Below are 57,671 nucleotides of genomic sequence, written 5' to 3'. Positions count from 1 at the left end.
ACGGGCAACGTTTCGTTACCGTACGGTGTATTCACAAGGACAGCGTACGGTAACGGAGTGGGTATGCGAATTGCGATCGCCGGTGGCGGACTTGGCGGGCTGACGCTGGCACGGATCCTCCATCAGCACGGCATCGATGCGGTGGTGTACGAGCGCGAGGCGAGCCGATCCGCGCGGCCGCAGGGCGGCGCTCTCGACCTGCACCCGGAGTCCGGGCAACTGGCCCTGGCTGAGGCGGGTCTCGCCGGCCGGTTCCGGTCGGAGGCACGGCCCGAGGGCGAGGAACATCGCATCGTCGACCCGACCGGACGGACCCTGGTACACCATGAGCCGCAACCTGGCTCATTCTCCGGACGTCCCGAGATTGACCGGAGCGCACTGCGTGATCTTCTGCTCGATTCCCTCCCCGGCGACACGGTTGTCTGGCGGCACCGGCTCGTCGCGGCGACCCCGCGACCTGGCGGGGGCTGGGAACTGACGTTCCATGGCGGCCACCGAACCGGATGCGACATCCTCATCGGCGCGGACGGCGCACGCTCGATCGTCCGGTCGCTGCTGGCCGACGTCCAATTGTCCAGTGTGGCCACGCTCGTAGAGCTGAACATCGAAGACGTGAACCGGCGCTATCCGGATCTCGCCGAACTGGTCGGCCCCGGGAACCTGTGGTGCGTCGGCGTGAATCAGATCCTGGCAGCGCAACGCCTCGGCGACGGCAGCCTGCGGGTCGGGATCTCGCTGCGCGCAGACGATCGCCCCATCGACACCTACCGTAGTAAGCGCGCTCTGCTGGACGTGTTCGGTGGCTGGGACCCACGCCTCACCGCACTCATCGAGGCCGGCGACAGCGCGCCGACGCCGCGCCCGATCGAAGCGATGCCTACCGGTACGCGCTGGTCCAGCCGGCCCGGCGTCACCCTCATCGGCGACGCCGCGCACCTCATGCCGCCGGTCGGCGAGGGCGCCAACCAGGCCATGCTCGACGCCGCCGAGCTCGCCGGCCGACTCGCCGCCAACCCCGCCGACCCGGACTCGGCGATCCGGACGTACGAGGAGGTGATGTTCACCAGAATTCACCCGATCGCCGAAATGTCCGCACGAGTCCAGGCGATGATGCTGTCCCCAACAGCAGCGGAAGACATCGTCCGCTTCTTCACGGCCCGGCCCGCAGAACCGGCATCCGCAGACTGAGAACGCCTGTGCAGTCGATCGAGGCCGAAACGGGTGAACCCTGTCCTCTACAGACACCATCATCTGTTCAGATCGCCGCGTCGTGGAGCGGGGCCGTCAGCCCGTTCGTTCCCTTGCGCGGGTGAGGAGTCGGAGCCGGTCCGGCGCGTGTTCCTCGCGCTGGGGCCGTGTGTGTCCGGCCTGCCGCATCAGCTGTTCACAGCCGGACACGCGCGTGGGAGCAGGCGTCTCCGGGTGCTTGTACAGGTGGAACAGCAGCGTGCCGGTCATCTCGAGGGCGTCGTTGCACGGCAATACCGAGCACATTGAGTCGAACGCCTGCCACGGCCGCTGTCCGGCGGGGATCTCCGGCGCCATGCGCTCGCGCCGCAGCCAGGCTTCGACCCCGCGGTCCATCGTGGTCAGGGTGCCTTGAAGAGAGCAGGGAAGCGCGGAGCGAGCCAGGGCTTGCGCCCCCCGACCAGGATGCGGCCCTGAGCGAGGGCGCCCCACTGGCCACGGCGCCCGAGCGCCATCAGGAGAAAGGTGACCGGCTCGATGAGGATGGTGCAGTCCGCGCGTCCCGGCAGTTGCTCGCCGACCGACACCGCGCCCCCGGCCACCCGCACGTCGAACCGGCCGCCACCCCACAGGCGGATCGCGTAGCGGACGCTCAGCCCGGCGGTGCCGGACGCGTCGGTCACCCGTGGCATCGCCGTCAGCATGAAGGGCAGCGTCAGCCGCACCCGCTCCCGGTCGATCATGTGCGCATGTCCCAGCGCGCGGGCCAGGTCGTATCCGTGTCCCAGCATGTGCGTGAGCAGATACGAGCCCAGCACATCCGGTCCCATCGGACCCAGCGGACTGACCACGGTCCCTTCCGTGCCCCGCTCCTCCAGCGCCCTCAGACATGCGGCGGCCTGCTCTACGATCATTCCGGCCAGCGGCTCGGCCTCCCGCTCACCGAACGCGGCGAGCGCCTGCTCGTTGGCCGCGGCAAGACTCTGCGGTGTGCCGTCTCCGTAACTACGCGCATGTCCCGCCGCGATGTCCGCCATCAGCTCGTTGGCCAGCGCCAGATGCGCGGCCGCCTCCCCGACGCTCCACTGCGACCCCGGCACCCGAAGTCCCATGTCGGCGCCCGCGCGCAGCAGTGTGGCTATCTCCCCGGCCGTATCTCGTATCGCCGCACCGAGCCCCTCGGGCACCGCGCTCCGCGTGTCCGGCCCCACCACTGGTTCCATGCCGTCCCGTCCTCATTTGCGTTCCCGCACCCGGTGTTCCGCCCGCAGACTCTCACGGATCACCCGGCGCACCGACAGCCCGGAGCCCTATGCGGCCCTTGCCGAGTTGTGGCGGGACCGGCGTTGCGAACTCTAGGAGAGCCTCTAAGGGGACCGTTCGCTGAGCGCTGTGCTGGTACGGGCTACCGCCTGTTCCTCGAAGGGGACATGGACGACGCGGTGATGGCCCTTGGTTCGGTCACGGGCGCAGTCCCGTCACGGAGTCGCAGGCCTCCATGGCCCGGCTGCCCCGGTCCTGCGGCCGCTACGAGCTGTCCTTCGCCCTGTGCGACCGCGCCGATGCCGTCGAGCGGGTCAGGTGGACCGCAGTCGTACGGGCGACACCTGGCATGTGATGGGCGGCCTGGACCAGGCTGCGGCGGCCTTCGAATGCGCTTTGACCTGGCGGTCCGCTGACTGGTCCCTCTCCCTGGACCTGGCGGACCGCTCAGGATGGCGACAGGTGAGCGGGAACGGCGCACTCATCCTGCTCATCCCATGGCCCCCGCCCCGAGCCGATCGTCCTCTCGCTCCTGACCACTCTGATCGTCACCGCCATCGCAGTCAGCGAGGCAATCCACGGGCACGCAGGCGACAGGGCGCAGCCGCCGCCCCAGCGGCTCGCCCCCGTTACCGTCTGCCCCCATGCACGCTGAGCGACGAAGAGGCGCTCGCCGTACGGCTCGGCCTGGTCGCGGGGCGGTGCGCCGGCCTGATGACGGCCACCGGCACGGCGGGCGAGACGGCGGCCAAGATCCGGCGGGTGCTGCCCGAACGGCGCAGCCGCAGGCTCGACATCCGGTATGCCGTCTGCGACGGCCGGCGCAGCGAGCGCATGCTGCACCAAGTACGAGCTCGTCACCCATTCCCGCAGGTGGTACGTGACGGGCACGGATCCCGCGATCGGCGAGGACCGGACGTTCCGCCTGGACCACATCACCGACGCGCGGACCCTGTCCGGCTCGTTGGAACCGCCCGCCGACCTCGACCCGGCGCAACGCGTTCTGTCGGGGTTCGCGACGGCTCAGTACCGCCACGAGGTGGCCCTGCGCGTCCAGGGAGCGGCCGAGCACATCCGCTCGCGACTCCCCGCCGGCGTCGTGACCGTGGCAGAGCTGCCCTCCTCGCACAGCGTGGAGGGGACCCGGGACCCCGAGCCCTGGTTCCGCGTTGAGCTGCAGGTGGAGCGGCTCGAGTGGCTGCCCGCCGTGCTCGCGCCGCTCGACCGGCCGTTCGTCATCGAGCGGCGGCCGGAAGAACTGCGGGGACTCGCCGAGGTGCTCGCCGCCCGGCTGGCCGCTTCGGTCCGGCGGAGACCGCCTCGCGTGTGAGCGGGCCCCCGCGCCCGAGGCAGGCTGTCTTGGACCGGGTCCGTCCCCGCCGCGCGTCCCGCGGTTCCATGCCCTGGGAGGTGCGGCCTGTGGCCGCTCAGGATCGCCAGTGCTAGAAAGGTCACATGGCGAATCGTTTCGCCGACTTGAGAAGCCTGTTCAGGTCCCTGGTCAGCAGAAGCCCGCGAAGCGTAGCCGGGCAGGTGTTCGTACTCCAGGTGGCGCTGGTCGTGCTGCTCGTAGTCGCTGGCGTCTTCGCCCTGGTCCTCCAGTCGGACCGGGACACCAACGCCGAGGCCAAGCGCCGCTCCGTCGCCGTGGCGGAGACGTTCGCGCACTCTCCCGGCGTCGTGGCCGCACTGGAGAGCCCCGACCCGAGCAAGATCCTCCAGCCGCTCACGGAGGCGGCGCGCAAGGCCGCGGGCGTCGACTTCATCGTGGTCCTGGACACCAAAGGCATCCGCTACACCCACCCCCTGCCGAACCTGATCGGAAAGCAGTTCGTGGGCACCATCGGGCCGTCGCTCGAGGGGAAGGTGTACACGGAGAGTGTGATGGGCCCACTCGGCCGGGAGGTCCAGGCCACCGTCCCCATCGACAACGCCGACGGCAAGGTCGTGGGGCTCGTCTCGGCGGGGCTGAAGGTCAAGAACGTGGCCAGTCAGGTGGCCCGGCAACTGCCGATCATCCTGGGCGCCGGTGCCGGGGCACTCGTGGTGGCCACCGCGGGCACGGCACTGGTGGGCCGACGGCTGCGACGGCAGACCCACAGCCTGGCCCCGGACGAGATGACCCGCATGTACGACCACCACGACACGGTGCTGCACTCCGTGCGCGAAGGGGTGCTGATAGTCGGCGGTGGCGGGCAGCTGCTGCTGGCGAACGACGAGGCCAGACGGCTGCTGGAGCTGCCCCCTGATGTCGAGGGGCAGCTCGTGTCGGAGCTGTCGAGCCTCGACCCCGAAGTGGCGGCGCTGCTTGTCTCCGGGCGCGAGGTCACCGATGAGGTGCACTTCGCCGGAGACCGGCTGCTGGCGGTCAACCAGCGGCACACGGACAGCGGCGGCGGCCCCATGGGGACAGTGGTCACGCTGCGCGACTCCACCGAGTTGCAGGCGGTGACCGGCAGGGCGGAGATCGCGCGGGAGCGGCTCAAGCTGCTGTACGACGCGGGACTGGGCATCGGCACCACCCTGGACGTCCTGCGCACCGCCGACGAGCTGGCGCAGGTCGCCGTCCCCCGTTTCGCCGACTTCGTCACCGTGGACCTGGCCGACGCCGTACTGCACGGTGAGGAGCCGGCCCTCACCGCGACGGACATGCGTCGTACGGCCGTGTACGGAATCCGGGACGACCACCCGCTCTACGAGGCGGGCAGGCTGATCGACTTTCTGCCGTCCACCCCCCAGGCCCGCGGCTACGGGAGTGGCCACGCCGAGCTGGTGGCCGACCTGTCGACCGCCACGGGCTGGCACGCGCAGGACCTGGAGCGCACCAAGAGGATCATGGACTACGGCATTCACACCCTCATCGCCGCCCCGATCAAGGCCCGTGGTGTCGTGCTGGGCATGGCCAACTTCTGGCGCTCCCAGCAGCACGGGGCATTCGACGAGGAAGATCTGTCGCTTGCCGAGGAACTGGTGGCCCGAGCAGCGGTCAGCATCGACAACGCCCGCCGCTACACCCGCGAGCACGCCCTCGCGGTGACCCTCCAGCGCAGCCTGCTGCCGCGAGCCCTGCCCGAACAGAGCGCCCTCGAAGTCGGCTTCCGCTACCTCCCCGCTCAGTCGGGCGTGAGCGGCGACTGGTTCGACGTGATTCCGCTGTCGGGCAGCCGGGTCGCGCTGACCGTCGGCGACGTGGTCGGCCACGGCCTGCACGCCGCCGCCACCATGGGCCGGCTGCGGACCGCGGTGCACAACTTCTCCTCGCTCGATCTGCCGCCTGACGAGTTGCTGAGCCACGTGGACGACCTCGTCGGCCGCATAGACCAGGACGAGTCGGACACTGTGAGCGCCACGGACATCGTGGGTGCCACCTGTCTGTACGCGATCTACGATCCGGTGACGCGCCGCTGTGTCGTGGCGCGTGCCGGGCACCTGGCGCCGGCGCTGGTTCTCCCCGACGGCACCGTCACCTTCCTGGATCTGCCGACCGGGCCGCCCCTCGGTCTGGGCGGGCTGCCGTTCCAGACCGCCGAGCTGGACCTTCCGGACGGCGCCCAGCTCGTCCTGTACACCGATGGCCTCGTCGAGGACCGCAGGCGCGATCTGGATGTGGGCATGGAGCTGCTGCGCCAAGCGCTGTCGGGCCACCCCGACAGGTCGCCCGAGGAGAGCTGCCAGGCCGTGCTCGACGAGATGCTGCCCGGGCGTCCCAAGGACGACGTCGCCCTGCTGATCGCCCGCACGCAGGGGCTGCCGCGCGACCGGATCGCCGACTGGGACGTGCCGCTCGACCCGGCCGCCGTGGCGGGGATGCGCGACGCGGTGGCCCGCAAGCTTGACGAGTGGGGCTTGTCCGAGCTGGCCTTCAGTGTGGAGCTGGTCCTGAGCGAGCTGATCACCAACGCCATCCGTTACGGTTCCGAGCCGATCCACGTACGGCTGATCCGCGACCGTACGCTGATCTGCGAGGTCGCCGACGGCAGCAGCACCTCCCCGCACCTGCGGTATGCCGCGACGATGGACGAGGGTGGCCGCGGCCTGTTCCTGGTGTCGCAGATCGCCGAGCGCTGGGGCACCCGGTACACGCCCCAGGGCAAGGTGATCTGGGCCGAACAGGCTCTTCCCGAGGTCTCCGGCCCGGCGGCGGCTCCCACGGGGGAAGAGGCGCCCGACCGGGACGGGGCTCAGGACGAGGGCGCTCAGGGCGGCGGCGCCTAGAAGACCGATGAAGATCTTGCGTGGGGTCCCGGCTCGAGGCCGGGCGGCCCCACTCTTCATGTGCCGGCCGGGGTGCGTGTCCAGGTGTTGTCGGTTCGGGTGAGTCCGAGGTTGATCAGGGTGCTCACAGGCATGCTCGTCGCGTAGTGCTGGGGCGTTGGCGGCAATCCGGGTGGTGTGAGAACGGGAGTTCGTTACGCCTTCGGGCGTAGCGCAAAAGGGAGACGTGCTGGACGACCTCATTCTGGACATGGAGCACGGCGCGATATGGGACCAACGAGGCGTCTGATGCACGCGGTTGGAGCAGTTATGTCTCGAACCGCGTCCGCCGGCTTCCGGCACGGAACACCCGATGGTCGTCGGTGTTGAAAGAGGCAGAAGGGTCCCGCTGCATCGGGTGCGGCCTCGTGTCGCACATGGCGCTCTTGGGTTGGCCAGGCGTGCGCTGATCAGGGCCCCTCGCGGTGGTGGGGGTCGCCGGCACGGAAAGAGGGCAGTGGCAGACGTGTCGGCGCGTCATGAAGGAGCCTGTCCGGCCTGCGGGGAAGATCGGGTCATGGTCGACGCGATGAAAGCAGTTCTCGAGGGCGGTCCTGACGATCTTCCTGAGCGGATCGTTTCCGTCTCCACGCCCGGGCTCGACATCAAAGTTCCCTTGCGCGGGGGGTACGAGCACTTCAAGGTCACGAAACGTCAGGAGGAGACCTCGCAGGGCCTGTTGCCCGTGTACGAGTGGTGGGAGCGCACGGAGCTGCCTGGGTAGGTTTCCGCTCGCAGCGTGCGGCCCCTGTGTGGAGGGGCCGCAGCCGACAACGTCAGTTCTGGTTGATGGCGGGCGGGGCGGTGCTGACGCCCCAGGTCGTGGGCTTGTCGGAAAGGCCGATCCTGATCGTGCCGGCGCGGAGCAGATCCTTGTGGGAGAGCCAGCTCTGGTGCAACGTGCCCTTGCCTGTGTGCACGGAGGACACGTACTGGAGCTTCGACGCATCGGCGCCCGGCGCCTCGATGTTGATCTTGCTTCCGTGCTCGGGCCGGATCTCGACCTTTTCGAACATGGGCGCAGTAACGATGTAGTTGGCGGAGCCGGGCTGCGCCTCAAACACGCCGGCCATGGCGAAGACGAGCAACGACGACGTGGCGCCGAGGTCGTCGTTGCCGGGCATGCCGTACGCGTCGTCGGTGAAGAGCGTCCGCATCGCACGCAGCACCGCGGACGTCTTCCACGGGGCGCCGGTCCACGAGTACATCCACGGAGTGTGGAAGTCGGGCTCGTTGTTGGGGTTGAAGGCGAAGTTGTTGTGGTAGTCGTACGCGCCGCTCACCCACGACTCCGAGGCGGCCTTCGCCGGGTCGGTGAGGACGGTCGGCATGTCGAAGAACTTGTCCAGCCGCTGCTCCGCAGCCGCCTGGCCGCCCATGAGACGGAAGAGGGTCTGCGGGTCCTGCTGGGCGAGCCACTGGTACTGCCATGCGGTGCCCTCGTGGAACGCACCGGCCTGGGTGGGGTCGGGATCACCGGCGACGGTGCCGTCCTCGTTCTTGGCGACGGGGAACCCTGAGAAACCCTGCGACGTGACGCTCGGGTCCCACAGCTTGGCGAAGTTGTCGCAACGCGAGGCGAGCGTCGCGGCCTTGTCCTGGTAGCCCAGGTCGCCGGCCATCGTGGACAGCGCACAGTCGCCGAGTGCGTACTCGAGCGTGGCCGAGCCCGACTGGCGGCTGTCGCCGTACAGATAGCCGGGCAGGTTCTGGTATCCGACCCAGCCGTTCTTGACATACGACGGATTGCCGTCACGGCCACGGAAGACCGACTGGTCGGTGGGGACCTCGTTGGCGTTCTTCCACAGGGCGTCGAAGAGCTGGTGCGAGGTGTGCTTGTCGAGCAGCCCACGCTGGTAGATGTCGACGATCCACGGGGTGATGGGATCGCCGCTCATCACGTTGGTCTCGCCGCCGCCGAGCCCCCAGCGCGGCAGCCAGCCGCCGTCCTGGTAGATGTGCAGCACGGACTTGGCCATGTCCGCGGCCCTGTCCGGGTTGAGCAGCGCCACCAGCTGGTTCTGCGAGCGGTAGGTGTCCCAGAGCGAGAACATTTGGTAGTACGTGGAATCCGCTCGGTGCACCTTGTCGTCAAAGCCGCGGTAGCGGTTGTCGACGTCGGAACCGATCGACGGGTGCAGCAGCGAGTGGTAGAGCGCGCTGTAGTACGTGCGCTGGTCGGCGGTGCTGCCGCCGGCCACGCGCATGCGGTTCAGCTCGTCGCGCCAGGCATCGTGCGCGTCGGCGCGGGCCTTGTCGAACGACTTGGGCTGCTCGGCCCCGCGGTTGAGGCGTGCGCCGTCGATGGAGGTGTAGGACAGGCCCACCGACGTACCGACCTGGTCGCCCTTGGCCGGGTCGAACGTCAGCCAGGCACCGGCGCGCTTGGTGCCGCGCGATGCTTCGCGCTGGTTCGGCGTGAGGGTGCCGTCGGTCCAGGTGCCGTACTTCGAGAACGTCCGGTCGAACTTGGCGCTGAAGTAGACCCGGTAGCGCTCCTTGCCGGTCTCGCCGCAGAAGTTGCCGCCCTGGACCCAGCCTTCCACGGTGTCGTTGCCGACCACCTTGACGTCGCCGGCGTAGGTGCTGCCGTTGCTCTCGCCGGCCTCGATGAGAACGTTCTCGGAGCCTGATCCGCCGGGGTAGGTGTAGCGGTGCTGGCCGGTCCGCTGCGTGGCGGAGAGCTCGGCCTTGATGCCGTTGTCGAACTTCACGCCGTAGTAGCCGGGCGCGCGGGTCTCGTTGTCATGACTGAACTTCGCACCGTACTGCGCCGGGTCGGACGAGGTGACCGCACCGGTGGTCGGCATGAACCGGATGTTGCCCATCGTCTGGCAGCCGACGCCCGAGAGGTGTGTGTGGCTGAAGCCGAGGATGGTGTCCTGCGCGTAGTCGTACGAGGCGTACTTGTTCAGCTGCGTGTCAGGGCTCAGCTGCACCATGCCGAACGGCGCGGCCGCGCCCGGGAAGGTGGTCCCGTCACCGTTGTTGCCGATCGATGTGTCGACCAGCGTGGTGGGATCATCAGCGAACTTCGGTCCCTGCTCCTTGGCGTTCGCGACGCCGGCGGTGGCGGAGGCCGTGGCCATAGTGGTGACGATCAACAAGGCGGTGAACACGCGTCTCAGCGCTCTCATTGCGATCCTCTCGTACGACAACGTTGTCAAATCAGTACCTGTCGATCTTTGCCCTTCCGGTGTCGTTCCGTCAATCCATCGTTTTCCGCGGCCGGTTGGGTGTGGGGAGGGGCCCTTGCCTGCGCGGCTTCGTCAGGGCGTGCCGGTTCTGGGGGAGTGTTGCAGACCCTCACGGCCCCCTCTGGGACGCCGCCCGACGTGTGGCAGGCGGCGCCGGGCGACGGCCTCGCCGAGACACCTCCTGACCTGGATCTCCGGAGGGGCGGGGCGGGTGGTCGTTCAGATGGCGTCCAGCGCCAGCCCCTTCGTCTTGGGGCCGAGGAGCCCCACGTTGAGGCACAGCAGCACCATGAGTGCGGCGGAGCCGGCGAACACCGCGGTCGCGCCGAGGTCTTCGAGGACACTCAGTGCGATGAACGGCAGGATCACGGAGACCAGCCGCGACAGTGAGTAGGCGATACCGATGGCGCTGCTGCGCAGGTTCGTGGGGAAGATTTCGGCCTGGTAGACGTGGAACGCGTTGGAGAAGACGTTGCTGCAGAGTGTCAGCAGGAAGCCGCTTCCCACGATCAGCCAGGCCGCGTCGGCGAACCCGAACAGGACGCCGAAGAAGGCCTGGCCGAGGGCGGCGACGATGATGAGGGTGCGGCGCTCGAACCGCTCGATGAGCGGAATCGACAGAGCGGAACCCAGCGGGTAACCGCAGAAGCTGAGCGCCGCGTACCCGAGCGAGGCGGTCGTCGAGTGGCCCTTGGCGGCGAGGACGACGGGGGCCAGAGAGCCGAAACCGTAGTAGCCGACGGTCTGCAGGACCTGGAAGATCCACCACATGACGGTGCGGCGGAGGTAGGGCGGCTGGAACATCCGGCGCAGTGGAACCCGCACGGTGGGGACCGCATCGGTCTCGGTCTCGGCTGCGGCCTGTCGTGGCGCGGGGCGCCTACCGGCAGTCCCCGGTTCGTTGACTGTCTCGATGTGCGCGACGACGGCCTCGGCCTCCGCACGCCGCCCCTTGGCCTCCAGCCATCGCGGAGACTCGGGGAGAGTGCGCCGCATCCATTGGATGCAGAAGGCGCCGAACGCGCCCGCCACCAGCAGCCAGCGCCAGCCGGAGACCCCGGCGATCTCGTGCTCGGCCACCAGGCGTGCGCCGAGGAGCGCCGCCAGCGGCACACCGAGGAACCCGACGGTGTAGGCCCAGGCGATGTAGCGTCCGCGCACGGCCGTCGGCAGCAGCTCGGAAAGGTATGTGTCGACGAGCACGAGTTCGGCGCCGAGCCCGAGCCCGGCGAGGAACCGGGCCGCGATGAGCCAGTTCACGTCGGGCGCGGCGGCGCACAGCAGGGAGAACGCGGAATACGTGGCGAGGTTGACCAGGAACATCCGGCGTCGGCCGAAACGGTCGGCGAGGAGTGACATGACGTTGGCGCCGACGAACATCCCCAGGAATCCGGCGGCGATGATCCACGACTTCTGGGTCTGGCTCAGATGCCAGGGCTCGGTGAGCGCGGCGGCGAGTACGCCGCCGAGGAACACCTCGTAGAGGTCGAAGAAGGCACCGATGCCGACGACCGCCGTGAGCCGTCGGTGCCAGGGACCGGGCCGCAGGACCTCGAGGCGGCGGGACACCGGTGAGGGAGAGCCGGCGGTGGAGGGGGTGGTTTGCGTCATGCGCCTGTCAGCTCCTTTCAAATGTCTGCAAGGTACACGCATATGATGCGACGTGACCATGGCCGTGACGTGGTCGGACACCGGACTCGTGGCCGTCGCGACGGGCTGTCCGGCCGGGCGTTCGGCCTGTGCTCGTACTCCGTGGTGTGGCGGTCGTTCGGGGAAGGAGTCCATCTACGAGGTGGGTTCGGGCGGGCGATGTGAAGCGCGGGCGAATGCAGCGCGGGCGAAGGGCCTTGCGGACACGGGAGTTGTCGCCGTGTTGGTGCTGCCGCTCAGCTCGGCGAGCGACCCGGACCAGATGAAGGCCTGGCAGCGGGACCTGGCAGGACGCGAGGGCCGCAGGCGGTGCGACGGGTGACCGCCGGCTGGGTGTGCAGACTGCCACGGGTGAACTCGTCGACTTCGACAGCCCGTTCGCGCAGTGGCAGCCGGCCGACGAGCCGGCCGGCCAGTCGGATCGTCATGTACCGCGTAGTCATTCACCATTGACGGGTATGCACGGCACCAGCGCGAACTGCGTCGAAAGTCAGAGAACAAGCAGGTGTTTCCGATCTCGACCGGATGACCGGCCGTGTGGACGACAACCCGAAGGATCTGCGCGTCGTTCTCGACTCTCCGCTGCCGGAGCGGGAGCATGTCGGCCATGAAAGGTGAGGCTGAAGTGGGGCGACGTAAGATACTGGGTGGTATTGCAATCCTGGGTCTTGGCGCGGCCGCCACGGGTTGCACCATTGGGCAGGGCTCGGCAGAAGCCGGTGCGAGAGAATCCGATCCAGGCAGTCAGTATGTTTTCGGATACGGGTCATTGATTCAAAGGGAATCCCGGCAGGAGACGTGGCCGAAAGCTGGTAAGTCCTTCCCGGTCTCCGTCCAGGGCATCACGCGTGGCTGGTACGACCGGGTCGACACTGCCAGCTGGGGCCCCACGTACTTGGGGGCATTTCCGGACCGGCGTGCGACCTGCAACGGCGTGATCTTCCCCGTGTCGCAAGGTGAATTGAAGGCGTTCGCCGATAGAGAGAAGGGCTACAAGCTGATCCGCATTCCTCCTGGTGACATCGCCATGCTGGACGGAAGATCGGCCCCACCGACCGGAAATTTCTGGTACTTCGGAAGCGCGTCGCGTAGGTACGTCAGTCAGGAATTCCCCATTGTTCAGTCGTATGTCGATGTATGCGTGAGCGGATGCCTGGAGGTTGAGAGTGAGTTTCCTGCGTCCCGTGCAGCGAAGTTCACGCAGAGATTCTTCACCGCCACGACCGACTGGAAGACTCCTTGGATCAATGACCGCATTTATCCATGGAGACCCTTTGTTCATGTTCCGCAAGCCAACAGGATCGACAGTCTGATCCGGGATCAGCTCGGCGAGGACATGTTCCGCTCCATCTCCCTTCCCGGTGCCGGGACCTGAGCGCTGTTGTGTAAACGATCTAGGGATGTCGGTTGGTCGGCCGGCGGGGGAGCGGGCTGCACCAGCGTTTTCAACTCAGGCCGGCGGGCGAAGAATGGCGCGTCCGGGTCCGCCGGACCACCTACTGGGCGCTCAGCCGGGACCGGCTGAGCGGCCTCGCGGCGGCGGTTACGGACCGCGGGTGGCGGATGCCGCGGGAGACGGGCTTCTTCCAGCCGCTGCTCGTGGCGCGCGCTGATACTTCCTCGGCCTGGCCGTCTGCCTGATCATCCACCGCCACGTCCAACGCCTTTGTCGGACCTCTAGGACTCTTCCGAGGAAGCATCCTTCGAAGACGCGCCCTTCGGGTACCGGACGAAGAGGATGCCCTGGACCTCGCCGTCCGGTGCGCTGTAGAAGTGCGGGGCGTCGGCCGGCCAGTGGGCGTGGCCGCCAGGTCCGGCCGTCTGCGGCGCGTCCGGCGGCCCGACGACCGCTGTTCCGGAGAGCACCATCAGGCTCTCCGTGGTGTGCGGGACATGCGCGGCCGACTCCTGGGTCGCGCCGTCGGCGATGGTGACGCGGAAGACGTCGGTGGCCGCGCTCTCGTCCTCGTACCGCTCCAGGAGAACCGCGGTGACGGCGCTGCCGGAGACTCCGCCCGCGCCCGCCGCGACGCCGGGCGGTGGGTCGTCGAGGACGGCGCTGACCGGGCGGCCGAGCGCGGTGGTCAGGGCGTAGAGCGTTTCCAAGGTGGGGTTGCGCCGGCCCGTCTCGAGTTCGGAGAGCGTGCCCTTGCCGACGCCTGAGCGGCGCGCGAGCTCCGACAGAGACAGGCCGGCGTCCTGCCGCAGCCGCTTCAGCCTGCGGCCCACCTCGTCGTTCAGACCCATCTGCCCGGTTCCGTCCGTTTCTGCGCCCACCGGCGCTTTGACGTGCCGCCACCTGCGTCCTTAGTGTTCCACAAACAGAACGTTCCGTTTACGGAACACTCGGAACCCGCGATCCCACACCCTTTTCGGAAGTGATGCCCGCATGTCCCCGCTCGCCCGTATACGCGCCACCGCACCGCCCTCGGCCGTGGCGGCGGGGCTCATCGCGGTCACCGTCGGCGTGACCAGTGCCGCTGCCATCGTGTTCACCGCGGCGCGGGCCGCCGGGGCGGACGCGCGCGAGGTGTCCTCGTGGATGCTGGCGCTCGGCGTCGGGATCGCCGTGACCTGCGTGGGCCTGTCGCTGCGGCACAAGGTCCCGATCGTCACCTCCTGGTCGACACCGGGAGCCGCGCTCCTCGCCACGAGCCTGAGCGGGGTGTCCATGGAGAAGGCCGTGGGCGCGTTCGTGTTCAGCGCCGTGCTGATCATGGTGAGCGGTCTCACGGGGTGGTTCGCGCGGATCATGGACCGGATCCCGGTGCCGTTGGCATCGGCGCTGCTCGGCGGTGTGCTGCTCGAGTTCGGGACGGGGCTCTTCTCTCAGATGGGCGGCAGTTTCGCCATCGCGTTCCCGGTGTTCGTGCTGTATCTCCTCGGGCGTCGACTGCTGCCGCGCTACGCGGTCCTCATCGCGCTCGGCGGCGGAGTTGTCGCCTCCGTCCTCACCGGGGGCTGGCATCTGGAACGGGTCCGACTGTCCCTCGCGCAGCCGGTGTTCACGGCTCCCGAGTTCGACTGGAAGGTGCTGATCAGTGTCGGCGTGCCGCTGTTCGTCGTCACCATGGCTTCGCAGAATCTGCCGGGGGTCGCCGTGCTGCGCGGCTCCGGCTACGAGGTGCCCGTCTCGCCGGTCCTGACGTGGACGGGTGCGGTGCAGGCGGTGCTCGCGCCGTTCGGGGCGTTCGGTATCAACCTGGCGGCGATGACCGCCGCGATCTGCGCCGGCGACGGGGCCCACCCCGACCGGCAGCGGCGCTACCTCGCGGCCGTGTGGGCGGGTGTCTTCTACCTGTGTGTCGGCCTGCTCGGCGCGACCGTCGCCTCGCTGCTCACCGCGATGCCGCACGCACTCGTCCTGGCCGTCGCGGGGGTCGGCATGCTCGCCACGATCGAGGCCTCCCTGGCAAGTGCCCTGTCCGACCCCGGATCCAGGGAGGCGGCCGTCGTCACCTTCCTCGCCACGGCCTCAGGCGTGACGCTTCTCGGCATCGGGTCCGCGTTCTGGGGGCTGCTCGCGGGCGTGCTCACCAGCGTCATCGTGTCGGTGGGACGACGGCGAGGGGCCGCCGCGTCCGCGCCGGCCCCGAAGCCGGTCACGGCAGCTTCGCGCACACCTGAGCGAACCTCCGTGTGAACACCGACCACGCCGAGACCGCCGCGCCCTCGTCGGTCATGGCCTCGGCGTGCAGCCGGTCCCTGTCATAGCCCTGCCGGGCCAGCAGCTCCCGGTCCCACCCGGCGATCCGGTCGGCCTCCGCCTCAGGGTGAAACTGCACACCCCAGGCCCGCGCCCCGACCCGGAACGCCTGGTGGGGACAGGCCGCGCTGGACGCCAACCAGGAGGCGCCCGGCGGCAGTTCGGTGATCGCGTCGACGTGCCGTTCGATCGCGGGCGCCGTCGCGCCCAGCCCGTACAGCAGCGGATCGTCGGCGGCTTCGGGGCGCAGCCGGATCTGTGTGCTGCCGAACTCGGGCTGCCCATGATTCGCCCGTACGCTGCCGCCCGCGACCTGTGCGAGCAACTGGCCACCGAGGCAGATGCCGAGCACGGGCGAGCCGTCGTCCAGTGACTGCGCGACGAGCCGGCGCGTGGCCGGGAGCCAGGGCGCGCGCTCGTCGTCGTCCGGCAGGAAGCCGCCGCCGAGCACGAGGAGCGGCCTGCCGTCGAGCGCCTCGGGCAGGGCCTCACCCTCGTAGGGACGCAGCACTTCGAGACCGAGTCCCGCGTCGCGCAGCCAGGCACCGACCCGGCCGGGACCGCCGCTCCTGGTGTTCTGTATGACCACAGCGGTCTGTGGGCCTGGGCCTGGGCCCGGTGCGTGCGAGGGCGTCATTGCCTCAGCTCCCCTGCTCGGCATCTGCGTTAGCCGCGTGATCCCTACGCGTTGATCAAAGCAGCAGATCAGGGCGCGACGCGCGACGTCAACGGTCCGTCGGCCGCCTTGCTCCGAGGGGCAGAGGGTCCGGAACTGCGGGTCGCCGGGGCGAGTCCGTCCCAGGAGGCGAGACGGCGGCCGGGAAGCATATTTGGAAAGGCCCTTGACTAATCCCGGCCCGAAGCCGAAAGAATCAGTCCGCTCAAGTTGCTTTCTGGTGAGTCGTGTTGGCTTCGAGGGGACCCGTTCATGCATGTCACCCGTAGAACCGTGCTGGCCGCGAGCGCGGCCGGCTCCATGGCCGGGACGTTCGCGGCGCCCGCGCCCGGCGCGGCCGCCGCTGACCGCACCGGTCCGGTCGGCCGCCGCACCGTGGACCTGGCCGACGGCTGGTGCTTCGCGCTCGTCAGTCCCGACGGCATCGCCGACCCGACGGGCGCGTACGCCGGCGCCGAGCGCCCCGGCTTCGACGACGCGGACTGGCGTGCGGTCGCCGTCCCGCACGACTGGAGCATCGAGCAGACTCCCACGACGGAGCACAACACGACCAGCGGCACCGGCTTCCTGCCCGGCGGACTCGGCTGGTACCGGAAGAAGTTCACCGTCCCCGCCGCCTACACGGGCAAGCGAATCTCCGTCGAGTTCGACGGCGTCTACATGGACGCGAACGTCTACGTCAACGGCGAGCTCGTCGGCAACCACCCCTACGGCTATACCGGTTTCGCCTACGACATCACCGACCTGCTGCACTCGGACGGCGCCACCGCCAACGTCCTCGCGGTCGAGGTCCGCAACCGGCTGCCCAGCAGCCGCTGGTACTCGGGAAGCGGCATCTACCGCCGCGCCCGCCTGGTGGTCACCGAGCCGGTACACGTCCAGCGCTGGGGCACCTTCGTGACCACGCCCGACCTCGCCGCCGCCCTCGACAAGGGATACGCGACGGTCGACGTCCGCACGGCCGTCGCCAACGAGTCCGGTGGGACCGCGCCGGCCGTCACGGTCGTCTCCACTGTCCGCGACGCCAAGGGGCGACGCGTCGCCCACAGCGAGTCCGTGCTGCGCGACGTGGGCGCGGACCCGGCAACGGCCCATGCCCGACTCACCCTCCACAAGCCGCAGTTGTGGTCCATCGACACGCCCGGCCACCGCTACACCCTCGTCACCGACCTGCGGGTGGACGGCCGCACAGTCGACACGTACCGCACCCGGTTCGGCGTGCGGCACGCGACCTTCGACCCGGAGAACGGCTTCTCGCTCAACGGCACCCACGCCAAGCTCAAGGGCGTCGACCTCCACCACGACCTCGGCGCCCTCGGCGCCGCCGTCCAGCCGGACGCCGTCCGCCGCCAGCTGACCATCATGAAGTCCATGGGCGTGAACGCGCTGCGCACATCCCACAACCCGCCCGCCCCCGAGGTGATCGAGGCCTGCGAGGACCTAGGCATCGTCATGCTCGTGGAGGCCTTCGACTGCTGGCGCACCGGAAAGAACCCATACGACTACGGCCGGTTCTTCGACGCGCACAGTGACGCCGACACCGCCGAAATGGTGCGCGCCGCCCGCAACTCGCCCGCCGTCCTGATGTGGTCGATCGGCAACGAGATACCCGACTCGACCCGGGCCGAAGGCGTGGACATGGCGCGGCGGCTCGTCTCTGACATCAAGGCCCTCGACACGACGCGGCCGATCGTCATCGGCTCCGACAAGTACCGCTCGCTGCCCGCCGCCGGGTCGCCCGCGGACCTGATCCTGGCCGAGCTTGACGGCCTCGGCCTCAACTACAACACCGCCGCGTCCGTCGACGCGCTGCACGCCCGCTACCCGCACCTGTTCCTCTTCGAGTCCGAGTCGTCGTCGGAGACGTCCACCCGTGGCGCGTACCAGGAGCCCGAGCACCTCAACACCGGGGAGAACCACACCCCGGGGCGGCGCGCCACGTCCAGCTACGACAACAACCTCGCCTCGTGGACGATGAGCGGCGAGTACGGCCTGAAGAAGGACCGCGACAGGCGCTTCTTCGCGGGCGAGTTCCTGTGGTCCGGCATCGACTACATCGGCGAGCCGACCCCGTACGACGTGTTCCCCGTGAAGGCGTCGTTCTTCGGTGCGGTCGACACGGCCGGGTTCCCCAAGGACATGTACCACCTCTTCCGCAGCCAGTGGACCGATGAGCCGATGGTGCACCTGCTGCCCATGGACTGGACGACGCACAAGCCCGGCCAGGAGGTGGAGGTGTGGGCGTACGCGAACGTCGCCGAGGTCGAACTCCTCCTCAACGGCCGTTCCCTGGGCGTGCGTTCCTTCGACGCGAAGAAGACCGTCGACGGCCGCGCCTACCTGGAGACCACGGAGGCGACACACGACGACAAGACGGTCACTTCCGGCCCCTACCCCGGCAGTTACACGTCGCCGAACGGCAGCGCAGGCAGGCTGCACCTGTCGTGGAAGGTTCCGTACGCGGCAGGCGAGTTGAAGGCCGTGGCCCGCGCGGGCGGGAAGGTCGTGGCGACGGACGTGCTGCGCACCGCCGGGACACCGCACGGAGTGCGCCTCACCGCCGACCGCAGGTCCGTCGCCGCCGACGGGCGTTCGCTGGTCTTCGTCACGGCCGAGGTCGTCGACGCGCGCGGCGTGCTCGTCCCCGATGCCGAGCACCTCCTCGAATTCGCCGTGAAGGGCGGTGGGCTGGCGGGTCTGGACAACGGGCGGCAGGAGAGCGCCGAGCGGTACCAGGCCAGTACGCGCACCGCCTTCCACGGCCTCGCGCTCGCCATGGTGAGGGTGGGCACCGAGCCGGGCGCATTGACCGTCACGGCCGCTGCCGACGGGCTGCGCACCGGCAAGGTCTCCGTGCGGGTGGCGGGACCGGCGGGCGGGCCCGTCACGTGGGCCGAACCCTTCGCCCCCGACCCCGGCCCTGGAGCATCCAAGTACCCGCTCGCCGACGCGAGTTACTCCGGCGCAACCGGCACTCTCCCCGCCGCGATGCTCGACGGGGACCCCGCGACCCAGTGGTCCAACTCCTTCCAGAAGGCGGCCACCGCCCTGCTGCCTGCCTTCGCCGGCGCCCGGCCCACCGACTGGGTGTCGGTGGCATGGGCGCAGGAGCGCGAGATCGGCCGGGTCGAAGTCTCTTTCACAGTCGACGCGAAACACTCCCTGCCCGCCTCGGTCGACGTGTCGGTCTGGGACGGAAAGGGCTACGTCGCCGTGCATGACGCCGACATCGACTGGGCGACGGCGTCCGGTGAGCCGACCGTCATCACCTTCGACGCGGTACACGGCAGCCGCCTCCGCCTGGACCTGACCAGCGGCAGGCCCGGCGAACCCGCCGGGGCGTTCGGGATCGTCGCGCTCGATGTGACAGCTTCATGAGCGACGCGAACGGCTTCGACCACGCCTGGCTGCCTGACGAGGCGCTGCGTGGCATCGGATCACGACGCGTCGTGATCGAGGGTGACGGCCCGCTCGTCGACACGCTGCGCGCCGAAGTCACGTACATCCACGGCCAGTTCGGCGTATTGCAGGGCGCCGGAGACGTCGTTTTCCGACTCGACGGCGATGCCGACACCGGCCCCGAGGGATTCACTCTGACGCGATCCGGCGGGCGCACCACTGTCACCGCCGCCGCTCCGGCCGGCCTCCTGTACGGTTTCTTCCATGTCGTGCGCCTCGGCGCCGCCGCGTTCACCGACGCCCCCGAGCAGACCCACCGCCCCGCCCTCTCCCGGCGCATGCTCAACCACTGGGACAACATCGACGTACATCCCGTGATGGGCCAGGTCGAGCGCGGTTACGCGGGCGGCTCGCTGTTCTGGGAAGACGGACGGGCACGCGGGGACCGCGACCGGGTCCGCGCGTACGCACGGCTCCTCGCGGCCTGCGGGATCAACGCCGTCTGCGTCAACAACGTCAACGTCCATGGGACCGAGGCCCGACTCCTCACCGACCGCATCGGAGAAGTGGCCACCATCGCGAGAGAGTTGAGGAAGTACGGCGTCCGCACCCACCTCTCCGTCAGCTTCGCCGCGCCCGTCATCCTGGGCGGGCTCGACACCGCCGACCCACTCGCCGACGGTGTACGGGACTGGTGGCGGACGGCAGCCGATCGCGTCTACGCGCACATTCCTGACTTCGGCGGCTTCGTCGTCAAGGCCGACTCCGAAGGACAGCCGGGTCCCTTCGCCTACGGCCGCAGTCACGCCGACGGCGCGAACCTGATCGCCGACGCGCTCGCCCCGCACGGCGGCACCGTCCACTGGCGAGCCTTCGTCTACAACCACACACAGGACTGGCGCGACCGGACCACGGACCGGGCGCGCGCCGCGTACGACCACTTCGCCGCGCTCGACGGGCAGTTCAAGGACAACGCGGTGCTCCAGGTCAAGCACGGACCGATGGACTTCCAGGTCCGCGAACCCGTCTCGCCGGTCATCGGCGCCCTGCCCCGCACCCGGGTCGCGGTCGAGCTGCAGGCCACCCAGGAGTACACCGGGCAGCAGCGCCACGTGTGCGCGCTCGCCCCGATGTGGTCCGGGGTGCTCGGCTTCCGGCCCGAGGGCGAGGACGGCGCCACCATCGGCCAACTCGCGCTCGGTGGCGGCCTGGTGGCCGTATCGAACGCCGGATCCGACCCCTACTGGACCGGGCACCCGCTCGCCCAGTACAACCTGTACGCGTTCGGCCGCCTGGCCTGGCAGCCGGACACCGACCAGGAGCAACTCCTCGATGAATGGATCGAGTTGACGTTCACACCGGAACGCACCGCCGACCCCGAGCGACTGCGCTCCGGCCTGCGTGCGGTACTCCGCGGGTCCTGGACGACGTACGAGAAGTACACCGCGCCGCTGGGCGTAGGCTTCATGGTGCAGCCCGGGCACCACTACGGACCCAGCGTCGACGGGTACGAGTACAGCCCCTGGGGCACCTACCACTTCGCCGACCGCGACGGCCTCGGCGTCGACCGCAGCCGCGCCACCGGCACCGGATATGCGGCCCAGTACGCGAAACCCTGGTCACAGACGTACGAGACGCCCGAGAGCTGCCCCGACGAGCTGCTCCTGTTCTTCCACCACGTCCCGTACGGGCACGTCCTCCAGAGCGGCAAGACAGTGATCCAGCACATCTACGACACCCACTTCGAGGGCGTCGAGGAGGCCGAGGCGGGACAAAGAGAGTGGGCGTCACTGGCCGACCTGGTGGCGCCCGCGCGGCACGCCCGGGTGGCCGAGCTGTACGAGGAGCAGCTGCGCAGCGCCCGTGAGTGGCGCGACCACGTGAACAGCTACTTCCTGCGCAAGTCCGGGATCCCGGACGCGGGCGGGCGCCGCATCCACTAGCGGGTCCTGCGGCGGTCTACTCGAGGCGCAGTACGCACACGCCCAGCGGGTCGAGCGTGAGGGGCTCGCCGGGCGCGTAAGCCTTGCCCGTCAGGAGGTCCGTCGCCGACTCGTGGACCGTCAACTCCGCTTCCGACGAGTTGTGGTTGAGGAGGAAGCGCAGGCGCGTCCCGTCGGGTGCGACGCGGGTCGCCGTCTCCACGCCGGCCATCTCGGCGTACGGACCGACGAGACCGTGCCGGGCGAGCACCTGGCGCACCACCCGGTCCGTACCCGCATCGTCGAGCTGCGTTGCCACATACCAGCCCTCGCCACCGCGCTCCCCGAAACGGTTTCGGGTGACGGCGGGCGTTCCGGCGTAGAAGTCTGTGGTGTAGGTGGCGACGGGCTCGGCGCCCTGCGGCACGACGAGCTCGAAGACCAGCCGGGCCGGTGAGCGCAGGTCGCCGAAGTCGACCGGGTTCGTCACCTCCGCCGGCCGGGAGTCCCACTCGTCGACCCGTACGCCCATCAGCGGCCCGAGCGGGCCTGGCACATCCGTGAGGAAGGCGCGGTCGTGCTCGTCGCCGCGCCCGGACAGGTAGGTCGTCACTACGGTCCCGCCCCGCACCGCCACCGCCTCCAGACGTGCGGGCAGGTCTCCCTTCACCAGGTGCAGCAGGGGTGCGAGGACCACGTCGTACGCCGACAGGTCCGCCGTCACGGGGACGACGTCGACGTCCGCGCCCGCCGTGCGCGCGGCCCGGTAGTAGGAGTGCACGACATCCTGGTAGCGCACCAGCCGCGACGGGCCGTCCGACATCTCCAGCGCCCACCAGCTGTCCCAGTCGAAGAGCAGTGCGGTCCGGGCGGGCGTCCGGGCGCCGAGCGTGACCCCGCCCGCATCGGCCAACTCCCGTCCCAGCGTCGCCACTTCCCGGAAGACGCGGGTGTCGTCACGACCCGCGTGGCCGATGACCGCCCCGTGGTACTTCTCGCACGCCCCGCGCGAGGCCCGCATCTGGAAGTACAGGACCGCGTCCGCGCCGTGCGCCACCGCCTGCCAGCTCGCGAGCCGCAACTCCCCCGGCCTGCGCAGCGGATTGACGTCGCGGCAGGCTGTGGTGGACGGCGTCTGCTCCATCAGCCAGAACGGGGCGCCGCCCCTCAAGCCGCGCATCAGGTCGTGCGCGAGGGCCGGCCAGGTCGGCGGCGCGCCCAGCGGCGGATAGCTGTCCCACGACGCGAAGTCGAGATGCGGCGCCCAGCGGTGATAGTCCAACGGCCGGTACATCCCCATGAAGTTGGTGGTCACGGGGGTGCGCGGACTGTGGGCGCGCACGGCCTCCTTCTCGGCGACGAAGCAGCCGAGCAGCGCGTCCGTGGTGAACCGGTGGTAGTCGAGCGTGATGCCCTGGAACGCGGTGTGGTCCGGGCCGCGCCAGTGCTCGGTGAGGGCGCTGGGCGGCTCGATCTCGGACCAGTCCGTGTAGCGGTGCGACCAGAAGGTCGTCCACCACGCGTCGTTCAGGGCGTCGAGCGAGCCGTACTTCTCGCGCAGCCAGCCACGGAACGCCTCCGCGCACAGATCGCAGTAACAGGCCCCGCCGTACTCGTTGTTGATGTGCCAGGCGAGCAGCGCAGGATGGTCCGCGTACCGCTCTGCGATCCGTCCCGCCAGCGTCGTGGACAGGCGGCGGTACGCCGGCGAGCTCGGACAGAAGTTGTGCCGCTGCCCGTAGCCGTGCCGGCGGCCCTCGAAGTCGGTGCGGTTCACCTCCGGATGGGCCTTCGCGAGCCAGGGCGGCAGCGCGGCCGTGCCGGTGGCCAGGACGATGCGGCGCCCCTCGGCCGCCGCCCGGTCCACGATCCGGTCGAGGACCGTGAAGTCGTAGGTGTCCGGGGCAGGTTGGAGCAGCGACCACGTGAACACGCCCACCGTCAGCGTGTCGATCCCGGCTTTGCCGAACAGGCGGTGGTCAGCGTCCCAGACCTCCTCGGGCCACTGCTCGGGGTTGTAGTCACCGCCGTAGGGGATGGCGGGGGTGGCGGGCACGCCGTTCATACGGTGAAGTCCTCCTGGGTCTCGGCGATGATCGGACGGCTGGTGTGCAGCAGCGACAGGAGCAGCACCGGAGCGAGCAGCAGAGGAAGCGCCTCGGTCCACCACAAGGTGGCCGCGGTCGCGACGACGAGCAGACTGGCCGCGCCGAGTGTCGCCCGGCCGTGCCGCAGCAGGAAGTACCCGGCGAGTCGCGCCGTGTCGACGACCCGGAACGTGAACAGGGACGTAAGCACCAGCGCGTGCGCGCCCCAGAGAAGTGCGCCCACGCCGATGACTTCGAGCAGTACCGCCCACCAGCCGGGCAGTGCGGTCGAGGCGAAGTGGGTGAGGCCGTACGCGATGACGGTCAGCCAGGCGAGCAGCGGAACCCATATCCGCAACGCGGCGGCGGAGTTGAGGCGTAGCCCTCGCAGATAGGCGCGGGCCGGACGCAGTTCCGTCAGGTCGCGGCTGCGGTGGTGCAGGGCGTACAGGGCGGCGGACAGGGCCGGGCCGAGTGGCGCGAGGCACAACGCCGCCAGCGGCAGGTTCGCCGGGTCCGCACCGAGGAACAGGAGCCCGAGCAGGCTGGGCGCCAGCGTGAGCAGCAGCAGGCCCTCGACGGTCAGCAGCGTGTGAATGAGGGCGCAGGCCCGCGACAACGGTCCGTCACCGAAGACGCGGGAGGCGCGCGGCAGGGCCGCCCCGGGGGAGCCGGCCTGTGCGGCGCTCATCCGGAACCCCCGCTCCCGAGGATCCGGCCCTCGTCCCACCAGTCGGGAGTCTCCTCGATCACCGGGCTGAGCTCGACCAGCGTCACCTCGTGCCGTTCGAGCGTAAGACAGACGTCCACCCTGAACTCCTCGATGGGCAGCCGGTGATGGGACCTACCCGGTTCCGCGGCGTCGTGCAGCATGTCGAGCTGGTGCGGGCGTGGTGAGCGCGGGCTGCCCATCCGGCGCCACGCGGTGTACGCGTTGCCGCGCTCCTCGTCGACGCTGGAGCGACGCAGGAAGACCGCGCCGCGCTCGGCGTCGCCGACCGGGACGGACAGCCGCAGCGTGTGCTGGTCTGTCCCGGGCGGCGCCCACGCCAGAACCGTGACCCGCCCGTCGGGGTGCCGGGTGACGAGATGGTCGTCGCCACGGGCCAGCACATCACGGCCCATGCGGGCCATGAACGCGTACAGGTGGTACGTGGGCTTCCTGACCTGGCGGTGCGTCAGGAGCCCGAAGCCGCCGTGGAACAGCGCCGTCGGAACCCCCACCTCCTCGAACATGTCGCTGAACGTCCAGTACGAGAAGGAGTCCACCAGATCCCCGCCGGCCGCCAGGACCGGAGCCAGGTACGCGGCGTGAAAGGCCGTGTCGTGGACCGGGTTGTCCGGGCGGTAGGAGGAGTTGAACTCCGTGATGTGGACCGGAAGGTCGGCCAGCGATGTGCCCTTCAGCTCGCGCCGCGGGGCCCCGAACTGCTCCAGCAGGCGCTGGGCCGGGGCCAGCGTCTGGTACGTGCCGAACGGCACCGGCTGCGCGGGCCCCGAGGTGTACGCGTGGCGTGACACGAAGTCGACCGGCAGATCCCGCCGCTCCACGAACTCCGCGAACCGCCCGAGCCAGCCCTCGTCCGCGCCGGGCGACACGGCGGGCCCGCCGACCTGGAGCGACGCGTCGACGTCCTTCACCGCATGCGCCGTCACCTCGTAAAGGCGGTGGTATGCAGCCTGGTCGGCGCCCTCCCAGAAATCCGGCAGATCCGGCTCGTTCCATACCTCGACGGGCCAGGCGCGCACCTCCTCCAGGCCGTAACGGTCCACGAGGTGGGTCAGTGTCGCGCGCACCAGGTCCGCCCATTCCCGGTGTGAGGAGGGCGGTGTCACGTTCGCCTGCCACCAGAAGACGGTCTGCCCGCCGGACGCCAACTCGCCCGGCATGAAACCGAGTTCGAGGAAGGGGCGGATGCCGAGTGCGAGGCAGGCGTCGACGACCTGATCGACGTAGGTGAACGAATGATGCACCTGCCGGGCGCCCTGCCACTCGTACGGCCGGTACACGCCCATCCCGTCGCTGAACAGCCCGTGCCCGCGGATGTGCCGGAAGCCGATCTCCTTCTGGAGCAGCGCGAGGGAGTCCTGGTAGTCACGGCGCAGGGCGAGTTCGAGGCGGCCCGTGCCGACGCACGCCCGCCACGCCTCGGAGAGGGCGCCCTCCGACTCGGCCGGGACGCGGATCATCCGTTGTCCTTCTTGTACCGCTCGTAGGCCTTGTTGTGCAGATCCACGAGCTGCTGCATGTTCTTGGCCTTCAGCTCGGTGACGTAGTCGTCCCACTCGGACAGTGGCCGCTTGCCGAGCGCGAACTTGAGGGTGTTCTGGTTCATGTGGTCCGTGAGCGGCGTCTCCCAGAGCGAGGCCTGCTCCTGCTCCGCGGACAGCAGCGGGTGGGCCGGGGCGATCGGCGTCTGCTTCCGCGAGGCCATCACGTCCTGGAACTTCTTCTCGTCCGGGCTGAAAGAGGAGGACACCAGCTGCCAGCTGCCGCCGTAGGTGAAGACGCCGTTGAAGAAGCCGTAGTCCTTCTGTAGATCCTTGGGGGCCTTGGGGTCGGAACCCATGAGGCTGATGCCTGGCTTCAGCTTGTACTGACCCCCGGACCCGGTGTACGTGACGCCCTCGACGCCCCACTTGCAGAACGCCTGGCCTTCGTCCGAGTAGAAGAGCCAGTCCGTGAACTGCATCAACGCGACGAAGTTGTCGTTCTTGAGCGCCTTGCTGGAGATCATGAGGCCGTTCTCCAGACGGATGCCGCCGAGCACGACCTCACCGGCCGGGCCGATCGGCACCGGAATCATCTCGATCTTCGCGCCCTTCACCTGCCGCTCCAGGTTGTAGCGGTACTTCTGCACCAGCTCCTGTGGGTTCGCGCTGATCGCGAAGGACTTCTCCGCCAGCAGCTTCTTGACCGCGTTGTCATCGGTCTGGGTGAAGCTCTCCGGGTCCATCAGCTTCTCGGTGACCAGCTTGCGCAGATACTCGATGACCTGCCGGAACTCGTCCGTCGCCCCGGTGAAGACGAACTTCTGCGTCTTCGCGTCGAAGGTGATGTTCTCGTACGTCCAGCCGGCCCGGACGCCGTACGCCTGTCCGAGATAGCTGAGCAGGGCGGCCGCAGGGAAGACGGTGTTGGTGCTCCAGCGGTCGGAGAGGGGGTAGCTGTCGGGGTACTCCGCCTTGATCGCCTTGAGGACGTCGTACACCTCGTCCCACGTCGAGGGCAGGCTCACGCCGATCCTGTCGAGGACGTCGGTGCGGAAGGACAGCGAGTATCCGGACTTGGGCTTCTCGTGGAGCCCGGGCAGCAGGTAGTACTTTCCGTCGGACTGGCGGATGGAGTCCAGCTCGGGCTCGAGCTTCCACCGCTTGACCTTGTCCTGGAAGTTGGGCATCAGGTGCACGTACTCGCTCACCGGCAGGATCGCGCCCGACGAGACGAACGCGACCTCGGAGGGGTGGTACGTCTTGGGGATGAGGAAGGGGGCGTCGCCCGAGCCGATCAGCAGGCTGCGCTTCTTCTCGTAGTCGCTCAGCGGGACGTCGACGGGCTGCAGCGTGATGCCGGTGCGCTTGGTGACCTCCTTCCAGAACAGCCAGCTCTTCTTCGTCGGGTACGTCGGGTTGTTGTTGTGCAGGACGGAGAAGGACAGCGCCTTGGTCGCCTTGAACTGCTCGCCGGCGTTGTACTTCTTCATGGCGCCGTTCTGCTTCTTCGACAGGTCCTTGCTGTCGCCGCCGTCGTCACCGCTGCCGCAGCCGGTGAGTACGGCGAGTCCGGCGAACCCCGCCGCGGCGAGCAGTGACCTTCTCGACAGCCGGCCCGTGTTCGTCACGTGAACTCCCTTGTTCTACAGGTCTGTTGAGGCGTGATTGCGTTCATGTGTGAAGTGGTTGTGCTCAGCCCTTGACCGCGCCGAGCATCACGCCCGAGACGAAGTACCGCTGCACGAAGGGGTAGACGGCGAGGATCGGCAGCGCCGTGAGCACGATGGTCACGGACTGGATGTTCGCGGCGGCCTGGGTGAGCTGGTCGGCCGCGGCCCCCGCGTTGCCGCCCTCGGTGGCGCCCGCGATGAGGTTGCGCAGATAGACGGTGACCGGCATCAGGTCGGCCCTGTCCATGTACAGGAACGCCGAGAACCATGAGTTCCAGAACGACACGGAGTAGAAGAGCACCATGGTCGCGATGACGGCCTTCGACAACGGCAGGACGATCCGCAGCAGAGTCCCGTACGTGCTCAGGCCGTCGATCTGCGCGGCCTCCTCGAGCTCTGCCGGCATGTTCTCGAAGAACGCCTTCATCACCAGGAGGTTGAAGACGCTGATGGCGTTCGGTAGGGCGATCGCCCAGATCGAGTTCTTCAGGCCGAGGCTGGTGATCAGCACGTAGTTGGGGATCAGACCGCCGGAGAAGAACATCGTGAAGACGGCGATGCCGACGAGGAACGTACGCCCGCGCAGGTCCTTCTTCGACAGGACGTACGCGTAGATCGTGGTGAGGGCCATGGCGACAGCGGTGGAGAGCACCGTATAGAGGACGGTGTTCCCGTAGCTGCGCCAGAACGTCCCGTCCTGGAAGACGATCCTGTACGTGGTGAGGTTGAAGCCCTTGGGCCACAGCGTCACTTCGCCCGCCCGGATCTGGTGCTCCCCGCTGAACGAGCGGGCGACGATGTTGATGATCGGGTAGAGCGTGACCACCACGACCAGCGTCAGGATCACGGCGTTGAAGCCTTGGAAGACGCGGTAGCCGCGGGTCGGGCCGGTCACGGTCGTTGCGGTGCGCGGCCGGGTCTGGATGCTTACCACAGGCTCGTCCCCACGGTCTTGCGCGACAGCCGGTTCGCGGATGTGATCAGTACGAGGCCGATGACCGCCTCGAACAGGCCGATGGCGGCGGCATAGCTGAAGGAGTTCGACTCGACTCCGGTGCGGTACAGATAGGTGGAGATGACGTCGGCCGTGGGGTACGTCAGCGGGTTGTAGAGCAGCAGGATCTTCTCGAAGCCGACCACCATGAACGTGCCGATGTTGAGGATCAGCAGCGTGATCATGGTGGGGCGGATGCCGGGGAGCGTCACGTGCCAGGTCTGCTGCCAGCGGTTCGCGCCGTCGATCCGGGCCGCCTCGTACAGGTCCTCGTCGATCGTGCTCAGCGCGGCGAGATAGAGGATCGTGCCCCAGCCGGCCGTCTGCCAGACCTCGGAACCGACGTAGATCGTCCGGAACCAGCCGGGCTCCTGGATGAACCGGACCGGGTCGTGGCCGAACGTCGTGAGCATGTGGTTGATCGGGCCGTCCGACGCCAGCATCTGCACCGTGATGCCCGCGACGATCACGATGGACAGGAAGTGTGGCAAGTACGAGATCGACTGCACGAACCGTTTCAGTGCGGTGCGCCGGACCTCGTTGAGCAGCAGGGCCAGCACGATCGGCACCGGGAAGCAGAACAGCAGCGTCAGCAGGCCCATCCAGAGCGTGTTCCGGAAGACCTGCCAGAACGACGGGTCGCTGAGGAACATCTGCACATAGCGCAGGCCCACCCACTCCTCGCCGAGGATCGAACCGCCCGGCTCGAAGCGCCGGAACGCAATCACGTTGCCGATCATCGGCAGATAGCGGAAGACCAGGAAGAACAGGATCGGCAGCACCGCGAGGGAGTACAGCTGCCAGTCGCGGTGCAGTGATCGGCGCCAGGAACGACGGCCGGACGGAAGCTTCTTGTCGGGCGGCGGGTCGGGCGGGGCGCCGGTGCGGGGCTGGCTGCCCGTCATGGTGGAGGAGCTCATGCAGGGCCTTTCGTCACACGGGCAGGCAGAGGTCATCACAAGGGCGGGGAAAGGGGAAAGAGGTACCGAGAATTTTCGGGAATCTTCCGGTAACGTCGCCGCAACCTAAAGCCGCTCCCGACCCCTGTCAATGGGTGCTGCGTCAACGGGAGTTGGCTCCGTGACCGGCTGTGAGGTGCCTGTGCCCGCCTTCGACCTGCCCCTGGACGAACTCCAGCGCCACCGACCCGAGCCCGACGAACCCGCCGACTTCGACGCGTTCTGGCAGGCCACGCTGAAGTCCGCCACCCACCCCGAGCCCTTGATCCGCGTCCGACCCGTCGACAGCGGCCTGCGGCTTGTCGAGAGCTGGGACGTCACCTTCCGCGGCTTCGCCGACGACCCCGTCCGCGCCTGGTACACCCGGCCCGCGGGCGGCGGCGAACTCATGCCCGCAGTCGTCGAGTTCGCGGGCTACGGCCGCGGCCGCGGCCTCCCGCACGAGCGCCTCACCTGGGCGAACGCCGGATACGCCCATCTCCTCATGGACAACCGTGGCCAGGGCGACCAGTACGGCAACGGCGGCGCGACCCCCGACCGGCACGCGGCCGCGCCCGGCGGCCCGGGACCTGCGGTGCGTGGGCTGCTCGACCCGCACGACTACCACTACCGCCGACTGATCACCGACGCGGTGTGTGCCGTCGCAGCGCTGCGAGCCCTGCCCGGCGTCGACCGGGACCGGATCGCCGCGGTGGGCAACAGCCAGGGCGGGGGAGTGGCCCTCGCCGTCGCCGGACTCGTCCCCGATCTCGCCGCGGCCCTGGTCACGGCGCCGCTGCTGTGCGGTATCCGGCGCGGACTCGACCTGACCGACGCAGGGCCCTACGGCGAGATCGCCGCCTACCTCGCCGTACACCGGGGCGCGGAGGATGCCGCGTACCGCACGCTCGGCTACGTCGAGGGCATCTCGTTCGCCCGCCGCGCCCACGCCCCGGCCCACTTCGGAGTCGGCCTGCGCGACCAGGTCTGCCCGCCCAGCGGTGCATACGCGGCGTACCACCGCTACGGCGAACTCACCGGCGCGGACCCCGCCCGGGAGATCCACGCCTACCCGTTCAACGGCCATGAGCACGGCGACGCCGTGCACGTACGTCGCCAAATGACCTGGCTGCGCGGGGTGCTGGGAGCAGGGGGCGCGTAGATTCAGGGCCAGGCGTTCGGCGGGTCGGACAAAAACCCGGCTTGACCGACGCATGGTCGACGGCATGTCCTACGGTTTCCGGAAGACATCCGGAGATCTTTCAGGATGCAGAGGTCGATGGAGGTGGGGAACGTGGCCCGGGTTGGCGGCAGAGGCAAGGCAGCCACGCAGAGCCCGGACGGGCCGGCCAAGGTGACGATCACCGAGATCGCCCGGGAGGCGGGGGTGTCGGTCCCGACCGTCTCGAGGGTCGTCAACGGGCGCTCCGACGTGTCGCCCGCCACCCGGGCGCGGGTCGAGGATCTGCTGCAGCGGCATGGGTACCAGCGGCGCCCGCCTGCGCCCGGCGATCGGGCGGCCCTGCTCGACCTGGTCTTCAACGACCTGGACAGCCCTTGGGCGGTGGAGATCATCCGGGGCGTCGAGGAGGTCGCTCACGAGGCGGGGGTGGGCACGGTGGTCTCCGCGATTCACGACCGGGCGGGCGCGGCCCGGCAGTGGATGACGAATCTGCGGGCCCGCGCGTCGGACGGGGTGATCCTCGTGACCTCGGTTCTCGAACCGGGGCTGCACGACGAACTGCGGCGCCTGGGCGTGCCGTTGGTGGTCGTCGACCCGGCCGGTTCGCCGGCCACCGAGGCGCCGACCGTCGGTGCCACGAACTGGGCGGGCGGGATGGCTGCGACGGAGCACCTGCTGGGGCTCGGGCACCGCCGGATCGGGTTCATCGAGGGCCCGCCCCGGCTGCTGTGCTCGCGTGCCCGGCTCGACGGGTACCGGGCCGCGCTGGACGTGGCCGGTGTGCCGGTGGATGACGCGCTGATCGTGCCCGGCGACTTCTATCACGAGTCCGGATTCACCGGCTGCAACCAGCTGTTGGACCTGGTCGAGCCGCCCACCGCCATCTTCGCCTCCAGTGACCAGATGGCGCTCGGGGCGATCGAGGCGCTGCGCCGGCGCGGGCTGCGGGTGCCGGAGGACATGAGTGTCCTCGGCTTCGACGACCTTCCGGAGGTGCGCTGGTCGGCGCCGCCGCTCACGACGGTCCGTCAACCGCTGGCGGAGATGGGCAAGCTGGCGGCGCGCTTCGTCCTCGACCTGGCCCGGTCCGTCGCACCGGCCTCGTCGCGGGTGGAGCTCGCGACGGAACTGGTGGTCAGGGCCAGTACGGGGGAGCCCCGGCAGGTCTGACGCGCTCGGCATCCATCGGGGGTGTCAACGGCCTTTTTCGTCAAGGCCGTTGACACCCCCTTCGTGTGTCCGTAACTTCCGAGGCCATCCACCGATAGTTTCGGATCCCTTCCGGAAGGTGTGTCATGCCAGCCTCCGTTCCCTGTCCCGCCGCCGCGCTCGGGACGCCGTCAGCGTGCCCGGCCTCGGCATCGCGGTGCTGACGTCCCGCGGCGACTCGGCCTCCGGCTCCAAGGACGGCTCGGGCCGGACTGTCGTCGAGCGGTGGCGCATCCGGACCGCCGAGCCCGTCGGCAGTCGCTTCGTCGGCACCGCGCACTCCACGCCCAACTGCCGGTGACCACCGCCATCCTGTGCTGCTTCGCCCGTGATCCCCGACGACTGGAGGAGGTGGTCGCCCTCGACGGCTGCCTACCGTCCGGCTGCTTCTGGCGGATCCTGCCGCCGATGGCGCGGCCCGCGCTCGGCACAGTCTCCGTGCGCGCGGTCGCCGGCAGCCGGCGCGCCTTCGTGCTGACCATGGCGAGATCCGCGTACGCACAGACGTGCCACCGGGCCGGAGACGTACCGGCCCTGGAACTGCTCGAGTGCCTGCGCTCGCCTTCAGCGCGGTGGCCGAACGGCGGCTGACCGACGGCATCACCAAGGGCGCGACCAAGGGCTGACCGGCTACCGGCCCACCACCGGGCCCACCACAGGTGCGCCGGCGCCGTCGCCCGAACTTCACCTGCTCGTACCGCACTTGAGGAGTCCCATGGCTCAGCCCTGGCAGGACACGACCCTGCCCGCCCACGTCCGGGCGGCGGACCTGCTCGCCCGGATGACGCCCGAGGAGAAGACCGCCCAGCTGTCCAGCGTGTGGCTGGGTGCCGACATCGACACCGACACCGCCGCGGTCGCACCGGGCCAGCACGCGTACGTGGCCCGCAGCGCTGCCCTCGACGCCCTGCTCCCGCACGGCCTCGGACACCTCGCCCGCCCTTTCGGTACCGTCCCCGTGGAGCCGGCCGAGGGCGCCGCCCGGCTCGCCGAACTGCAGTCGCGGATCCGCGCGGGCAACCGGTTCGGCGTGCCCGCCATCGCCCACGAGGAGTGCCTGACCGGATTCTCCGCCTGGCAGGCCACCGTCTTCCCGACCCCGCTGGCCTGGGGCGCCACCTTCGACCCGGCCCTGGTGACCGAGATGGCGCAGGCCATCGGCGCGTCGATGCGCGCGGTCGGTATTCATCAGGGCCTCGCTCCGGTCCTCGACGTCGTACGGGACCCGCGCTGGGGCCGCACCGAGGAGGCGATCGGCGAGGACCCGTACCTCGTCGCCACCATCGGTACCGCGTACGTTCAGGGCTTGGAGGCCGCCGGGATCGTCGCGACCCTCAAGCATTTCGCCGGGTACTCGGCCTCGCGCGGCGCCCGCAACCACGCCCCGGCCTCGCTCGGACCGCGCGAGCTCGCGGACGTCATCCTGCCCCCGTTCGAGATGGCGGTGCGCGACGGCGGCGCCCGCTCCGTCATGCCCGCCTACAACGACATCGACGGCCTGGCCGCCCACGCCCACTCCGGGCTGCTCACCCAAGTCCTGCGCGAGGAGTGGGGGTTCACCGGCACGACCGTCGCCGACTACTTCGGCCTCTCGTTCCTGGAGTCCGCCCACAAGATCGCCGACTCGCCCGCGGAGGCCGCCCGGCTCGCTCTTGCTGCCGGGGTCGACGTCGAACTGCCCACCGCCCGATGCCTCACTGCCGCAGACCACCTCCCTGAGGGCCTACTCGACCGGGCGGCATTGCGCGTCCTCACCCAGAAATGCGAGCTGGGCCTCCTCGACCCCGACCACGAACCGGCCGCCGGCGACGCTCCCATCGACCTGAACTCCCCGCACCTGCGTGACCTGGCCCGCAACGCGGCGCAGGAGTCCGTCGTGCTGCTCGCCAACGACTCCGGTGTCCTGCCGCTCGACGACGGCCTCCGCATCGCCGTCGTCGGACCCCTCGCCGACGAACAGGCGGCCATGCTCGGCTGCTACACATTCCCCCGGCACGTCGGCGTCAACCACCCCGAACTGCCCACCGGCATCGACGTACCGACGTTCGCCGAGGCGCTGCGCGCGGAGTTGACCGGGGCCGTGTTCGTCGATGACCCGGCGGCGGCCGATGTGTGCCTGGCCGTCGTCGGTGACCGCTCGGGCCTGTTCGGGCGAGGCTCGTCCGGCGAGGGCTGCGACGCCGAGAATCTTGAACTCCCGTACAAACAAGGGGAGTTGCTGGACAAGGCATTCGCCTCCGGGACGCCGACCGTGATCGTCGTGCTCAGCGGGCGGCCGTACGCCCTGGGCCGCTGGGCGGACCGGACCGCCGCCGTCGTGCAGGCCTTCTTCCCCGGGCAGGAGGGTGGCGGCGCCGTCGCGGGCGTCCTGTCCGGGCGTGTCGAGCCGTCGGGCCGGCTGCCGCTCGGCGTCCCGCGCACCCCCGGCGGCCAGCCCGCCCCCTATCTCGCGCCGCCGCTGGGCCGCCACGGCGACCCCAGTAACGTGGACCCCACCGCTCTCTACCCGTTCGGGCACGGCCTGTCGTACACCACGTTCGCCTGGGACGTCGAGCAGTGCGACGCCCCCGAACTGACCACCGACGGTGAGACCACCCTGCGCCTCACCGTCCGCAACACCGGCCACCGCGCCGGCACCGAGGTCGTCCAGCTCTACCTCCACGACCCGGTCGGCACGGTCGCGCGGCCGGAGATCCGGCTCGTCGGCTACGCCCGGGTCCCGCTCGACGCGGGGGCGTCCGCGGAGATCCACGCAACGTTCCCGGCCGACCTCGCCGCGTACACAGGCGCCGACGGCCGCCGAGTCGTCGAACCCGGAGCCCTCGAACTGCGCGTCGCCGCGTCCAGCGCCCACGTCCACCACACCGTGCCGCTCACCCTCACGGGGCCGGTGCGGGAGGTCGGGCACGAGCGGCGGATGCGGTGCGAGCTGCGCGTGAAGTGACACGCGCGACGCCGCGCGAAGCAAGGTCAACCACCCACCCCCGCCCTTCAGCTGAGGAGCCGCCCCATGCGCACACCCGCACGCCGTACCCGAGCCGCTGTTCTCGCCGCATCCACGGCCCTGCTGCTCGGTCTCGCCGCGGTCCCGGCCGCCCACGCGGACGGCGCCCGGCACCGTGCCGCCACGCTCGACGACCTGGCCCAGCGGACCGGCCGCTACTTCGGCTCGGCCGTCGACAACCCCGAGCTCGACGACACCGCGTACGCCGACCTGCTCGGCAGCGAGTTCGGCGCCACCACCCCCGGCAACGGCATGAAGTGGTACGCCACCGAACCCCGGCGCGGCGTCTTCGACTTCACCGCCGGCGACGAGATCGTGGCGTACGCAAAGGCCCACCATCTGAACGTGCGCGGCCACACCCTGCTGTGGCACAGCCAGCTGCCGAGCTGGCTGACGGACGGCACCTGGACCGCCGACGAACTGCGCTCGATCCTCAAGAACCACATCACGACCGAGGTGAAGCACTACAAGGGCAAGGTCTTCGCCTGGGACGTGGCCAACGAGATCATGAACGAGGACGGAACGTACCGGGAGAACATCTTCTACAAGACGCTCGGCCCCGGCTACATCGCCGACGCCCTGCGCTGGGCGCACGCCGCCGACCCCAAGGTCAAGCTGTACCTCAACGACTACAACGTCGAAGGGCTCGGCGCGAAGTCGGACGCCTACTACACGCTGATCAAGCAGCTCAAGGCGGATCGCGTCCCGATCGACGGCTTCGGCATGCAGGCCCACCTCGCCCTGCAGTACAGCTTCCCGAACGACATGCGGGGCAACATCCAGCGCTTCGCCGACCTGGGCCTCGACGTCGCGATCACCGAACTCGACATCCGGATGATCCTGCCCGCCGACGCTGCCTTGCTGGCCCAACAGGCCGACTGGTACGCCCAGGTCACCGACGCCTGCCTGGCCGTGCGGCGCTGTGTCGGCATCACGCTTTGGGGCTACTCCGACCGGCACTCGTGGATCCCGTCGGTCTTCCCCGGCCAGGGCGCGGCGCTGCCCTGGGACGAGAACCTCCAGCGCAAGCCCGCGTACGACGCGATCGCCGGCGCGCTCGCGGCCGCCGCGAGGTCGGCGGCCGGACGCTGACCGCCGGCTGACGACCGGGGCGCTTACCCCGAAGGCCCCATAGGCCCTCGGGGTAAGCGCGTCGGTCACCCGCGGCCGTGGCTCACGGGATACGAGTGGCCGACCGCGATCTCGTCGATCCTCAGCTGGTGGTAGAAGGGGACGACGGTCGCCGCCGACCAGGTGCTGTCCACCTCCAGCCTGATGTAGCGGGCCGTGGTGTCCAGGTCGATGTAGCGGGTGCTGCGGGCGCTCTCCATGACGCCGGTCTTCACCGGCTCGCCCCAGTGCTCGCCGTCGTCGCTGACGAAGACCTTGTAGTCCTTGATCCGGGCCGAGTCCTCCTTCCTGCCGAACGACTCGCGGTTGTAGGTGGGCGACCACTCGGTCTGGTTCACGGCCAGGTACCGGGCCTTCTTCACGCCCCCGAGATCCAGCGTGACCGAGACGGGCACCTGCGCGTCCGAGTCCCAGTACCGGGTGAGGCCACCGTCGGTGAGGTTCGCCGCCGGGTGGCCGTCCTTCGTCGACGTGGCGGTGGCCCGCACCGTGTGGGACGGGTACAGGCCCTGGCGGTGTCGCTCCGTCTCCACCTTGAACACCGTGTCGTACGGGTCCCAGGTGTTGATGCCCTTGAGCGTCACGCTTCCGTCGCGCTGGTCGAAGGCGATCCGCTTGCCGGTGCGCAGATCGCTGATCCGCTTCACCTTGGTGCCGTTGTCACGAAGGCTGAGGGTGCCGGTGTCGGCGCCGCTCGGCCGCGTCGTGACGTGGATGTACTGGCGTGCCGGGTCCTCCTTGCTCACCGTGGTGTAGCCGTACGCCCCGTCGTTCCAGGCCCCCGGACGCAGCCCGCCGTACAGATAGCCGCCGCCCTCCACGCCGTGCAGCGACTCCCGGATCGGGTCGAGATACGTCGACAGGTAGTCGGTGAACGCCTGCTGCTGGGGCGGGAACGTCCCGTTCACCTGGGCCTGGAGGTCCATCAGGGACTTGTACGACGTCCCCGCGTTGGCCACGTAGCGGCGGATGTTGAGCGCCGTGTCGACCGGACGGTCCTGGCCGTCGTACCACCAGGCGCCGCTCGAGGGCACTTTGTAGCAGGACTCCGTCAGGCGCGGCATGGACGTCCAGTACGCCGCCGGCATGTCGTAGTCGGGCGTCATGCCGGTCTTCTGCTCGTTGGACACGGTGTCCATGATCGGTGTGTCTTCGTTGTTGTTGCTCAGGAGCATGTCCGGGCGCTGCTCACGGATCTGCTCGTAGAGGTGGTGCTGCTCCCAGTACTCGTTGTCGTTGTCGATCCAGAAGCCCTTCAGGTCCGGGTAGTTGTGCATCACTTCGAAGAAGTTGTCGTAGCTGAACTCGCCGAAGCCGGGCCGGGTCGTCAGATCGACGTCCGTGCCCTTGTACGCGGAGTAGGCGGCGGAGTCGAAGGACTCGCGGCCCTGCTCGTCGTGCCACTGCGGATCGTCGGTCATATAGAGGATGACCTTGATGCCCTTGGCCTTGGCCGCCTCGATGAGCTCACCGAGGATGTCGCGCTTCGTCGAGCAGCTGCCGGGGATCTTCGACGGCCAGGGGCGGGCGTAGCCCAGGCGACTGTGGAAGGTGGCCAGGACGATGTAGGAGCCGTGGATCTTCTGCGTCTCCTTGACCCAGTAGTCCGGGTTCCAGCCGCTGTCGTTCACGGCCTTCTGCCACGAGTCGCAGTCGTAGTGGGCGGGCTGTGTGTACATGCCCCAGTGCAGGAAGAGGCCCGCGGTGGAGTTGCGCAGCCAGGTCTGGCGCGGATTGAACATGCCCGGCACCGGGTCCGCCTGCGCGGTGGCGGTCGTGCCGGTGGCCGTGGCCGCGGGGGCGGATGCGGGGGTGAGCAGGAGGGGGCTGAACAGGGCGAGCAGGGCCGCCCACAGGGCCCACAGGCGCCGTGGCCGGCGCGCTGGTCTGCTGGACATGAGGGGTTGTTCCTCCTTCGGGTGCAGCACCGCTCGGGCGCCGGGACAAGGCACGTGCTCTGCAGGCGAGTTGGTGGACCTCCTTGAGGTCAGTCGGGCGGTCAGCAGGCCGGAGGGCGGTACGTCGAGGCGGGCGCCTGGGCCGAGGGTGTGCGGGCCCGAGCGGGTGACCCGGCCGAGCGCCTCGTACGTGGTGAGCGTTGTTTGCGCCAGGGCGTGCCGGACGACGCAGACCAGGCCGTCCGTGGCGGTGCCGTTCACCAGATCGGCACGGGGGTGGCGCATCAGGTCGAGCGGGACGGGGCGTTCGGCGTGGGCGACTATCACCTGGGCGTCGCCGGCGTGCGCCCGGACGAGGGGGTACAGCTCGTCCGGACGACCCGGCTTCACCTCGCCGTCGAGCAGCATGGGGCGCAGCCCCTGCCACTGCCGCAGCCAGAACGTCACGAACTCGCGGCGCTCCGGGGTCAACTCGCCCGGAAAGCTGGACAGTTGTGGCACTGCGTGCAACACGGGCTGGATCTGCCGGGCCGCCGCCTCGGCCGATGTGTCCGGGGCCCATATCAGCGTGTCCGAATGGACGGCGCCGCCGGTCGAGCAGAGCGCCGCGTCGATCGTGCGGATCCGGTTCGCGGTGGCGTCGGCCGGGCAGTCGGTGGCGCGCAGCAGATGCCCGTACGCGCTCATGCCGGGGCCGAGACAGGGCCGGCGCAGTTCGACCAGCGGGCCGCGCGGGCACAGCGCGCTGAGGGTGGCGCTGAGGTCCCCGAGCAGCAGGGCCGTCGCGGGTCCGACCGGGTCGCCGCCGTCGTCCGCGTACACGGTGGCGTCGTCGAGGAAGCCCAGCTTCGGGCCGTCGAGGCCGTGGTCGGCGACGAGGTGGGTGCACGCCTCCAGGATGTGTGTGCGCACCCGAGATTCCCTGGGGGCGAGGACGTGCGCGCCCGGCGCGGTCGGACTGGGGATGCGAGCGTTCGGGGAGAGCCATTGCCACTCGGGGGAGTCCGCGACGCCGGCCGGCGTCCGGGGGCCAGTAGCCGACGGCGTCCCTCAGCGATGTCTCCAGGCGGATCTCCATGGCGTCGCCCTCGAAGGCTGACAGGTCCAACGCCCGTACAACGTCTTTGAGTTCGCGCACGACGGGCTCCATGGGGGCTCCGTCGACGAGCACAGCGACGCGGACCCGGTCGATGAGCGCGTTAATGGCCGCGGGTGGGCGTTCTGCCGTGGTGACCGCGATCGACGTCACGTACGTCCTCCGGGAGGGCGACTGCAGAGACGGGCTGCCAATTCGTGAGCGTTCCCGTGAGCGCTCACGGAGTACCTTGAAGCCGCTGCATGTCCCCGTCAAGACCGGTGCGAGGGATTGCTGGATTCCGCCTTGATCGTTTCAATCGCCGTACGAATGAGGGCCGTTGACAGCAAGGAGTGAGCTGCTCATCATGTCCGTGAGCGCTCACGTGAACCATCCCGCAGCGACGGCGGACGACACTTGGGCAGGCGGAGAGAGGAGCCTTCCCGAGATGCCCACCCCTCGTACGTCCCGGCGCGGGCGTCACGGCGTCACCATCGACGACGTGGCCCGCTCCGCGGGTGTCTCCCGGCAGACCGTCTCCCGCGCCATCAACGACAAGCCGGAGATCGACCCGGACACCCGGGCGCGGATCCTGGAGGTCGCCCAGACACTCGGCTACCGGCCCAACCGGCATGCGCGCGGCATGGCCGGCCCGGCGACGACCATGCTCGGCCTCGTCGTCGCCGATGTGCTCAACCCGTTCTTTCCCGAGGTCGTGGCCGGGGTGATGGAGGCGGCCGACGAGCGCGGCTGGCAGGTTGCCGTGTACAGCACCGGGTCGGCCCTCGAACGCGAGCAGACGGTGGCGGCCACGGTCGCCGACCATGTCGACGCGTGCGTCGGCTACTTCTTCGCCGAGAGTGCCATCGAACGGGTGCGGGGCACCGGAATCCCGCTGGTGCTCCTGGACCATGACACCCGGCCGCCGGCCGCCGGCGGTGTCCGTATCGACTTCGAGTCTGGGATGCGGCAGGCCCTCGGGCACCTCATGGCGGCCGGACACCGGCGCGTGGTCATGCTCGATGACAAGGCTCGTGGAGACGGGGCGGACCCGCACTCCCGGCGCGCCCTGTTCCTCGCCCTGGCCGCCGAACACGGCCTCGATGCCGAGGGGACTCCTGTCGTGTCCGTGGCCAACTCCGTACAGGGCGGCGCCGACGGCATGGACCGCGTGCTCGCCCACCACCCCGGCACCACCGCGGTGCTCGGCTACAACGACCTGATCGCGGTCGGCGCGATGCGCCGCGCGCTGGGCCGGGGCCTGGCCGTACCGGGCGACTGTGCCTTCGTTGGGTGCGACGGCCTGATGCTCGGCGAGCTCATGGACCCGCCGCTCACCACGCTGCACGTCGACAAGCGCCAGGTGGGCCGGGCGGCCGTCGAGCAGGTCGCGGCGCTCGTGCAGGGCCGCGGCCCGCTCGCCGAGCGCGTGATCGTGCCGCGTCTGGTGGTGCGCGAGTCGGCCTGAGCGGCGGCCGTCGATCACGGTGATGGCATTGACGCGGGGACCGACGTGCCTCACTTCTGGTCCCTCCCGGGCCTGTCCGGCGGATCAGGGGCGGTCCAGGACCGAGAAGTTGTCGTCACCCGCCCGGCACCCTCCCAGGTTGAAGGGAACGGACACTCGTCGTAGTCCAGCCCGGTGGAGCCGAGTTGCTGCGAGGACTCCACACCGTTGGGCACGATGCGGTGGCGGATGCCACACCCGCGTAGCCAATGGTGCAAGTGATCGTGGTCGTAGCCCTTGTCGCCGTGTATTTACCCCGGGCGCCCGCGACGCGGGCCGGCGCGCACGGGCAGTGCGGGCAGCCTCAGGGGCGGGGGAGAGCGGCCAGGTACGCGCGCCAGCTGCCGTATGAGGTGATCTCGTGGGCACCGTCGACGGCCTGTGGCTCGCAGAGGAAGCCGGTGACGAAGCTTCCGTCCGCGAGTTCCACGCTTCCGAGCGCCATCGGGCGGGGCAGCGCGGCGAGGAGCGTACCCAGTCCCTCGGCGGGCAGTTGCCACACCTCGGCCTCGATCGTGCCTCCGCCTTTCCCTCCGCCTTCGCCGTCGCCGACCCGGACCAGTCCCGGCTTCGGCGGCATGGTGTTCAGTGCGTACAGCCGGTAGGCGGGCGCGGTCGTGGTGGTGTGCACCAGTCGCCCGCCCGCGGCGAGCAGTTGACCGTTCAGGGGCTGCCCGGACAGGTGCGCGCCGATCACCGCGAGCCGCAGGGGCGGGGAAGTGAGCAGCCCGGCGATGCGGACGAGCCGCTCGTCCGTGAAGGCCGGGCCGATCAGCATGACACCGAACGGGAGCCCGTTCACGCCGCCTGCGGGCACGGCGACCGCCGCCTGGTCGAAGAGGTTGGTGGAGTTGGTGAAGCGGCCGAGCCGGGCATTGACGCCCAGTGGGTCGGCCTCGACTTCGGCGATGGTCGGGTGGCCCGGTGCGGTCGGCAGGAGCAGTGCGTCCGCGTCGCCCAGGGAGGCCTGGGCCCGGACGCGGAGAGATGCAAGCTTTTGTTGGTCGGCGTAGAGCTGGTGGGCCGGGATGTCCCTGGCCCGGGAGATGATTCCGGCCACGGTCGGGTCGAGGTCCGGCGAGTCCTTGTGCGCGTCGATGAAGGCGCCGACGGCTGTGTAGCGCTCGGCGACGAACGCACCCTCGTACAGCATCGCCGCCGCCTCCGTGAACGGTGCGAGGTCGACAGGCAGGAGCTCGGCGCCCGCGTCGGCGAGCCGCTGCGCCGCCGCTTCGAACGCCTCGGTCCAGCCGGTGTCCAGCCGGCCCAGTTGCCCGAGTTCCGGGACGGCGATCCGCCACGGTCCGGGGCGACGCGCGGCCGGAGCCGACGGTTCCCGCCCGGACGGCGCTGACATGAGGGACAGCGCCTGCTCGGCTTCCGGGAGCGTGCGGCCGAAGACCGTGACGCAGTCGAGCGAGGCACAGGCCGGGACGAGGCCCTCGGTCGGGATCAGTCCGAAGGTCGGCTTGAGACCGACGATGCCGTTGAACGCCGCCGGGACACGGCCCGAGCCCGCGGTGTCCGTGCCGAGCGCGATGTCGGCGATGCCGAGCGCGACAGCGACCGCCGAGCCGGACGAGGAACCGCCGGATACGTGTTCCGGGGCGAGGGCGTTGCGGACCGCGCCGTACGGGCTGCGGGTGCCGACCAGGCCGGTCGCGAACTGGTCGAGGTTCGTGGTGCCGAGGACCACGGCGCCCGCAGCTTTCAGACGGGCCACGGCCGGCGCATCGGTGTCGGGCTCGTAGGCGTAGGCGGGACAGCCGGCGGTGGTCGGCAGTCCGGCCACGTCGATGTTGCCCTTGACCGCGAGCACCGTCCCGGCCAGCGGCAGCCGGTCACCGGCGGCGACCTTCGCGTCGACCGCGGCGGCGTCCGACTCCGTATCGGCCTGCGGGCGCAGGCCGATCCACACCTCGGGCCGGTCCACCTGCGCGATGCGTGTGTAGGCCGCCCGTACCCGTTCCACTGCGGTGATCACGCGGCTGCCTCCACGGTTTCGACGGGAGCGAGGACGACGAGGGCGGTGCCCGCCTCGACCTGGCTGCCCGGCTTGGTCAGGATCTTCGTGACGATACCGTCGGCGGGGGCCGGCACCCGGGACTCCATTTTCATCGCTTCCAGCGCGAGGAGCGGCTGCCCGGCCGACACACGGTCGCCGACCTCGACGTTGACCTGCCAGACGGAGGCGGTGAACTCGGCTTCGACCAGGTGGCCGCCCTCGGGGACACTGACGTCGGTGGGCTGTGGGGCGGCCTCGGTGGCCGCCTGCTCGCGGGTGAACTCGCCGGCCGCTTCCCAGGCGTCGCGCTCCGCGCGGAACGCCGCGCTCTGCCCGGCCCGGAACTCGGCGATCGACTCCGCGTTCTCGGCGAGGAACCGCTGGTACTCGGCGAGTGAGAAGGAACCCTCCTCGACTCTCGGTACGAACCGGCCGGACGTGATGTCCGCGCGCAGTTCCAGGAGTTCCTCCGCCTCGACCGGGTACCACCTGATCCGGTCGAAGAAGCGCAGCAGCCAGGGCCTGCCCGGCTCGAAGGCGCCGCGCTGCTGCCAGCCCGACCACACCTGTGTGGTGCGGCCGACGAACTGGTAGCCGCCCGGGCCCTCCATGCCGTAGACGCACAGGTAGGCGCCGCCGATGCCGACCGAGTTCTCCGCGGTCCAGGTACGGGCCGGGTTGTACTTGGTCGTGACCAGCCGGTGCCGCGGGTCCAGGGGGGTGGCGACGGGTGCGCCCAGGTACACGTCTCCCAGCCCCATCACCAGGTACTCGGCATCGAAGACGGTGCGGTACACGTCCTCCACGGTCTCCAGGCCGTTGACGCGGCGGATGAACTCGATGTTCCAGGGACACCACGGGGCGTCGTCGCGCACGCCCGCCATGTAGCGGGCGATGGCCTCGCGGGTCGCCGGGTCGTCCCAGGACAGCGGCAGGTGGACGATTCGGCTGGGAACCACCAGCTCGTCGGGGGCGGGGAGTTCCTCCTCAACACGCCGGGCGATGTCGAGGAGCTTCTCCTGAGGCAGGACGTCGGGATCTGTCCGGACCTGGAGGGAGCGGATGCCCGGAGTCAGGTCCTCGACGCCGTCGAGCCGCTGCCCGGCCAGCGCCTGCGCGAGTGCGTGGATCCGCATGCGCAGGGCCAGGTCGAGCTGCATCGGTCCGTATTCGATGAGGAGGTTGTCGTCGCCGCTGCGCCGGTAGGTGACCGACGGGCGGGTTTCGGTCCGTGGCAGGCGGGCGAGGATGCCGCCGTCGACGACGGCCTCCCGATCGGCGCGCGGGGCCGCTGCCGGGTTCCGCCGCAGCCCGGCGGCGGCCTCGGTGGTCACCGGGACGAAGCGGACTGTATCGCCCGGACGGAGCTGGCCGAGTTTCCAGCGCTGTCCGGTCACGATCGTCGCCGGGCAGACGAAGCCGCCCAGGGAGGGCCCGTCGGGGCCGAGCAGGACGGGCATGTCGCCGGTGTAGTCGACGGCGCCGACGGAGTACGGGGTGTCGTGGATGTTGGACGGGTGCAGGCCCGCCTCGCCACCGTCCGTGCGCGCCCACCGCGGCCTGGGGCCGACGAGGCGCACACCGGTGCGCGCCGAGTTGAAGTGCACCTTCCAGTCCGCGGCGTAGAAGTCGCGGATGTCGTCGTCGGTGAAGAACTCGGGGGCGGCGTGCGGGCCTTCGACCGCGCCGATGTACCACGCGCCGGCGAAGGCCGGGCGCCGGTCGAGGGCCACGACGGAGGTATCCGGGCGCTGCTCGCCGCCGTGCAGGACGTCGCCCGCGCGCAGGGCGCGGCCGCCGTGTCCGCCGAACCGGCCGAGGGCGAAGGTGGCCGAGCTGCCCAGGAACTCCGGTATGTCCAGGCCGCCGGCGAACAGCACGTAGGTGCGCAGGCCGTGCTCGTCGGGTGACCCGACGGCCAGGGTCTGCCCGGCTTCGACGGTGACCGGTTCCCACTGCGGTACGGCGATGCCGTCGATCGTCACCGGTGCGGGGGCGCCGGTGACGCACACCGTCGTCGGGTGGGTGAAGCGGAGGGACGGGCCCTGCAGGGTGCACTCGAGGCCGGGTGCGCCCTCGGTGTTGCCGAGCGCGGTGTTGCCGAGCCGGAAGGAGAGGTCGTCCATCGGTCCGCACGGGGGGACGCCGACCTGCCAGTGGCCGGTGCGTCCGGGCCAGTCCTGCACGGTGGTCAAGGTGCCGGGAGTGACGATCTCGATGCGCGGCGTCGGGTCGCTGATGGTGGCGAGCGAAGCGGTGGAGTGGGCCGCTTGGCGCACGTCGGCGTCCTGGAGCGCGGCGCGCACCAGGCCGAGGTTGGTCTCGATGCCGTCGAGGCGGGTCGCGGCGAGGGCTGCGTCCAGCCTGTCGAGCGCCTCGGCGCGGTCGCTGCCGTGCGCGACGACCTTGGCGAGCATCGGGTCGTAGGAGGTGGTGACCTCGGTGCCGGTCTCCACCCAGGTGTCGACGCGGACGCCCTCGGGGAAGGCGACGCGGGTCAGCAGGCCCGCGCTCGGCCGGTGGTCGCGGGAGGGGTCCTCGGCGTAGATGCGTGCCTCGACGGCGTGGCCCCTCGGTGTCAAAGGCACGCCGGCGACCGTGGTGTCGCCCTGCGCGAGGCGCAGCATCCACTCCACGAGGTCGACGCCGTAGATCTCCTCGGTGACCGGATGTTCGACCTGGAGGCGGGTGTTGACCTCGAGGAAGTACGCCTCCTCGCGGGCGGCGTCGTACACGAACTCGACCGTGCCGGCGGACCGGTAGTTCACGGACGCGCACAAGTCCCGTGCCGAGGAGGTCAATTGCTTGCGTACCGCGTCCGGGAGATCCGGGGCGGGGGCCTCCTCCAGGACCTTCTGGTTGCGGCGCTGCAGCGAGCAGTCGCGGTCGCCGAGGGTGACGACGCGGCCCTCGCCGTCGCCGAAGACCTGCACCTCGACGTGGCGGGCGCGCTCGACGAGCCGTTCCAGGAAGACGCCGGCGGAGGAGAAGGAGGCGGCGGCCACGCGCTGCACCCGCTCCCAGGCGTCTTCGAGGGCGTCCGCGTCGTGGCACCCCTGCATGCCGATACCGCCGCCCCCGCCGGTCGCCTTGAGCATGACCGGGTAGCCGATTCCCTCGGCCGCCGCGAGGGCGGTGTCCAAGTCGGGCAGCAGCCCGGTGCCCGGGGCGAGCGGCACACCCGCCGCATGAGCGGCGGCGCGCGCGGTGTGCTTGGCGCCGAACAGCTCCAGCTGTACGGGGGTGGGGCCGACGAAGACCAGACCCGCTTCGGCGCAGCTGCGGGCGAAGCCGGCGTCCTCGGACAGGAATCCGTAGCCGGGGTGGACGGCGCCGGCTCCGGTGTCCTTGGCGGCCTTCAGGATCAAAGCGGCGTCGAGGTACGAGTCCTTGGCAGGGGCCGGGCCGAGCCGTACGGCCTCGTCGGCCAGCCGAACGTGCTCGGCGCCGCGGTCCGGGTCGGAGTAGACCGCGACGGTGCGCAGACCGATCCGGCGAGCGGTGCGGATGATGCGCGACGCGATCTCGCCACGGTTGGCGACCAGAAGGGTGTCGAACGTCATGGGTTTCAGCTCTCGTCCGGCTCGGTGATCGTCGTCTGCAGGGCGCTCGGGTGGAATCCGTTGCAGGGGTTGTTGATCTGCGGGCAGTTGGACAGCAGCGCGATGACGTCGGTCTCGGCGCGTAGTACGACTTTGAGGCCCGGGGCCGAGATGCCGTCGACGATGCCGAGGGTGCCGTCCGTCTCGACCGGCACGTTCATGTACCAGTTGATGTTGGAGACCAGATCGCGCTTGTCCAGTCCGTGCTTGCTGCCCTCGGCGAGGAAGTTCTCCACGCAGGCGTGCTGAGACCAGGTGTGGTGTCCGTAGCGGAGGGTGTTGGACTCCTTGGAGCAGGCGCCGCCCACGGTGTCGTGCCGACCGCAGGTGTCCTCGACGACGGTCATCAGCGGGGTGTGCTCGTTGGACAGCAGCAACGAGCCGGTGGTCAGGAAGATGTTGCCCTGGGCCTGGATGGTGTCGGGGGCGCTGTAGCGCACGGAGGTGTCATGGGCGTCGTAGACGAGGAAGTCCGCGGCCTGGTTCCCGTACAGGTCGGTGATGGTCAGCAGCTGACCCGTGCGTACGACGGCGGACCAGGCGGAGCAGGCGGGGACGGTCCGGTCGCAGACGACGTGGCCCGCAGGGGCGGTGGTGACGGTCATGCGATCCCCCTGGCGTTGAGGTGCTCGGCGGTGTTGAGGAAGGCACGGCGGCCCTCCGGCGTGGCGTCCCACAGTGCGTCGCCGGGGGCGGTCGGTGCGGCCCGGTACGCGAGGACCTCAAGCGGTCCGCAGATGTACGCGGGCCGCGGGTCCAGTGGGTGGGGGACGTTGGCGATGAGTACGGTCAGCGGTTGCTCGGCGCGCAGCGTGACGGACGTGCCGGCTCCCGCGGAGCCGGTGAAGCAGGCGGTGCCGTCCTCGCTGACCCGTACGCCCTGGAAGAAGGAGACGGACGGCGGGATGTCCCGCGGGCCGAGGCCGTTCTTGAGGGCGGCGAGTTTGAACAGCTCACGTCCGGCCGGGGTGGCCGATTGGGGAGTTCCGTCCCCGTACCGTTCGGTGTTGCGGACGAGGGCGGAGGTGCCGCTGAGGGCGTCGTGCCGGCCGGAGGCGTCCTCGGTGACGGAGGCGAGAACCCGGCCCTGGTCGGACAGGAGCAGATGTCCCTCGCCGAGGTAGGCGTTCCAGAACACCTTGACCGTGTCGGCCGCGTTCAGCCGCTCCCAGGGGCGGTCGGCGCTGTACAGCAGGACGTGTGCACACGCGTCGCCGGTGAGGTCGGTCAGGCGCAACTCGGTGCCACGGGCCAGGACCTTATGGGTGTAGTTGCCGCCTGCCACGGTCTCGGCCCACACGAGATCCTCGGCGGCGATGCCCTCGGGGGGCGTCGGCCAACTGCTCGCCGGGAGTACGGGCATGGTGTCGCACTGTGTGCCGTCCTGGGCGCGGGCGTGATCGCGGGCACCATAGGCCGACGCTGTCTCTGAAGCTGTCGCCACGGTTGAACCTCCGGCTCGACGCTATTTCTGTCGTGCGACAGAAATTAGGCTCAGGCCAAGTCGGGGCCATTGCCCGGGCATTTCGGCGCGGTAACCGGCATCTCACTTCGGCAGCTCGGCCCGCGGGGATCTCGCGGGCCTGTGCGAGGATCACGGAGTGAGCCCGCCCACCACCAGAAAAGTCGGCCGCCCGCGCGCCCAGGAGCGTCCCGCCAGCGGGCTGGAGCCGCGCGAAGAGGTTCTGGCCGCCGCGGCCGAGCTGTTCACCACGCACGGCTACACCGCGACCTCCACCCGGGCGGTCGCCGAGCGGGCCGGCCTGCGACAGGCGTCGCTCTACCACTACTTCGACGGCAAGGAAGCGATCCTCGCGGCACTGCTCGAAGGGACCGTCCGCCCCTCGCTGGAAATCGCCCGCGACCTGGTGGCCCGTACAGGAACAGCCGCCGAGGCGAGGCTGTGGGCCCTGTGCCACTCCGACGTCACGCTGCTGTGCCGTGGCCCGCACAACCTCGGGGCCCTGTACCTTCAGCCCGAGGTGCAGACGGAACGATTTGGCGTCTTCCACCAGGTACGAACCGAACTGAAGGCGTCCTACGGGGAGTTGCTGTCGGGCACGGAGCCCGGCGCGGCGCTCGGCGTCGAGGAGCTGGCGCTCCGAACAGACCTCCTCTTCGGCCTCACCGAAAGCGTGATCCTCATCCGGCGTGCCGACCCCGCCCGCGACGCGTCGGCCCTCGCAGTGGCGACGGCCGACGCGGCACTGCGGATTGCGGGGGTGCCGCAGCGCTCCCTGGCACGGCTGCGCCGCGAGGGGCAACAGCTCCTCGCGGCGCAGTGATGACGACGCGGCCGGGCGTGTGACCGCTCAGATACGTACGGCCTCGGCCGGCTCCTTGCGTCCAGGACCCTTGGCCGCTGGGGCAACTCCTGCGCGGCTCCGGTACACCGCACCGGCGGCCACTGTGGCGCCGACGAACAGGACGGTGAACCACTGGAAGTACCAGTGGCCCCCTGCCGGGTCGTACACCTGCGCGCGAGGCCAGGACAGATTGACCGTCATGAACAGCCCGTAGACGACCGCGAGCGCGTTGACGGGCAGACCCCAGCGGCCGAGGGAGAACAGTGGCCTGCCCAGCTCGTCACGGTCCCCGGAATCCGTCGTGGGCCACTGGCCCTTGAGCCGGCGGAGCAGCATCGGCGCAGTCACCCCGAGGTACGCGAGATACAGCATCGCGATGCACGTGGTGCCGATGGCCACGAACGCCTCCGGGGAGGCAAGGTTGAGCAGCGCGAGCGCCGCGGCCAGCCCGCCCACCACCAGCGCCGGGACGAAGGGCATGCCCGTGCGCGGCGACACCTTCGCCAGCCGTGCGGAGAAGGGAAGCATCCCGTCGCGCGCCATCGAGAAGAGCATCCGGCTTCCGGCGGTCTGGATGGCGAGCGTGGCCACGGAGACGGCCACCGCCACGTCCGCGAGAAGGACCTTGCCCACCCCGTCGCCCAGACTGCTGGTGAGTACGTAGCTCAACCCCTCGGTGGCGAGGTGGCCGTCGGAGAGGCTGGGTGCTGCGAGGAGACCGCCGAGCAGCAGCAGGCCGCCCAGGGCACCCGCCGTGGCGAGGGCGCTGAGGATGGTGCGGGGAGCGGTGCGACGTGGGTTACGGGTCTCCTCACTCATCTCGCCCGCACTGTCGAAGCCGATGAGGACGTATGCCGCGGTGAACGAGCCCACCAGCAGCGCCGCCACCGTGCCGTCCTGGCCGCCCGTCTTCAGGGCCACTCCGGCACCGCGCTCGACGTGGGTGAACAGCAGTACGACGATGAGGATCGCGCCGATGATCTCGGCGGTGACGCCGATCCGGTTGACGGCCGACATGACGCGGTTGTCGAGCACGTTGACGGCCGTGGTCAGCGCCAGCAGGACGAGAGCCAGAAGGGCGGCGTTGGCCGCCCCGGTCGCTGTGGTGGGCGCCGGGTCGCCGCCGACGAGCTGGAATCCGGACCAGATCGGGGGCAGAACGACCTGCAGTGCGAGTGCCGCGGCGGCGACCACGACCACCTGACCGATCACCATGATCCAGCCTGTGAACCAGCCGAAGGCCGGGCGGCTCAGCCGGGTCGACCACTGGAAGATCGCCCCGGAGATGGGGTAACGGGCGGCGAGTTCGGCGAAGCACGCGGCGACCAGCAGTTGGCCGATGAGCACGGCGGGCCAGGTCCACAGGAACAGCGGCCCGCCGAAGGAGTAGCCCAGGGAGAAGAACTGGAAGACCGTGGTCAGGACGGAGATGAAGGAGAACCCGGCGGCGAAGGACGCGTACCGCCCCATCTGCCGCCGCAGCTCCTGGCGGTAGCCGAAGGTGGCCAGCGTGCCGTCGTCCGTGACGCCGGCCGACGGAGGGGGAGGTGGTGTGGTGGAGTCGGTGGTCACGGTCATGGCGGTCCCCTGTCGCGGAGGCGTGATCCTGCGGAGTTCCTGTCGTGCGACAGAAATTAGGGACCACCCGTTTCTGCCGGGTGTCACCGCCGTGTCCGCTCCGTTAGTGACTCCTCTCCGTGGCGGGATGCCGCTCATAGGCGGGAAGTCGCGTTCTGTCAGGTGCTGTAGGCCGGCATGACGATGGGGGATGTTCCGGGTCCGTCACGCAGGTGCGTGACGGACCCGGAACATCACGCGGTCGAGGGCCGCCCAGGTAGGTGCCCACCTTCCGGCGAGGTGAACAGCACGATGAACGCCGCACGGCCCCGGGCCTCGGACTCGCGGAGCACGAGCCGTTCGGTCCTGATCGGGACAGGTGGCCAGGCGACGGCGCCGAGTTCAGTCATCGCGGGAACCTGTGGCGCGCTCGGAAGAGTGATCCGAAAGGAAGGCGTGGTTGAGGTAGCCCGCTGGGGCTGCCAGAACATGGTGCGCCCTTCGTACTCGTGAACATCTCCTGTGCGCCTGCGTACTGGAGATGGCGCCCTGCCAGGCCGACATGGCGACGAGCGGCGAGGACGCGTGCGCCGGCTCGGGCCGATCGAGCGCCCGGGGCATCCGTGTACCCGCACGTGAAAAGGAGCGAAAGGGCGAGCGCGGCGTTCTCTTGGCCGTCGAGTTCACCGTTGCAGACGGTTCAAGAACCGCTGCAGACGGTTCGGTTCAAGAGAGGACGTGGGACCAGAAGCGAGCCTTGTAGAACTTTGCTCCGGATCGGACCGAATCGGCCCGGCCGGAGAAGCCGACCGTGTCGTTCCACCAGGTCGCCGCGCTGGTGGCGTCGACCCAGAATTCCGTCCCGTCGGGGAGCCTGCTGAAGGACTTCGTGAAGTACCAGTCGTACAGCCTGGCCGGAGCGGCGAAGGACCACGTACCGGTGGCGTTGTTGTATATGAGACGGGTCTTCCATATCCCGTGGTCGGGATTGCCGGCGTCGCCGCCCACGGTGTACAGGATGTCGGAGGAGGCGTAGTCCGGCTGCAGGTCGTGCCCCGTGCCGCTGAAGGCCAGCGTCGACACCTGTGAGAGGCCGGTGATGATGCCGCTGCTGTTCGTCACCAGGCGGTAGGCGCGCAGCTCGTTGTCGCCGATTGCCAGCAGGCATTCGTTGGCGTCGTCCCACAGCACGCCGTGGGCACCGGGGAAACCGGTGCTGATGGTGTCGGCGAACGAGGTCGGCGGCAGGCCGCCGTGACTGGTGGGTACGAAAAGGTTGATGCCGCCGCCAGCCTCGTAGTTGTCGCCGGTGGCCCTCTGCTTGGCGGAGGCGGTGACGATCGCGCCGTGTCCGTCGATCCGCTCGACCGAGTGAGGATTGCCCGGCACGACCGCCGTCCAGACGACTGCCTTGTCACTCTCGCGGACCATGGCGGCGCGTCCACCCGTACTCGCTGTGCCGTTCGCGCAGCACACCAGGACGTCGTCCCAGTTGGCCGTGAGCCGGCGTTTGGCGTCGGCCAGATACTTCCAGGTATCCGTGCTCGGCGCGCTCCAGTACCACTCGGGGGAGCCGTTCCAGTCGGTCGTGCCGTTGCTGAAGCGCTGGATCTGGTTGGCGGCCTGTTCGACGACAACGATCAGGTAGTCCGTGGCGGCGGCCGCTGACCGCACTGTGGCCGCGCCGCTTGCCGCCGTCAGTCCAGTGGTCACCACTGCTCGCAACAGCGATCTCCGCTTCAACTTCCGCCCCTTCGGCCGCCCCGTGAAAGAAGCGATCATCCTCGCACAGGGCAATCGGAGGCAACAGCCTGCGTGGGAAAGGCATTTGGGCAGGAGGTTGCCCGGGGACGCAGTCCCTCGTAGACACGGGTGTGGGTCAGCCGGATGGACGGCCCCCGGCTGGACCTCTCGAAAGGTGCCGGCTCCCACCGACATCGGACCGACAATCTCTGATATGCCACCGACACCATGGCCCGCTCTCCAGCCGCGGGTAGTCGGTGATCGAATCGCCGGTGAACATCAGGGTGCTTCCCGGTCGGACACGGTCTCGGGTTCGGCTACCCGCTGCGCGTCGCGGGCGAGCGGGGACGAGGACGAGGCCATTCCGGCCGCTCGGGGGAGGAGGTCCCCGGGCTGAACGCGGACTGCGGGGCGGATTGGTGACGCGGCCGCAGCCTGCTCCCAGCGGGCGGGCCGGGCGAGTGAAATCGGGCGACGGTGAAGAACAGCCCGCGAACCTCCGAAGCGCTCGTCGAGACCGGGGGCTCAGCGCCAGTCGACCCCGCCCGCGCCCGTGCCCTGAGCCAGTCTTGCCTCGATCTCCTCGCGCACCTTCTGCATCACGGTCACAATCCGCCGCTCGCGCTCCTCGGTGAGCCGTGCCACCGGCACCGAGCAGCTGATCGCGTCGTGCGCCGGCGCTTCGCCGTTCACGCGCAGCGCGAAGCCGAATCCGACGATGCCGGTGACGCCCTCCTCACGGTCGATCGAGTAGCCGCGGGCACGGACCTGTGCGAGGTCGGCGACGAGCGCGGCCAGGGTGGTGTGGGTGCGTGGCGTCAGTGCCTCGTACGGCGCGTCGGGCAGCGCCGCGTCCGGGTGTTCGGCCAGTAGCGCCTTGCCGAGTGCGCCCGCGTGAGCGGGAAGCCAGCGCCCCACTCGGCTGATGGTGCGCAGATACTCGTGCGACTCGCGGGTCGCGAGATAGGCGATGTCCATGCCGTCGAGGCGGGCCAGATGGATGGTCTCGCCGAGTTGCTCCGAGGCGTCGTCCAGGTACGGGCGCACCACGCGGACCACGGGGTCCGTGTCCAGATAGGTGGTGCCGGTGAGCAATGTGCGCAGGCCGATTCCGTAGAGCGATCCGGTGGCGTCGGTGCGCACCCAGCCGCGTGCGATCAGGGTCTGCAGCAGCGCGTACATGGAGCTGCGCGGGACGCCCAACTCGGCGGCGAGTTCCTGCAGCCGGGCGGGCCGGTCGCCGCGGTCGGCGAGGAGTTCGAGCAGTTCGACCGTGCGAGCGGCCGACTTCACCTCGCGCACGCCGGACTCGGACGGCCGGGCCACGGGCTCAACAGATTCGGACATGGGTCGATCGTACGTACCGTCCCGACCTGCGTGTCCCCGCCTGCACTTGATGCCGAATCCCTTGCTCGAACCCATTGACGGGGTGGTTTCCCGAGCCTACTGTCCATCCCCATGTGCGAACGTCATCTACATACGGAGACAGCATGGTGACTCGGACCCCCCTCGCCGGCACTGCGGCGCGGCTGCGCGACGGCATGGCCCAGGGCGTGCTGTCGTTCCCGCTCACCAGCTTCCAGGCCGACGGATCGCTCGACCTCGACGGCTTTCGCAGCTATCTCGCCGGGCAACTGGAGACGAACCCCGGCGCGCTCTTTCCGGCCTGCGGCACGGGGGAGTTCAGCGCGCTCGACGAGGACGAGTACGGCCAGGTCGTCGCGACCGCCGTGGAGGTGACGGCGGGCCGCGTCCCGGTCGTGGCCGGTACCGGCTACGGCTACGCCCAGGCACTGCGCTTCGCCCGTATCGCCGAGGACGCCGGAGCCGACGCGCTCCTCGTCCTGCCGCACTACCTCAACAAGGCCCCGCAGGACGGGCTGGTCGAGCAACTCCACCGGATCGCCGACCGCACCCGGCTGCCACTCATCGCCTACCAGCGTGACCACGTGACGTACGACGCGGAGACCGTGCGCCGGATCGCCGCGATCCCCGGCGTCATCGGCCTCAAGGACGGACACAGCGACCTCGACCGGCTCCAGCGCAGCACCCTCGCCGCCCCCGACGGCTTCCTCTTCTTCAACGGCGCCCCGACAGCCGAGCTCCAGGCCCGCGCCTATGCGACGGTCGGCATCCCTGCGTACTCCTCGGCTGTCCACGCCTTCGCCCCGGAGATCGCCAACGCCTTCTTCCAGGCCCTGTCGGCAGGTGACGACAGCCGCGTCGACACGCTGCTCGCCGACTTCTACGTGCCCTTCGTGGAGCTGCGCGACCGGCGGCCCGGGTATGCGGTGTCCCTGGTCAAGGCGGCGGCCCGGCTGCGCGGCCGCCCGGTCGGACCGGTCCGTGCGCCCCTCACCGACCCGACCCCCTCAGACCTCGCCGACCTCGAAACACTGCTCACCACCGGCCTGAACCTCGTTGGAGCCGCCCGATGAACGACCTGACGATCTCCGACGTCCGGCTGACCCCGATCCTCGTCGCCGACCCGCCGCTGCTCAACGCCCAGGGGGTGCACCAGCCGTACACCCCCCGCCTGATCATCGAGGTCACGACAGCGGACGGGATCACCGGCCTCGGCGAGACCTACGGCGACACCAAGTACTTGGAACTGGCCCGCCCGTACGCCGAGAAGCTGGTCGGCCGGTCCGTCGCAGACCTCAACGGCCTGTTCACCCTCGCGGACGAGGTCGCGGTGGCCGAGGAGCGGGTGACGGGCCAGGTGGACGTGGGTGGCCTGCGAGGCGTCCAGACCGCCGACAAGCTGCGGCTGTCCGTCGTCTGCGGCTTCGAGGTCGCCTGCCTGGACGCACTCGGCAAGGCGCAGGGCCTGCCGGTTCACGCCCTGCTCGGCGGCAAGGTGCGCGACACCGTCGAGTACAGCGGCTACCTCTTCTACAAGTGGGGCGAGCACCCGAAGGGCGTCGACTCCGAGGTGGACGACTGGGGCGAGGCCGTCGACCCGGCCGGCATCGTCGACCAGGCACGCAAGTTCACCGAGCGCTACGGCTTCCGCTCCTTCAAGCTCAAGGGCGGCGTATTCGCGCCCGAGCAGGAGATCGCGGCGATACGTGCCCTCGCCGAGGCGTTCCCCGGAAGCCCGCTGCGACTCGATCCCAACGGCGCCTGGTCCGTCGAGACCTCCGTCAAGGTCATCGAGGCGTTGCAGGACGTCCTGGAGTACATGGAGGACCCCACTCTCGGTACGCCCAACATGGCCGCCGTCGCCGCCCGTACCGGCGTGCCGCTCGCCACCAACATGTGTGTGACGACCTTCGACGAGGTCAAGGAGGCGTTCACATGCGACGCCGTCCAGGTCGTCCTGTCCGACCACCATTACTGGGGCGGCCTGCGCAACACCCGCGAACTCGCCGCCATCTGCCGCACCTTCGGCGTCGGAGTGTCGATGCACTCCAACACCCACCTGGGCATCTCGCTCGCCGCGATGACACACGTGGCGTCCACCGTCCCGAACCTGCACCACGCCTGCGACTCGCACTACCCCTGGCAGTCCGAGGACGTGCTGAACGAACGGATCACCTTCACGGACGGCAAGGTGACCGTCTCCGACGCCCCGGGCCTCGGCGTCACCCTCGACCGCGACAGGCTCGCCGTCCTGCACCAGCGCTGGCTTGACGACGACGGCACGATGCGCGAACGCGACGACGCGGCCGCGATGCGCGTCGCCGCCCCGGCCTGGGAAACCCCGGCCTTCCCCCGCTGGTGACACCAACTTCCTGACGGGAGCCGGGAGTTCGCACGTCCCCGACTCCCGGCTCTGGTTGCGGGAGTTGTCCGCCGGGAGTCCCCTTCCCGGCCCCGGCGACTCCCGCCCTGCCGTACCCCGCATTCACGATCGGAGCCGCTCGTGTCCGCAGTACCCCAGAGCGCCGTCAACGGCGCCGTGCAGCACCCCCCGGCCGTCGAGTCCGCCATCAAGAAGATCTTCAAGCGCGTCATACCGCTGTTCTTCATCATGTTCGTCGTGAACTACATGGACCGGGTCAACATCGGCTTCGCCAAGGACGAACTGAGCGCCGACACCGGTCTGTCGGCGGCCGCGTTCGGTGTCGGTGCGGGCATCTTCTTCATCGCTTACGCGATCTTCGAAGTGCCCTCCAACATCCTCATGGAGCGATTCGGTGCGCGGATCTGGCTCACCCGGATCATGATCAGCTGGGGGGTCGTGGCCACCGCCATGGCCTTCGTGAACAGTGCCGAGATGTTCTACGCGCTGCGCTTCCTCCTCGGCGTCGCGGAAGCGGGCTTCTTCCCCGCAGTCATCTACTACTTCTCCCGCTGGCTCCCCGACTCCCACCGCGGCCGCGCCACCTCCATCTTCCTCATGGGCTCCGGCACGGCGACCGTCATCGTGGGCCCGATCTCCGGCGCGCTCATGGAGATGCACGGCCTCCTCGGTCACGCCGGCTGGCAGTGGATGTTCTTCATCGAGGGCCTCTTCTCGGTCGCTCTCGGATTCGTCGTCTACCGCTTCCTGGACAACAGCATCGAGAGCGCCGACTGGCTCACCGACGAGGAGAAGCAGGGCCTCGTAGCCACGATCGACGCCGAACAGGCCGCCCGCGAAAGCAAACGCGGCACCGCGAAGGTCTCCCGCTGGAAGCTCCTCGCCGACCCCCAGATGCTGCTCTTCCTCTGGATCTACTTCGCGATCAACGTCGCCCTGTACGCGGTGACGTTCTGGCTCCCCTCGATCGTCGACGACGTCGGCGACCTCTCCGAGTTCCAGGTCGGCCTCCTCACCTCCGTCCCCTGGCTGTTCGCGATCGCCGCCGTCTGGGTCTCCGGCCGGATCTCCGACCGCATGGGCAAGCGCCGTCCCCTGCTGATCACGCTGCTGCTCATCGGCAGCCTCGGCACACTCCTCGCCGTCTACGTCTCGCCGTGGCTCGGCCTCGGCGCCCTCTGCATCGCCGCGGTCGGCTTCAAGCCCGCTTCTCCCATCTTCTGGACCATTCCGCAGAACTACCTGGACGCCCGCGCCGCTGCCCCGGGCATCGCGCTCATCAACTCCATCGGCAACCTGGGCGGCTTCGTTGCCCCGACCGCCTTCGGCATCCTGGAGACCACGACGGGTTCCACCAAGGGGGGCCTGGTCGGCCTGACCGTGGTCGGAATCCTGGCCGCACTCAGTGTCCTTCTCGTACGAGGCGGTGGCAGGAACGACAGCGTAGGAGGCGGGGCGGTGGACTCGGCAGCCGGCGCCTCGGCGGCGGCCGATCCCAAACCCGCTTCCGCCTGACAGCGAGGCCTGGCCGCCGCATCGCCCCGAAGCCCGACTCTCCGCCTGACCGAGCAGCGCTGCGACGGGTCTCGGGGCCAAGGCAACGCGGCTGCCGCGTCGTCTTGAGGGGCGATGACGGTGACGCGCCCAAGTGGGGTGATGGCGGCTGCCATTGCGGCGATGAGCGAACTGGCGCGCCGATGCACTGCCGCCATTTCTCGTGAACATCCACAAACCAGCGATCGTCGGCTGCTGCCCGAACCGGCAGACAAACGCTGATACTTGAAGTGGACGAAGCCAGCCGCAGCTTGGCCGGCGGCCGACACCTCCGTTCCGGACAAGGGAATGAGCGCGGCGACCACGTGGCCTTCTTGGGCGGCCCTTCGGTCATTCCTGGAATTCCATGCTCTTCACGCCGTAGAACGTGGGCTTCGCGGGGCGGACCTCGGACTGCTCCATGCTGTCGGCGAGCGCGGCGAACGTCTCGCTGTGCCGGACGACCTCGAGGAACGTGCCCAGTGCCTCCTTGTCCTCCCACAGCGCCGACGCGGCGCTGGTGATCAAACTCTTCAGGTGCTCCGACGCGGTCACGGCCTCGGTTGCCACGGGGTGTCCCTCGTGGCCATCGAAGTGGCGGAGGTGCGGGGGAGGGTCTCGAAGGTCGGCACGGTGGTCTCCTCCGGGCAGCACGAGGGAGCCCCCGGCGGTCGCCGGTGGCTGATGCAGGGCGGTGCTCGTTGGTGACTGCGGGTTGCTCGGAAGCTGTGTCACACCCTCGAAGCGCTGGTCAGTGCAGTGGGACATCGGCGACACGCAGGTTCTTCCCATGTCCCCCGCCGTTGACGGCGAGGGCGGCTCGGCAGGCCGCAGACGCCCGCTGTACTCCCTGGGAGCAACAGTGCGACCCGGCTGACGGGGGCGGCGGGCGCGCCGAGGCGGCGACGGCGGCCGCGACGGTGAGCACGAACGACAGGACGCCGACGAGCGTGGCGGCAGCGGCAGTGCGATGATGGATCGTCCAGCAGACCTCCTCGGTCGGCGCGATGGC

The 57,671-nt window shown here is 69.7% G+C and carries 40 protein-coding genes and 2 pseudogenes (1 of these 42 cut by a window edge); 19 read left to right on the top strand and 23 right to left on the bottom strand.

Features of this window, described 5'->3' with window-relative positions; genetic code table 11:
* A protein-coding gene (locus CG723_RS22775; RefSeq protein ID WP_234374460.1) for a TetR/AcrR family transcriptional regulator crosses the window boundary here: on the bottom strand, positions 1-35 show its beginning. It extends 691 nt beyond the left edge of the window; only the first 35 of its 726 coding nucleotides appear in the window; its start codon is at positions 33-35; its stop codon lies off the left edge, out of view.
* A 28-nt stretch (positions 36-63) separates the two neighbouring features.
* Here CG723_RS22775 and CG723_RS22770 point away from each other — a divergent pair, with 28 nt between their 5' ends.
* Positions 64-1,188: an FAD-dependent oxidoreductase gene (locus tag CG723_RS22770; protein ID WP_100595313.1), complete on the top strand. Its 1,125-nt coding sequence runs from the start codon at positions 64-66 to the stop codon at positions 1,186-1,188.
* Positions 1,189-1,284: 96 nt separating this feature from the next.
* Here CG723_RS22770 and CG723_RS22765 read toward each other — a convergent pair whose 3' ends face one another.
* Together CG723_RS22765 and CG723_RS22760 are read right to left on the bottom strand one after the other, a co-directional pair.
* The gene (locus CG723_RS22765) at positions 1,285-1,584 is read right to left on the bottom strand and encodes a hypothetical protein (RefSeq protein ID WP_100595312.1); all 300 of its coding nucleotides are present in this window, start codon (positions 1,582-1,584) and stop codon (positions 1,285-1,287) included.
* 5 nt (positions 1,585-1,589) lie between these two features.
* Entirely contained in the window at positions 1,590-2,411 is an 822-nt protein-coding gene (locus CG723_RS22760; protein WP_100595311.1) for a maleylpyruvate isomerase family mycothiol-dependent enzyme, read from the bottom strand.
* A 664-nt stretch (positions 2,412-3,075) separates the two neighbouring features.
* On the opposite strand from CG723_RS22760, the pseudogene CG723_RS47745 reads away from it, so the two are divergent.
* The 3 genes and pseudogenes from CG723_RS47745 to CG723_RS22745 form a co-directional block, all read left to right on the top strand.
* Positions 3,076-3,781 (top strand): annotated as a pseudogene (locus CG723_RS47745) (helix-turn-helix transcriptional regulator); the annotation flags it as partial.
* A 125-nt stretch (positions 3,782-3,906) separates the two neighbouring features.
* Entirely contained in the window at positions 3,907-6,666 is a 2,760-nt protein-coding gene (locus CG723_RS22750; protein ID WP_100595310.1) for a SpoIIE family protein phosphatase, read from the top strand.
* 556 nt (positions 6,667-7,222) lie between these two features.
* A complete protein-coding gene (locus tag CG723_RS22745; protein ID WP_100595309.1) occupies positions 7,223-7,429 on the top strand; it encodes a DUF5988 family protein in 207 nt (68 codons plus the stop codon).
* A gap of 52 nt (positions 7,430-7,481) precedes the next feature.
* Here CG723_RS22745 and CG723_RS22740 read toward each other — a convergent pair whose 3' ends face one another.
* Positions 7,482-9,794, bottom strand: a complete 2,313-nt coding sequence (locus tag CG723_RS22740; RefSeq protein WP_100595390.1) for a GH92 family glycosyl hydrolase — start codon at positions 9,792-9,794, stop codon at positions 7,482-7,484.
* Positions 9,795-10,121: 327 nt separating this feature from the next.
* Positions 10,122-11,513 carry an MFS transporter gene (locus CG723_RS22735; RefSeq protein WP_100595308.1) on the bottom strand — a complete coding sequence of 464 codons (1,392 nt, stop codon included), beginning with the start codon at positions 11,511-11,513 and terminating at the stop codon, positions 10,122-10,124.
* A gap of 637 nt (positions 11,514-12,150) precedes the next feature.
* Here CG723_RS22735 and CG723_RS46340 point away from each other — a divergent pair.
* Positions 12,151-12,927 (top strand): gamma-glutamylcyclotransferase family protein, encoded by a 777-nt coding sequence (locus tag CG723_RS46340; protein ID WP_159032518.1) that lies wholly within the window; start codon positions 12,151-12,153, stop codon positions 12,925-12,927.
* Between the two features lie 302 nt (positions 12,928-13,229).
* Here the strand turns inward: CG723_RS46340 and CG723_RS22725 are convergent, their stop codons facing one another.
* On the bottom strand, positions 13,230-13,799 hold the full coding sequence (locus tag CG723_RS22725) for a helix-turn-helix domain-containing protein (protein WP_100595307.1): 570 nt from the start codon (positions 13,797-13,799) through the stop codon (positions 13,230-13,232).
* Between the two features lie 142 nt (positions 13,800-13,941).
* Here CG723_RS22725 and CG723_RS22720 point away from each other — a divergent pair, with 142 nt between their 5' ends.
* Positions 13,942-15,195 carry a benzoate/H(+) symporter BenE family transporter gene (locus tag CG723_RS22720; protein WP_100595306.1) on the top strand — a complete coding sequence of 418 codons (1,254 nt, stop codon included), beginning with the start codon at positions 13,942-13,944 and terminating at the stop codon, positions 15,193-15,195.
* Here the strand turns inward: CG723_RS22720 and CG723_RS22715 are convergent.
* The gene (locus CG723_RS22715; RefSeq protein ID WP_100595305.1) at positions 15,155-15,895 is read right to left on the bottom strand and encodes a type 1 glutamine amidotransferase; all 741 of its coding nucleotides are present in this window, start codon (positions 15,893-15,895) and stop codon (positions 15,155-15,157) included. The two genes, CG723_RS22720 and CG723_RS22715, sit on opposite strands and share 41 nt — an antisense overlap.
* A gap of 291 nt (positions 15,896-16,186) precedes the next feature.
* Here CG723_RS22715 and CG723_RS22710 point away from each other — a divergent pair, with 291 nt between their 5' ends.
* Together CG723_RS22710 and CG723_RS22705 are read left to right on the top strand one after the other, a co-directional pair.
* Positions 16,187-19,312, top strand: a complete 3,126-nt coding sequence (locus tag CG723_RS22710) for a glycoside hydrolase family 2 TIM barrel-domain containing protein (protein WP_100595304.1) — start codon at positions 16,187-16,189, stop codon at positions 19,310-19,312.
* Entirely contained in the window at positions 19,309-21,276 is a 1,968-nt protein-coding gene (locus tag CG723_RS22705) for an alpha-glucuronidase (RefSeq protein WP_100595303.1), read from the top strand. Before CG723_RS22710 ends, CG723_RS22705 begins: the two co-directional genes overlap by 4 nt.
* A 16-nt stretch (positions 21,277-21,292) precedes the next feature.
* Here CG723_RS22705 and CG723_RS22700 read toward each other — a convergent pair whose 3' ends face one another.
* From CG723_RS22700 to CG723_RS22675, 6 genes are all read right to left on the bottom strand, one after another.
* Entirely contained in the window at positions 21,293-23,320 is a 2,028-nt protein-coding gene (locus CG723_RS22700) for a beta-galactosidase (RefSeq protein ID WP_100595302.1), read from the bottom strand.
* Positions 23,317-24,033 carry a hypothetical protein gene (locus tag CG723_RS22695; RefSeq protein ID WP_100595301.1) on the bottom strand — a complete coding sequence of 239 codons (717 nt, stop codon included), beginning with the start codon at positions 24,031-24,033 and terminating at the stop codon, positions 23,317-23,319. Before CG723_RS22695 ends, CG723_RS22700 begins: the two co-directional genes overlap by 4 nt.
* On the bottom strand, positions 24,030-25,532 hold the full coding sequence (locus CG723_RS22690; protein ID WP_100595300.1) for a GH39 family glycosyl hydrolase: 1,503 nt from the start codon (positions 25,530-25,532) through the stop codon (positions 24,030-24,032). The genes CG723_RS22695 and CG723_RS22690 overlap by 4 nt, the downstream gene beginning before the upstream one ends.
* Entirely contained in the window at positions 25,529-27,184 is a 1,656-nt protein-coding gene (locus tag CG723_RS22685) for an ABC transporter substrate-binding protein (protein WP_100595299.1), read from the bottom strand. Before CG723_RS22685 ends, CG723_RS22690 begins: the two co-directional genes overlap by 4 nt.
* A gap of 64 nt (positions 27,185-27,248) precedes the next feature.
* Positions 27,249-28,121: a carbohydrate ABC transporter permease gene (locus CG723_RS22680; protein WP_100595389.1), complete on the bottom strand. Its 873-nt coding sequence runs from the start codon at positions 28,119-28,121 to the stop codon at positions 27,249-27,251.
* Between the two features lie 32 nt (positions 28,122-28,153).
* On the bottom strand, positions 28,154-29,140 hold the full coding sequence (locus tag CG723_RS22675) for an ABC transporter permease (protein WP_199841856.1): 987 nt from the start codon (positions 29,138-29,140) through the stop codon (positions 28,154-28,156).
* Positions 29,141-29,321: 181 nt separating this feature from the next.
* On the opposite strand from CG723_RS22675, the gene CG723_RS22670 reads away from it, so the two are divergent.
* The 6 genes from CG723_RS22670 (at position 29,322) to CG723_RS22650 (ending at position 35,646) form a co-directional block, all read left to right on the top strand.
* Positions 29,322-30,320, top strand: a complete 999-nt coding sequence (locus CG723_RS22670; protein ID WP_100595388.1) for an acetylxylan esterase — start codon at positions 29,322-29,324, stop codon at positions 30,318-30,320.
* Between the two features lie 132 nt (positions 30,321-30,452).
* Positions 30,453-31,511 (top strand): LacI family DNA-binding transcriptional regulator, encoded by a 1,059-nt coding sequence (locus tag CG723_RS22665; RefSeq protein ID WP_234374459.1) that lies wholly within the window; start codon positions 30,453-30,455, stop codon positions 31,509-31,511.
* Positions 31,512-31,629: 118 nt separating this feature from the next.
* Complete coding sequence (locus CG723_RS46335; protein WP_159032517.1) at positions 31,630-31,851, top strand: hypothetical protein; 222 nt, start codon at positions 31,630-31,632, stop codon at positions 31,849-31,851.
* A complete protein-coding gene (locus tag CG723_RS22660) occupies positions 31,848-32,141 on the top strand; it encodes a hypothetical protein (protein ID WP_159032516.1) in 294 nt (97 codons plus the stop codon). The genes CG723_RS46335 and CG723_RS22660 overlap by 4 nt, the downstream gene beginning before the upstream one ends.
* 124 nt (positions 32,142-32,265) lie before the next feature.
* Complete coding sequence (locus CG723_RS22655; protein WP_100595295.1) at positions 32,266-34,494, top strand: glycoside hydrolase family 3 N-terminal domain-containing protein; 2,229 nt, start codon at positions 32,266-32,268, stop codon at positions 34,492-34,494.
* Positions 34,495-34,560: 66 nt separating this feature from the next.
* Positions 34,561-35,646, top strand: coding sequence for an endo-1,4-beta-xylanase (locus CG723_RS22650; RefSeq protein ID WP_100595294.1), 1,086 nt, complete (start codon positions 34,561-34,563; stop codon positions 35,644-35,646).
* Positions 35,647-35,711: 65 nt separating this feature from the next.
* On the opposite strand, the gene CG723_RS22645 is transcribed toward CG723_RS22650, so the two are convergent.
* Positions 35,712-37,583: an alpha-L-fucosidase gene (locus tag CG723_RS22645; RefSeq protein WP_100595387.1), complete on the bottom strand. Its 1,872-nt coding sequence runs from the start codon at positions 37,581-37,583 to the stop codon at positions 35,712-35,714.
* Positions 37,584-39,106: 1,523 nt separating this feature from the next.
* Here CG723_RS22645 and CG723_RS22640 point away from each other — a divergent pair.
* Positions 39,107-40,126, top strand: a complete 1,020-nt coding sequence (locus tag CG723_RS22640; RefSeq protein WP_100595293.1) for a LacI family DNA-binding transcriptional regulator — start codon at positions 39,107-39,109, stop codon at positions 40,124-40,126.
* A gap of 343 nt (positions 40,127-40,469) precedes the next feature.
* Here CG723_RS22640 and atzF read toward each other — a convergent pair whose 3' ends face one another.
* Genes atzF through CG723_RS22620 form a run of 4 tightly spaced genes read right to left on the bottom strand, consistent with a single transcriptional unit; the run spans position 40,470 to position 47,135 of the window.
* A complete protein-coding gene (gene atzF / locus CG723_RS22635) occupies positions 40,470-42,149 on the bottom strand; it encodes an allophanate hydrolase (RefSeq protein ID WP_100595292.1) in 1,680 nt (559 codons plus the stop codon).
* On the bottom strand, positions 42,146-45,733 hold the full coding sequence (uca, locus tag CG723_RS22630) for an urea carboxylase (RefSeq protein ID WP_100595291.1): 3,588 nt from the start codon (positions 45,731-45,733) through the stop codon (positions 42,146-42,148). Before uca ends, atzF begins: the two co-directional genes overlap by 4 nt.
* A 5-nt stretch (positions 45,734-45,738) precedes the next feature.
* A complete protein-coding gene (locus tag CG723_RS22625) occupies positions 45,739-46,377 on the bottom strand; it encodes an urea amidolyase associated protein UAAP2 (protein ID WP_100595290.1) in 639 nt (212 codons plus the stop codon).
* Positions 46,374-47,135, bottom strand: a complete 762-nt coding sequence (locus CG723_RS22620; RefSeq protein WP_100595289.1) for an urea amidolyase associated protein UAAP1 — start codon at positions 47,133-47,135, stop codon at positions 46,374-46,376. Before CG723_RS22620 ends, CG723_RS22625 begins: the two co-directional genes overlap by 4 nt.
* 238 nt (positions 47,136-47,373) lie before the next feature.
* On the opposite strand from CG723_RS22620, the gene CG723_RS22615 reads away from it, so the two are divergent.
* Positions 47,374-48,057, top strand: a complete 684-nt coding sequence (locus tag CG723_RS22615) for a TetR/AcrR family transcriptional regulator (RefSeq protein WP_100595288.1) — start codon at positions 47,374-47,376, stop codon at positions 48,055-48,057.
* Between the two features lie 27 nt (positions 48,058-48,084).
* Here CG723_RS22615 and CG723_RS22610 read toward each other — a convergent pair whose 3' ends face one another.
* From CG723_RS22610 to CG723_RS22595, 4 genes and pseudogenes are all read right to left on the bottom strand, one after another.
* On the bottom strand, positions 48,085-49,656 hold the full coding sequence (locus CG723_RS22610; protein ID WP_100595287.1) for an amino acid permease: 1,572 nt from the start codon (positions 49,654-49,656) through the stop codon (positions 48,085-48,087).
* Positions 49,657-49,888: 232 nt separating this feature from the next.
* Positions 49,889-50,045, bottom strand: a pseudogene (locus tag CG723_RS47735) (GNAT family N-acetyltransferase); the annotation flags it as partial.
* 316 nt (positions 50,046-50,361) lie between these two features.
* On the bottom strand, positions 50,362-51,348 hold the full coding sequence (locus CG723_RS22600) for a DUF6528 family protein (RefSeq protein WP_159032515.1): 987 nt from the start codon (positions 51,346-51,348) through the stop codon (positions 50,362-50,364).
* Positions 51,349-51,903: 555 nt separating this feature from the next.
* Positions 51,904-52,725: an IclR family transcriptional regulator gene (locus CG723_RS22595; protein ID WP_100595285.1), complete on the bottom strand. Its 822-nt coding sequence runs from the start codon at positions 52,723-52,725 to the stop codon at positions 51,904-51,906.
* A gap of 143 nt (positions 52,726-52,868) precedes the next feature.
* Here CG723_RS22595 and CG723_RS22590 point away from each other — a divergent pair, with 143 nt between their 5' ends.
* From CG723_RS22590 to CG723_RS22580, 3 genes are all read left to right on the top strand, one after another.
* Positions 52,869-53,816: a 5-dehydro-4-deoxyglucarate dehydratase gene (locus CG723_RS22590; protein WP_100595284.1), complete on the top strand. Its 948-nt coding sequence runs from the start codon at positions 52,869-52,871 to the stop codon at positions 53,814-53,816.
* The gene (locus CG723_RS22585; protein ID WP_100595283.1) at positions 53,813-55,105 is read left to right on the top strand and encodes a glucarate dehydratase family protein; all 1,293 of its coding nucleotides are present in this window, start codon (positions 53,813-53,815) and stop codon (positions 55,103-55,105) included. The genes CG723_RS22590 and CG723_RS22585 overlap by 4 nt, the downstream gene beginning before the upstream one ends.
* Positions 55,106-55,246: 141 nt before the next feature.
* Entirely contained in the window at positions 55,247-56,641 is a 1,395-nt protein-coding gene (locus CG723_RS22580) for an MFS transporter (protein ID WP_442802582.1), read from the top strand.
* A gap of 369 nt (positions 56,642-57,010) precedes the next feature.
* Here the strand turns inward: CG723_RS22580 and CG723_RS22575 are convergent, their stop codons facing one another.
* Positions 57,011-57,229, bottom strand: coding sequence for a hypothetical protein (locus CG723_RS22575; protein ID WP_100595282.1), 219 nt, complete (start codon positions 57,227-57,229; stop codon positions 57,011-57,013).
* Positions 57,230-57,671 lie beyond the last annotated feature (442 nt).

This window comes from Streptomyces sp. CB01635 (assembly GCF_002803065.1).
GTDB lineage: Bacteria > Actinomycetota > Actinomycetes > Streptomycetales > Streptomycetaceae > Streptomyces.
The sequence above is the reverse complement of the archived record's forward strand: the minus strand, read 5'-3'. Positions and strand labels throughout refer to the sequence as shown.

What these genes read in the sequence shown, in the direction of transcription:
- CG723_RS22770 (WP_100595313.1), top strand. Translation starts at nt 64, where the DNA reads ATGCGAATTGCGATCGCCGGTGGCGGACTTGGCGGGCTGACGCTGGCA.
- CG723_RS22765 (WP_100595312.1), bottom strand. Translation starts at nt 1,584, where the DNA reads ATGGACCGCGGGGTCGAAGCCTGGCTGCGGCGCGAGCGCATGGCGCCG.
- CG723_RS22760 (WP_100595311.1), bottom strand. Translation starts at nt 2,411, where the DNA reads ATGGAACCAGTGGTGGGGCCGGACACGCGGAGCGCGGTGCCCGAGGGG.
- CG723_RS22750 (WP_100595310.1), top strand. Translation starts at nt 3,907, where the DNA reads ATGGCGAATCGTTTCGCCGACTTGAGAAGCCTGTTCAGGTCCCTGGTC.
- CG723_RS22745 (WP_100595309.1), top strand. Translation starts at nt 7,223, where the DNA reads ATGGTCGACGCGATGAAAGCAGTTCTCGAGGGCGGTCCTGACGATCTT.
- CG723_RS22740 (WP_100595390.1), bottom strand. Translation starts at nt 9,794, where the DNA reads ATGGCCACGGCCTCCGCCACCGCCGGCGTCGCGAACGCCAAGGAGCAG.
- CG723_RS22735 (WP_100595308.1), bottom strand. Translation starts at nt 11,513, where the DNA reads ATGACGCAAACCACCCCCTCCACCGCCGGCTCTCCCTCACCGGTGTCC.
- CG723_RS46340 (WP_159032518.1), top strand. Translation starts at nt 12,151, where the DNA reads ATGTCGGCCATGAAAGGTGAGGCTGAAGTGGGGCGACGTAAGATACTG.
- CG723_RS22725 (WP_100595307.1), bottom strand. Translation starts at nt 13,799, where the DNA reads ATGGGTCTGAACGACGAGGTGGGCCGCAGGCTGAAGCGGCTGCGGCAG.
- CG723_RS22720 (WP_100595306.1), top strand. Translation starts at nt 13,942, where the DNA reads ATGTCCCCGCTCGCCCGTATACGCGCCACCGCACCGCCCTCGGCCGTG.
- CG723_RS22715 (WP_100595305.1), bottom strand. Translation starts at nt 15,895, where the DNA reads ATGACGCCCTCGCACGCACCGGGCCCAGGCCCAGGCCCACAGACCGCT.
- CG723_RS22710 (WP_100595304.1), top strand. Translation starts at nt 16,187, where the DNA reads ATGCATGTCACCCGTAGAACCGTGCTGGCCGCGAGCGCGGCCGGCTCC.
- CG723_RS22705 (WP_100595303.1), top strand. Translation starts at nt 19,309, where the DNA reads ATGAGCGACGCGAACGGCTTCGACCACGCCTGGCTGCCTGACGAGGCG.
- CG723_RS22700 (WP_100595302.1), bottom strand. Translation starts at nt 23,320, where the DNA reads ATGAACGGCGTGCCCGCCACCCCCGCCATCCCCTACGGCGGTGACTAC.
- CG723_RS22695 (WP_100595301.1), bottom strand. Translation starts at nt 24,033, where the DNA reads ATGAGCGCCGCACAGGCCGGCTCCCCCGGGGCGGCCCTGCCGCGCGCC.
- CG723_RS22690 (WP_100595300.1), bottom strand. Translation starts at nt 25,532, where the DNA reads ATGATCCGCGTCCCGGCCGAGTCGGAGGGCGCCCTCTCCGAGGCGTGG.
- CG723_RS22675 (WP_199841856.1), bottom strand. Translation starts at nt 29,140, where the DNA reads ATGAGCTCCTCCACCATGACGGGCAGCCAGCCCCGCACCGGCGCCCCG.
- CG723_RS22655 (WP_100595295.1), top strand. Translation starts at nt 32,266, where the DNA reads ATGGCTCAGCCCTGGCAGGACACGACCCTGCCCGCCCACGTCCGGGCG.
- CG723_RS22650 (WP_100595294.1), top strand. Translation starts at nt 34,561, where the DNA reads ATGCGCACACCCGCACGCCGTACCCGAGCCGCTGTTCTCGCCGCATCC.
- CG723_RS22645 (WP_100595387.1), bottom strand. Translation starts at nt 37,583, where the DNA reads ATGTCCAGCAGACCAGCGCGCCGGCCACGGCGCCTGTGGGCCCTGTGG.
- CG723_RS22640 (WP_100595293.1), top strand. Translation starts at nt 39,107, where the DNA reads ATGCCCACCCCTCGTACGTCCCGGCGCGGGCGTCACGGCGTCACCATC.
- uca (WP_100595291.1), bottom strand. Translation starts at nt 45,733, where the DNA reads ATGACGTTCGACACCCTTCTGGTCGCCAACCGTGGCGAGATCGCGTCG.
- CG723_RS22625 (WP_100595290.1), bottom strand. Translation starts at nt 46,377, where the DNA reads ATGACCGTCACCACCGCCCCTGCGGGCCACGTCGTCTGCGACCGGACC.
- CG723_RS22620 (WP_100595289.1), bottom strand. Translation starts at nt 47,135, where the DNA reads ATGCCCGTACTCCCGGCGAGCAGTTGGCCGACGCCCCCCGAGGGCATC.
- CG723_RS22610 (WP_100595287.1), bottom strand. Translation starts at nt 49,656, where the DNA reads ATGACCGTGACCACCGACTCCACCACACCACCTCCCCCTCCGTCGGCC.
- CG723_RS22595 (WP_100595285.1), bottom strand. Translation starts at nt 52,725, where the DNA reads ATGTCCGAATCTGTTGAGCCCGTGGCCCGGCCGTCCGAGTCCGGCGTG.
- CG723_RS22590 (WP_100595284.1), top strand. Translation starts at nt 52,869, where the DNA reads ATGGTGACTCGGACCCCCCTCGCCGGCACTGCGGCGCGGCTGCGCGAC.
- CG723_RS22585 (WP_100595283.1), top strand. Translation starts at nt 53,813, where the DNA reads ATGAACGACCTGACGATCTCCGACGTCCGGCTGACCCCGATCCTCGTC.